Here is a 57671-nt window from a genome sequence, read left to right as displayed (position 1 = left end):
TAAAAACCTTCTTTATGAATGTTCCATGCAAAGGCCAGTGATGGAAATTTTGCCCATCTGTTTTCAGAACCAAAACGAGAAGAACCATCAAATCTATAAGTACCTGTTAATAAATACTTACCATCAAAAGTATAATTCAGCCTACCAAAAAAGGATAATAATTTTGACTTAGAAATGGTTCCATCATTGCTTGAACTTGAAATATCTCCAGCTCCTAACGTAGGATTGACAACACTTTCTGGTATTCCTGTACGTTGAGTATTGACATTATTGGAGTTTAACTCTTGTATTTCTTGTCCTAATAATGCATTTATACTATGCTTTTTATCTAGGGTTGTATTGTAATTTAACGTGTTAGATAATATCATTACTTTATTCTCAGATCTATTTAAAGTATACCTACTCACATTAGACAAATAGGTAGGACCTACATAATAAGCGGGTTTAAAATTATCAACCTTGCTAGTGTTGATTTGTATTCCATAATTAGACTTAAATTTTAACCCTTTCATGATGTCTAACTCCAAAAATACGTTTCCTAAAAAGCTTTGATTTTTTTTAGGTGTATTTCCATACCTAACACTTCCTAATGGATTTGTAGCAGAAGAATATAAAGGAATTCCATACGATCCATCAGCATTGTAAATTGGAGAAACAGGATCTATCAAATACCCAACAAAAGCACTTCTTAACCAAGGATTTTGTCCGTATTCTGGAACAGAAACTGTTTTGGCATCTGAATACTGAATGCTGTGTCCTATTTTTATTTTAGGTTTTATTTGATAGGTATTGTTTACTCTAAAATTGGTTCTTTTGTATGAAGATTCTTTTACAATTCCTTCTTGATCAATATACCCAAAAGACACATAATATCTTGATTTGTCAGAACCTCCTGAAGCAGATAATTGATGGCTTTGTTGGATTCCCGTTTTATAAACGGCATCTTTCCAATTGTAAGATTTTAAAGATGATGCATTTGCCAAACTTGCATCAATAGGCTGACCATCATTCACTTTAGCTTCATTGTACAATGTTGCCCATTGTTCAGAGTTTAAAACATCTAAATTATCATATCTATTCTGTACTCCAACATAAGTTCTGTAGCTAATGGTTGGTTTTCCTTTTTTTCCGCTTTTGGTAGTAATCAACACCACTCCATTTGCTCCTCTAGATCCGTAAATAGCGGTTGCGGATGCATCTTTTAATACTTCTATAGATTTTGCATCTTCCATATTGATACTGGAAATATCATTGATAGGTACACCATCTACTACATATAAAGGATCTGCATTGTTTACAGTTCCAACTCCTCTTATTCTTACCGTAGGTGTTGCTCCTGGTGTTCCTGAACTTTTTGAAACGGTAACTCCTGCTGCTCTACCTTGAATGGCTTGTGCGATGGATGTATTTTGAGTTTTGCTAATTTCCTCTGTGTCTATAGAAGACAAGGCTCCTGTCACGTCCGATTTTTTTACCGTACCGTAACCTACCATAACAATAGCATCTAATTCACTAACATCTTGCTCCAATGCTACGTTAATAGTTGTCTGATTTGCTACCACCACTTCTTTGTCTTTATATCCTACATAAGAAAACACCAATACTGGGTTCTTGGTTTTTACAGCTATTTGATAATTTCCATCAAAATCTGTAATCACTCCTTGTGTTGTTCCTTTTACAATAACATTGTCACCTGGCACTGGCATTCCCATATCATCTTTTACAACTCCTTTAATAGTTACCTGCTGCTGTAATTTAACTGCTACAGCTTGAATTTTTGATTGTTTTTCTTTTACAATTACTTGCCTATCGGAAACAATATAATCCAAATTAGTTTTTGTAAAAGACTGATTTAAAATATCATTCAACAATGCGTTTTTTACTTGCAAAGTAATTTTAACATCACTATCTATGATATCATCTTTGTAAAAAAACACATAATTGCTCTTGCTTTGTATCTCTTTAAAAAGATCTTCAATTGTAACGTTCCTGACGTTGATGTCCATTTTTTCTTGAGAATACGGATAATTTGCATAAACCGAACCTAAACCTATAGTAATAAATAATAGAAATACTCTCATAATGTTACACACGACTTTTGTAAACGTACTTTTCTCTCGTCTATCTCGTCGATAAAAGATTTTATTCATAATTTTGTAGTTGAATTGATTAGTAATTGTATCGTCTCGAAACGATATTGCTTTTTTAATCTTCCAGAAGATGCGGGAACATCTTCTGGTTTTTTGTTTTCCTTACTCTATTTCATTTTTATTGTTTTTATTGTTATACATTAATTTTAAAGTGTGTTGTGCTGTTTCTTCAATATGAATATCCACACTTTTGTTTATAACTTGTAATACTTGCTGAATACTGTCTGAAAGGTTTAAGGCTCCTGAAAAAGTTTCATTGCTCAACGCTTCGTTTTCAAGATCAATAGCAACGTTGTAATATCTAGAAAGTTTGCGCATTATGTAACTCAACTTATTTTTCTTAAGAATCAACAATCCATCTTTCCATGCAAAATATTGTTGCACATCAACGTTTTTAGTGGTTACCACTCCTGTTCCTACTTCAATTTTGTTCATAGTACCTGGAGTAATCACTTCACTTCTTTTCTTATCAAACAAAAAACCTTTATCGTTTTGGTGAGATACTTTTACACTTCCTTTTTTAAGCACCACAAAGTTTTCTTGATCATCTGTATAGCTAGAAACGTCAAAAACAGTCCCTAAAACTTCTATTTCTTGATGCTCTGACAAAACTTTAAAAGGATGTTCCGCATCATGTGCTACATCAAAAACAGCTTCACCCACCAAGTAGACTTCTCTGTTTTTCTTATCAAACCTAGTGGGATAAATAAATTTTGTTCCAGAATTTAACCATACTTGAGTTCCATCTGCCAATGTCAACCTAGATCTTTTACCATATGGAACTACCAATGTGTTGTAATCTCCTTCTTTTTCTGAAGTTACTTTCTCTTGATTCTCTATATTGATTTCTTTGCCAGTTTTAGAATAAGTGATGGCCGTATTTTCTCCTTCAACAGCAACTCCATTACCTTCATGAAGAATCAATGTAACTTTGTCTGAGTCTTCAATCTTTACATTTTTAGATAGTGCTGCAAATTTGTTTATGGATGTTTCCTGGTTCAGCATTCTAAGATACACCACACCGGTAATAAGAATAGCTACTGAAGCAACTGCACCTAACTTATACAAGCGTCTTTGGATTTGCAGTTTTTTGATAGAATTTAAAATTCTCTTTTTCAAGAATTCTTTTTCTAATTCTGTAATTAATTCTTGATTGGTTTTGTCTTGTTTTTTCATACTTAAATCTTAACTAAGTCGTTTCTTTTCTCAAAATAAGACAGACTTAAAAAAATGCCTTATATATATCTAAAGCATCATTTTGTTACGATATAGACAGAAAAAATATCTTTTTTTTATAAAAAACAATAATTAAGAACTAAATAAAGAGGTAAAGAGTATTCTCTTAAAGACTTTACTGCCCTGTAAATGACGGTTCTAGCAGAGGCAACAGATACTCCTAAAATTTGTGCAATTTCTTCGTAAGATTTTTCTTCTTGAAACCTTAAAGAGATTCCTTTTTTTTGTTTGGAAGTGAGTTTGTCTAGAGCAAAGCTCAACTTTAAGCTTGTTTCTTTTTGAGTTTCGTCTATTATAATACGTTCCTCGTTAGACTTGGCATAATTGTCTTTTAAATACATATCCGTATGGGCTACTTCTTGATTTAAAAGCACTTCTTTTTTATGGTATTTTTTATTTATTTTTCTCTTTAGAGATAGAAACAAATAAAACTTTACATTTTTAGTTTTTGATAACTTCTTTTTGTATTTGTACAAATCCACAAAAAGGTCGTGAATACAATCCATGGTATGATCTTTATCTCCAGAAACTTTAATTCCATAAGAAATAAGATCATCTATGTACAAATCATACAAATCTCCCAAAGCAGATGTTTTACCATCTATCACATTCTTCCATATTTCAATTTCTATAGAAGTAGGATTAGAGGTATGTGTTCTGTTCAATTCATTGTCCATTTTTACCAAACGAAAGTAGATTTTTCTTGTTCTAAAAAAACAAGTGTCAGAAGAAGAAAACAAAATAGAAGTATTTATTTTGCATTTATTCTATTGTGACAGTACTATCAGGTATTAAAATTATAAAAAAACAATGAAATAAAAACATATTTTTAAAACAATACATTTCTAAGCTTCAAAAAGAAATGCATTGTTCTACGTATTATGGTGTACACAGGACAGTTAAAATTTAGACTAAAAACCGTTATAGTTGTTTTTCTAAATAATGGAAATCAATATGATACTGGTCTTTCAATCCTTTAATTTTTTCATTAATTTCCTTAGTGTCAGATTTCCTTGTGGTTTTAGATCCCACCAGCATCACATTTTTACGCGTATGCTCGTTAGAAATAAATTCAAACACCTTGGTATTGTATTGGTGTTTTTCTAAAATTAAAGCTCTTATGGTGTCCGTAATCATTTCAAACTGACGTTCTTTAAAAATACCATACTTTAAAATTGGACTATCCTGCTCTGTTCCCTTTAATTGTTGACGAACCTGTTTGTGGCAACAAGGAGCACAAATCACCAAACTTGCGTTGGCTACAATTCCTTTAGCAATAGCATCATCGGTAGCTGTATCACAAGCATGCAAAGCAATTAAGATGTCTATTTTTTTATTATCGTAATCTTGTATCAATTTGTTTTCAAAATGCAATTCTTCAAAACCACATTTTTCAGCAACATCGTTGCAATATTTCACCAAACCGTCACGCAATTCAATTCCTGTAACAGAAACCTCTTTGTGTCTATCGTTCTTTAAATAATCATATAGAGCAAAGGTCAAATATCCTTTTCCAGATCCCATGTCTACAATCTGTATTTTTTTAGGCAACTTTACCCCGTTGATCAAACTTTCAATTATTTCCAAATATTTGTTAATCTGACGGTATTTGTCTGCCATTTTCGGAATCACGTTTCCTTCTTTATCTGTTACTCCCAAATGAAACAAGTAATCTCTGTTTGCTGCACGTTTCTCTTTAGGTCTATCATGCGTTTCTGGTAGTTTGTTGGTAAAGCTAGGAGCTACTTTTTTTAGAGTGATGGCTTTCTTTTTAGAAACAAACACCTGAATATCATCTGGCAATGTAAAAACCACTGCAGAACGAAATGTATTCATCAAATAGGTAGCTATTTCTTCCAAAGCCTCTTCAAGTGTATAATTTTTCACCACATCGTTGGTTTTATTACGATAGGTAAATTGAAGTTTTTGTTGTTCTTGTATTGTAACCAAGCGTATGTAAATGTTGCGAAGACCATCGTTTTTACGAATAGGTTTGCTCAACGTCATTTTTACAAAAGTATCTGCAACAATACTGCTTTGAATTTCTTCAAAAAGTGATTTAAATTCTTCCATAATGCAAAATTAGTCTTTATTAATGGATGAAAAAAACATATCTTTAAACCATGAAAAAAGTAACCTTTTTATTTGTTTTCTCAATTCTGTGTGCAACTCAAATAAACGCACAAAAAACAACCAAACCACTAAAAATTGGACTCGGAACTTCTCTTTTCAATTTGAACGAAAGTTTTAACAATCTGTTTTTTTACAACAATTCTAGCCCCATATTTGTCAGTTTATTTTACAAAGAAAAAATTAGGTTTGAGACCATTTTAAACATGTCTATTTTAGACACTCCAGGAGAAAACCTTTTAAAATCTAAAGGTTCTATTACTCTAGGTGTGGATTTATTCAAACATATAAACGATAAAGTTTCTATTTATTACGGACCAAAAGTTGGATACAATAGCAACCAAAGTACACTGATCAATACACATATTGGTGGAGAATATTTCTTTTACAGATCTTGGTCTGTTAGCAATGAAGTTGGTTTTAATTATTTGATAGATTTTCAAAATTACCTTCAAACAACAAGTAGTGTTATTTTAAGATTTTATTTTTAACGATTTGAAAAAAGTAATCTCCTTTTTATCTGCTTTAACCATTGCTTCATGCAGTTTGGCTATAGAAGATTATGATGCTCCGTACGACATCATCATCATTGCAGGACAATCTAATACACATCATGGTTTGGGCTTAGACCCTATATTAGATCAACCCGATGCAAACATTTTTCAATTAGGACGATCTTCTATTTACAACCATTTGATTTTTCCCGCCAAAGAACCGTTACAACACCATACCGCTAGCACAAACAGAATTGGTTTTGGTTTGACATTTGCCAAAGAATACAACCAAAACATAAATACCAACAAAAAACCGATCCTTATCATTCCATGTGGTTACGGTGGTTCTTCACTAAAAGATGATTGGAAGTTTGATGATTTTTTGTACCAAGACATGATAGAACGTGTAAAATTTGTTCAACAAAAATTTCCCAAAAGTGTGGTAAAAGCTTTTTTATGGCACCAAGGAGAATCTGATGTAGGAAATAATGGTTATGCCAATTTACTAGATACTTTTATCAACCAGGTACGCACCGATTTAGAGCAAGAAATCCCTGTAATTGTAGGAGGTATGGTTCCTTATTGGGTATCTCAAACCGAAGATAGAATTCAGCAACAAAACAGCATCAAAAACACACCTAATAGGCTAGAAAATGTAACTTATGCAGATCCTGAAATTCCTTTTGTCATTTCTAAATTAGACAACAGTGTTGATGCAATACATTACAATGCTGCCGGTCAAAGAGAGCTCGGAAAAAGATATTTTGAAGCTTATAATAAATTAATGGAGTAATGTTTTTTTTTGTAATTTTGTTTTAGAAATAATCAACCTAAAACACTGGAAACAAAAAGAATAACATATATAGACAGTATCCGCTCTATTGCGATACTCATGGTACTAGAAGGACACTTTATTACACATAGTTTACAAACAAAATTTAGAGACGATTCTAATTCAATTTATGCTGCATGGAAATTTACAAGAGGACTTACAGCTCCCCTTTTCTTATTCATTTCTGGCCTTATTTTCACCTATTTGTTGTTGAAAAACAAAAAACAGGGCTATCAAAACAACAGATTGACAAAAGGATTTAAAAGAGGTGTCAGTTTGATATGTATTGGCTATTTGCTGCAATTAAATTTGTATACTTTTTTTACCTCTAGCAAGCCTTTGGTAACCGACTTGTTCCAAATATTTCATATTTTACAGTGTATTGGAGCTAGTTTGTTAATCATTATAAGCTTATATCTTGTCAAAAGCTACCTTCTCAGAATTCCACTTGGTATTTACACTGGCTTGTTAAGTATTTCTATTTTTTTAACAACTCCAACTCTATTGCAATTAGATTATTCTGGAGTCCCAAGGTTTTTAGAAAACATTTTAATTATAAGTGCAAATACTAACCAAAAAGTATCTGTATTCCCACTATTTCCCTGGGCAGGATTTGTATTGACTGGAGCTACACTAGGAACAATTTTTCATCAATTTCCTAAACTAGCACATTCCCTAAAACTTCCTATTGTACTTTTTATTATCGGATTTGTATTGGATGGTTTTTATTACAACATCTTAAACTTCTTATGGTATTTAAGTGCCAATTCAGGACTTTCTGATTTTAGTGATGTATATGTATTTGCAAGATTGGGACAAATTTTAATGATCTTATCTAGTTTTATTATTCTACACAAATACAAAGCGATATTGGCCAAACCTTTTCAGTGGGTTCCTTGGGATAAAGAATTGTTTATCAAAATTGGTCAAAACACACTTTCTATTTTTGTATTGCATGTTGTTCTTTTGTACCAAGGTTTTTTTGGGTGGAACATCAACCAGCTCATTAGTATGAAACTGACTCCTTGGACAGCCATTTTTGGAGCGGTCTTGTTTATTGCTTTTTTTGTAATCTACATCAAGTACTTAGAACAAATTCAACAATTCCCAAACAAGCTTTATAGAAGTATCTATTGCAGGTATTTAAAGAGAAAAAGAAGTCGATTTTCACAAAGAAGTTATGGTGTTTAGTATTTCCTAATAATTACTTAACACAAAACCTTATTTAATCTTTGAAATTCTTAAATTTGCGCTTTAAATAAATTTTGAACAAACTTCATTGATAATGATATTATTCTTTCAAAAAAACACCACTGTTTTTGCAGTACAAACAGCAGCTCAATCTGATGAAAACATTCAGAAATTAGAATGGTTATTTGGAAACGCAAAACAAATACAAGCAGAAACTTTAGAGGGTTATTTTATTGGACCTCGTAGAGAAATGATTACTCCATGGAGTACCAATGCTGTAGAAATTACTCAAAATATGAGTATTTCTGGTATTGAAAGAATCGAAGAATTTACACAAGCTGCTTCTAAAGAAACTGCTATCGATCCAATGTTACAGAAAATGTACGAAGGATTGAGTCAAGAGACTTATACCATTGATGTTAACCCTCAACCTATCTTAGAAATTGAAGATATCAAGGCTTTTGATGCACAAGAAGGTTTGTCTTTAAGCCATGATGAAATTTCATATTTAGAAGACATGTCTAAGCGTATTGGACGAAAACTAACAGACTCTGAAGTATTTGGTTTTTCTCAAATCAACTCAGAACACTGTAGACATAAAATATTTAACGGAACATTTGTCATTGATGGTGAAGAAAAAGAAACTTCATTGTTTAAAATGATTCGTAAAACCTCTAACGAACATTCTAACGGAATTGTATCAGCTTACAAAGACAACGTTGCTTTTGTAAAAGGACCTAAAGCGGTTCAATTTGCTCCAAAATCTGCTGACAAACCTGACTTTTACGAAAACAAAGAATATCAATCTGTGATTTCTTTAAAAGCAGAGACGCATAACTTCCCTACTACCGTAGAACCTTTTAACGGAGCTGCAACAGGTGCAGGAGGAGAAATTAGAGACCGTTTGGCTGGAGGTCAAGGTTCTTTGCCATTGGCAGGAACTGCTGTTTATATGACTTCTTATTCCAGATTAGAAGAAAACAGACCTTGGGAAAACTTAGAAGAAAGAAAATGGTTGTACCAAACACCAATGGATATTTTAATCAAAGCTTCTAATGGAGCTTCAGATTTTGGAAACAAATTTGGTCAACCTTTAATTTCTGGTTCTTTGTTGACTTTTGAACATGAAGAACTAAACAAAAACTTATCAGATGCTGATTTAAGAACTTTAGGGTTTGACAAAGTAATCATGCAAGCTGGTGGTGTGGGTTATGGTAAAGCAGAACAAGCCATCAAACACGAACCTAAAGCGGGTGATAAAATTGTAATTCTTGGTGGAGATAACTACCGTATTGGTATGGGAGGTGCAGCTGTATCTTCTGCAGATACAGGTGCTATGGATTCTGGAATTGAATTGAATGCGGTACAACGTTCTAACCCAGAAATGCAAAAACGTGCTGCCAATGCCATTCGTGGTATGGTGGAAAGCGATATCAACCCTATTGTTTCTATCCACGATCACGGTGCAGGTGGACACATGAACTGTTTGTCTGAATTGGTAGAAGAAACAGGTGGATTGATTGACACAGATAAATTACCTGTAGGAGATCCTACCTTATCTGCTAAGGAATTAATTGGTAACGAATCTCAAGAAAGAATGGGATTGGTTATCAACCAAAAAGATATAGATTATTTAGAACGTGTTGCAGCTCGTGAACGTTCTCCAATGTATACTGTTGGTGATGTAACCAACGACAACCGTTTTACTTTTAAGTCTAGTACTACAGGAGCTGCTCCTATGGATTTAGATTTAAATGACATGTTTGGATCGTCTCCAAAAACAATATTGAACGACAAAACAACTCCTCGTAAATACGAAGAAGTAGTTTATGACAATAATGACATTCAACAAAACTTACAAACCGTTTTACAGTTAGAAGCGGTGGCTTGTAAAGACTGGTTAACAAACAAAGTAGACCGTTGTGTGGGTGGTAAAGTTGCCAAACAACAATGTACAGGTCCTTTACAGTTACCGTTGAATGATGTTGCTGTAATGGCTTTGGATTACAATGGTAAAGAAGGAATTGCTACTTCTATTGGTCACGCTCCTATTGCTGCATTGATTGATGAAGCTGCAGGTTCTCGTAATGCGATTGCTGAATGTTTAACCAACTTAGTTTGGGCTCCATTAGAAGACCAATTAACTTCTGTTTCTTTGTCTGCTAACTGGATGTGGCCTTGTAAAAATGAAGGAGAAGATGCTCGTTTGTACAATGCGGTACAAGCTGTTTCTGAATTTGCGATTGATTTGGGAATCAACATTCCAACAGGAAAAGATTCTTTGTCTATGAAGCAAAAATATCCTAACAAAGATGTGATTGCTCCTGGTACTGTAATTATTTCGGGTGTAGGACACTGTAACGATCTTAAAAAAGTAGTAGAACCTGTATTCTCTAAGAAAGAAGGAAACGCTATTTATTATATTGATTTTTCTTCGGATGCATTTAAATTAGGAGGATCTTCTTTTGCACAAGCATTAAACAAAATTGGAACAGAAGCTCCAGACGTTAAAGATTCTGCTAAATTTAAAACTGCTTTTAACACCGTACAAACCTTAATAGAAAAAGGATTGATTACTGCAGGGCATGATATTTCTGCAGGTGGATTGATTACTACTTTATTAGAAATGTGTTTTGCAGATGCTAACTTAGGTGCAAATATAGATTTAACCGCTTTAGCTGAAAACGACACAACCAAAGTATTGTTTGCTGAAAACGCAGGAGTTGTGATTCAAACTACCAAAACTAAAGATGTAGAAAATATTTTAGCAACTGCTGGATTGAAATTCTTTAAAATTGGTACCGCTATCGAAGGAAACCGTTTGAACTTGATCAACGGAGCATACAAAAATGCTTTTGACGTGGCTGCTTTAAGAGACGTTTGGTACAAAACATCTTATTTATTAGACAAACAACAGTCTGGAGAAGCAAAAGCAACGGAAAGATTTGATAACTATAAAAATCAAGCATTAGACTTTACTTTCCCTACTCATTTTACAGGAAAACTTCCTAAAATAGAAACTGGAAAAAAACCTGTAGCAGCGGTGTTACGTGAAAAAGGATCTAACTCTGAACGTGAAATGGCCAATGCCTTATACTTAGCTGGTTTTGATGTAAAAGATGTACACATGACCGATTTAATTACAGGTCGTGAAACTTTAGAAGATGTAAACTTTTTAGCTGCCGTTGGAGGATTCTCTAACTCAGATGTACTAGGATCTGCAAAAGGATGGGCTGGAGCTTTCTTGTACAACCCAAAAGCAAAAGCTGCTTTAGACAACTTCTACGCTCGTAAAGACACGTTATCTTTAGGAATTTGTAACGGATGTCAATTGTTGATAGAATTAGGATTGATCAACCCAGAACATGCTGAAAAGCCTGCAATGGAGCACAACGATTCTCAAAAGCACGAATCTGGATTTACTTCTGTAGCAATACAAGAAAACAATTCTGTAATGTTAAACAGCTTAGCAGGAAGCAAATTAGGAGTTTGGATTTCTCATGGAGAAGGAAAGTTCAATTTACCATATTCTGAAGATCAATACAACTTGGTCGCTAAATATGGTTATGAAGGATATCCATCAAATCCTAATGGATCTACCTACAACACGGCTATGATGACTTCTAAAGATGGTCGTCACCTGGTCATGATGCCACATATTGAACGTTCTATTTTCCAATGGAACTGGGCTAACTACCCTACCGATAGAAACGATGAAGTTTCTCCTTGGTTAGAAGCTTTTGTAAATGCTAAAAACTGGTTGGTTAACAAATAATCACAATCTACATACAGTAATAAAATTAAAAACCCTCAAGAACAGTTCTTGAGGGTTTTTAATTTTATGTTTCCAGAAATTTAGAATCAAACACAGTCACATTTAAAAAAATCATTTGAGTAATAAGGAGAAATTTCATAATCCACACTATGTATTCTTTCTATGGGAATTTCCAATCCACTTTTCAACACCACAATTTCCGTCTCTTCTACTTTTTTGATTCTTACAATTAAGTCTTTGATTGTTTTTCTATTTCCTAAAGAATCAAAATAATTGATTTCATTTTCAGGTCTGCTTCCAGCTTCCGTCAAAAGGATTGCTGAGTATTTTGATGAGTTGTTCATAATTGTAAGCCTTTATTTTTCTATAGTAGTCGAAAAACTTCTTGAGAACCTACATATTACAGCTAATAAGATTCTATTTCTACAAATGTATCTTACTACTAGTACATCAATTATGTCCTTAGAGAAAGCAACCTTAATTTCCTTTTAACTTTTCATTCACTTCATCAATAGCCACTTGTTTTTCTGCAAATACAATCAGTACATCACCACCTAAAATAACCGTAGCTCCATTGGGTGTTATGTAAGAATCCTCTCGTTTGATCATGGCAATAATAGCATGTTTGGGAAATCCTAAATCCACAATTTTTTTATTTGCAGCGTAGTGGTCGTATTCTATTTCTATTTCTTGCATCACCGTTTTTGGATTGTCTTTTAACAACAAGTCTGTAGGGTGAGGATTTTTAACTCCATTTGGTAAAATTACATTCAACCATTTTGCTACTACAGAAAGTGTGGTTCCTTGAATTAAAACCGAGGTTACTGATATAAAAAACACAATATTAAACATCATATCAGCTTTGTCTATTCCTGCCAACAACGGATACGTTGCAAATACAATAGGCACAGCACCACGCAATCCTACCCAAGAGATATAAGCACGTCTGCTGTAATTCATTTTAAAAATACTCATGCTCAAAAAAACACTTAAAGGACGAGCAACAAGAATTAAAAACAAAGAAATAATCAATCCTATACCAAACACCGGTAATACTTTTGATGGAAACACCAACAAACCTAAAGTAAGGAACAATACAATTTGCATCAACCAAGCCAATCCATCGTATACTTTTAAAATGGTTTTTTTATGAATCAAATTCTGATTCCCCAAATACACAGAACAAATATAAATGGCTAAAAACCCATTTCCGCCCACAAAATCAGTAGCAGAAAACGTAATAAACATTAAGGCTATTACCAAAACAGGGTACAACCCTTCAAAATCTAATTTTATTTTATTGATGATGTATTTGCTCAACTTACCAAATCCAAATCCTAAAGCAGCACCTAAAATCATCTGTTGTAAGAACATAGGAATCACGCTAAAAATACTCTGATCTTGGTTGACCACCAAAGTTAAAAAAGCAATGGTCAAAACATAAGCCATGGGATCGTTACTTCCGCTTTCCAATTCCAAAGTAGGTCTTATATTGGTCTTTAATGCTAAGTTTTTAGATCGCAAAATAGAAAATACTGCTGCTGCATCTGTAGACGATACAATGGATCCCAACAACATACTTTCGTAAATGGTAAAATCTGTCATCCACCAAACAAACGTTCCCAAAGAAAGTGCTGTCAATAATACCCCTAAGGTTGACAACACAATCCCTTCTCTAAGAATTGGTTTTACTGTGCTCCAATTGGTGTCTAATCCCCCAGAAAACAGGATGAAATTTAAAGAAACAATTCCTATAAACTGCGCTATTTTAGGGTCGTCAAATTGTATTCCTCCAATACCATCAGAACCCGCTAACATTCCTATGGTCAAGAACAACAACAAAGTAGGTACTCCAAATTTATAAGAAGTTTTACCTACAATGATACTTACAAACAATAAAAGGGATCCTATTAAAAGGATGTTTTCGATGGTTAAACTCATTGCGCTATGTTATTTATACTTTACATTTTATTTAAGATTCGGTTCCAGACATTAAACTAGATATCACTTTGTACTTTGGAAATTGATCCAAAATAATTTTGACAATTACGGTAATTGGAATCGATAAAATCAACCCTGGAACTCCCCAAATAAATCCCCAAAACATCAACATTACTAAAATGGTAATCACATTGATAGAAAATGTTTTTCCCATAAAAATGGGTTCTAACACACTACCTAAAACCACTTGAACTCCTGTAATGGTTATGATAAAAAAGAGCAAAGTGCTCATCACATCTATTTCTACCAAAGCAAACAAAGCCAACAAAGCTATGGAAACAATGGATCCAATCATTTGAATAAAATTGAGTAAAAAAGCCAACAATCCCCAAAAAATAGGAAAACTAACATCAAAAAAGACACAAGCCAAACCAAAACCAATTCCTGTAAACAAACTGATGATGAATTTTACTTTTACAAACGTAATGATGTCTTTTTCTATTTTCCTGAATGTTTTAACGGATGCGTGCTTGTGTTTAAAAATAGTAGTATTCAACAATTTCTCAACATTGATAGAACCCGCTAACAATAAAATAGCAAAAAACAACGTCATTAAAGACATCGAAACAACATCACCTACAAAATCTAAAGATGGTCCTATTTTGCTTGTAAAATTATTGGTTTGCAAATAATGATTGACCAAACTATCTCCCTCTACCCTTACCACTCCAAAATAATTTTCTATCAAAACCACCAAGTCTACAATTTTGGTTTCTGCTTTTTTAAAAAAAGAACTATTCGCTCCCAATATTTCGTTACTAGACAATTGAATTAGCAATCCACCAATTCTAAACACTCCTGCAATAATCAACACTACGGAAATGATATTCAAAAATTTAGGAATCTTCTTTTTGTTAAACCATCGCATTAAAGGCAAGAACAACAACGCTATAAACATTGCCAGCACCAACGGAATAAAAATAAAAGACAATGTTTTTAATAGGTAAAAAACAAGAGAAATAACTATAATTAACAATAGTATATTTGTAGTTCTAGTATCTTTCATTAGCATATTTTTAAATTTCAATTTCTTTCTCAAAAATACACAAACCAAAGAGTTTAGTTGATAAAAATACTTAATACATTTAACGAATTAAGTATAATTTTTATCTCTGTTTAATTCTTCTCATGCTTTGCCATTGCTTCACCTAAATCCTTTACCAAAATTCCACTACATTTATGTAAACACCCAAAAAATAAAAGTCTTAAAAGGAAACAAAATTTTAAGATAAGTCAGTGTTTCTTATAGTTTAATTTACTGACACTAAAGGTTCTTAATCATTTTCATACAATCTCAACCTGTTTTTCAAAGTGTTTAGTTCATTACGTAATGCTCTTTCCTTTTCTAGTAAATTAAATACCACATCAATTCCTTCAAGATTCACATTCAACTCATGATGAAGTCTAATTATTTTTTCCAGATCACTAATTTGATCTTGGTGTATAAACTGTTTTTCTTCTACAATTTCAATTTTTATGAGTCCCATTTTGTTCAAAGTATCTACAAATGAAATTTCTAGGTTGTAATGGGTACAAAGAGTTTCTGTTAAAATCAAATGGTTTCTATTCATTTTGTTTTATTTTTTGTAATTCTTTAAATAATGCGATTTCTTTTTCATTTAAATGTGTTGGCAATTTTATCAAATAGGTAATAATTAAGTCACCAAATTGACCTTCGTTTTTGTAAATTGGAAATCCTTTGCTTTTCAATTTTACTTTTGTCTCGTTTTGAGTTTCGGGTTTTATATGCAACTTAACTTTACCGTTAAACGTATCAACTTGAATTTCTCCACCCAAAATAGCTGTGTACAAATCCAACTCATGGTTTGCATATAGATTATTCCCCTCACGCTTAAATAGGGTATCATTATCAATCATAAATTTGATATACAGATCTCCATTAGGTCCATCATTAATCCCTAATCCGCCTTTTCCTTTTATTTTTATTACTTGACCATTTTCTACACCAGCAGGAATTGTCAATCTGATTTGTTTTCCATGAATTGTTAAAATTTGTTGTTGTGTGGTGTAAGCATCCTTTAAATTTAATTGCAATTCCGCATTGTAATCTTCCCCTTTAAATTTTGGACTGCTACCTTGACGATATGCTCCACCTCCAAACATCGATTCAAAAAAATCTGAATACCCTTCATTTGAAAATCCTTGTTGATTGTTTTGAGATTTACGTTGTTGCTGATGTGTTTTTTCATACTCCTCACCCTGTTTCCAGTTCTCACCGTATTTATCGTATTTTTTTCTACTTTCAGAATTGCTTAAAACTTCGTTAGCCTCATTAATTTCTTTAAATTTTAGCTCAGCTTCTTTATTATCTGGATTTACATCTGGATGGAATTTTCTAGCAAGTTTTCGATAAGCTGTTTTAATTTCTTTTTCTGTTGCGGCTTTTGAAACTCCTAATATTTTATAATAATCTATAAATGCCATTCGTTGATTTTCTTATTATGTTATTGATTGAATATAAAACGATATTACTATACTAAAAGTACAATTTTTCTATGTATCAAACTGATAATCATCTCTTTTTATCAAGTCAATTCTTATAGGTTTGATTAGAAATTGAAACAATTCCCTGTTTCTCCATTCAGACAAAGAGTTGCGTTTTTTTATGATTCTTCTTGACAATGTCAACTATCTAATCAAAGAGAAAAAAAATGACTTAATTTTAAAAAAACCTTTTAAAATAATTGGTTAGAACATTACTTAATCGTAATATTGCAATATATAAATACAGCCAAATGGGATTGATCAAAACCGAAAAATTTACCAACCAACAAAATGAAATTGCTTTGATTGCAAAAGTCATTGGACACCCTGCAAGAGTAGCTATTTTACAACACTTGTTTAAAATAAACGCTTGTGTGTGTGGAGATTTGGTTGATGAAATTGGTTTGGCACAATCTACCATATCACAACATTTAAAGGAACTTAAACACATGGGCTTGATTAAAGGAAGTGTGGAAGGAACCAGTGTTTGTTACTGTATTGATACCGAAAACTGGTCTAAAATGAAACAAATTATGACTCAATTTTTAGATCAAGATGTAAGCAACAACACTTGTTGTTAAAAAAATTTAAATCTATTCATCGTAAAAACGCAATAAACAAATATACAAGTATGAAATTATCAGAAGTTAAGAATACCTTAAAACAAGTAAAAACCATTGCTTTTGAATTGCCAAATGGAGATTTGGTTCCCAATCATTTTCACGTAACAGAAGTAGGACAAATCACCAAAAAATTTATTGACTGTGGTGGAACGGTTCGAGATGAAAAAGTAGTCAACTTTCAATTGTGGAATGCAGATGATTACGATCACAGACTGCATCCAGAAAAATTAATCAACATTATTGAATTGTCTGAAAAAATCTTGTCGATTGAAGATTTAGAAGTAGAAGTAGAATACCAAGCAGACACTATTGGAAAATTTGGATTGGACTTTAACGGAACCAACTTTTTATTAACTAGCAAACAAACCAATTGCTTGGCTCCAGACCAATGCGGAATTCCACCAAAACAAAAAATAAACATCATTGATGTACCCAACGCAAATTCTTGTGCACCTGGTAGCGGATGCTGTTAAATAACCTGTAAACAATAAAACTAAAAATAATCAAAATGGCACTATTTAATTCTATCGAAAACATTTTGTCAACCTTAGACGTGACAAGTATTTCTAACGAACGTAAAGAAACGTTACAACCTTTGGTCGCTTACATTCAAACCAAAGTAAGCGAAAACAAACCTATCAGAATCAATTTTATCTGTACACACAATTCTCGTAGAAGTCACTTGTCTCAAATTTGGGCACAAGCCATTGCTTATCATTTTGGAATTAACAACGTAACTTGTTATTCTGGAGGAACTGAAGCTACCGCCTTATTCCCAATGGTGGCAGAAACTCTAAAAAATACAGGATTTGAAATTCAAACACTTTCCGAAGGAAACAATCCTGTGTACAGCATTAAATACAGCGATAACGAAGCTCCTATTATTGGGTTTTCTAAAAAATTAGACAGTCCTTTTAATCCTGCTTCAGAGTTTGCAGCTATTATGACTTGTTCTCAAGCAGATGGAGGTTGTCCTTTTATTGCTGGTGCAGAAGCAAGAATTCCAATTACATTTGAAGATCCTAAAGCGTTTGACAACACGCCACAACAAGCAGAAAAATACAACGAAAGAAGTATTCAAATTGCTACGGAATTGTTTTACGTATACTCACAAATCAACGCTTAAAAAATGGCAGCAAAAAAATTAAGTTTTTTAGACAGTTACCTAACCTTGTGGATATTTTTAGCCATGTTGATAGGTGTTGGATTGGGGTATTTTATTCCTACTTTTCCAAACATCATCAACTCTTTAAGTAGCGGAACAACTAACATTCCCATTGCTATTGGGTTGATTGTTATGATGTATCCTCCTTTGGCCAAAGTAAATTATGCTTTATTGCCCAAAGTATTTAGAAACACCAAAATATTATCGATCTCGTTGATTTTAAACTGGATTATAGGTCCGTTGTTGATGTTTGTATTGGCCATCACTTTTTTAAGAGATTATCCAGAATATATGGTTGGGTTGATTTTGATAGGATTGGCTCGTTGTATTGCCATGGTTTTGGTCTGGAACGATTTGGCAGAAGGAAGTAGCGAATACGGTGCCGGTTTGGTAGCCTTAAACAGTATTTTTCAAGTATTTGCTTATAGTTTTTACGCTTGGTTGTTTATTACCGTGTTGCCTCCTTATTTTGGGTTTGAAGGTGCTATTGTTGATATTTCTGTAGCCACTATAGCCGAAAGCGTTGCTATTTATTTGGGAATACCGTTTGCATTGGGAATTTTAAGTAGAGTTGTGTTAATCAAATTAAAAGGAGAAGAATGGTACACTCAAAAATACATTCCTACCATTTCTCCCCTAACCTTAATAGCTCTGCTATTTACCATTGTGGTGATGTTTTCTTTAAAAGGAGAATTGATTGTGACCATTCCTATGGATGTGTTGATTATTGCCGTTCCACTATTGGTCTATTTTACCTTAATGTTTATCATTGGTTTCTTTTTTACCAAAGCCATGGGAGCTACCTACGACAAAACCGCTTCTGTAGCTTTTACTGCTGCGGGAAACAATTTTGAATTGGCTATTGCTGTTGCTATTGCTGTGTTTGGGTTGAACTCTGGACAAGCCTTTGCAGGTGTAATTGGGCCTTTGGTAGAAGTACCTGCTTTAATTTTACTAGTTCGAATTTCTTTCTGGCTACGTAAAAAATATTACAAATAAATTTTTCTTTATAAACTTTAATCTATCCCACTAGTGTTATGCTAGTGGGATTTTTTATGTTTTTTAGTTAATGTGTTTTGTGCAAAATATACATGTATCAAAAGAATACTTTTAAAACAGTTAACAAACTACAAAATGATGTTGTTTACAAGCAATGGTTTGACAATATTACAGACTCTTCTAAAAATGAAAAACTTAGCTACAGTAACAATTTTACTCTCATTCTTTTTTTCTGGATGTACATGCATTGTCTCCGCAACAACGAACAAATAAAAAGAACGATTAAAAATAATATAGCTTTTGGTATTGTTAAACAACAAAAATACCAAAACTCAGAGAGCAAATAAAATAACAATCCTCAGTTTTATTCTAAAAACAGCGTTTAGAATTGGTTAAAAAACAATACTTTTAGAACTCATAAAAAGACTAAATTATGTTGTCTGTGAATGTGAATGGATAACGTTACTTTTGGTGAGTATATAACGAGTTAGCCACAAGGAAATAAATATGCAAATTGATATAAAAGGTAAAATCAGCGAAAAAAAACTAGCTTATAGTAACACTTTACTTCCGTTATTTGAGGCTATTGTTAATTCTATACAAGCTATTGAAGAAGGTAGTTCTACTAAAACAGGAATAATTGAAATAGATATAATTCGTTCCAAACAAACAGAACTTGAATTAAATGAAAATGGTGCTCTTCCTGAAATAATAGACTTCATAATTAAAGATAATGGAATAGGCTTTACAGACGAAAACTATGATTCATTTAATTACGCACACTCAACATATAAATATCAAAGAGGTGGAAAAGGGATTGGTCGATTTACATGGTTAAGAGCATTTAATAAAGCTGAAATAGAAAGTAGATTTCAAGAAAACGAAAATTGGAATCTTAGAAAGTTTCGTTTTGAACCAACAAAAAAAGGAATTGAAAATCATAGTTTAGAAGCTGTTAATACAACTCAAGAAAGATATACAATTGTAGCACTCAGAGGCTTAAAAAAAGATTACAGAAAATGGTGTAACAATAATCCAGAAGGAATTGCTTTAAAAATAATTGAACATGCTTTTGTTTATTTTTTAAGTGAAAATTGTCCTAGAATATTAATCAATGATTTAGGAAGTACTATAGTTGTAAATGATCTTTTTAATTTATTTACTAAAGGACAAGTAAAATCACACGCTATAAAAATAAGAAACAATAAATTCACTCTAAACTTTGTAAAGCTACACAGTAATAAAGTAGACAACAAAATTCACTATTGTGCGAATACTAGAGAAGTTGTGTCTGATAAAATATCGATTGATATCCCTGAAATGGATACTTTCTTATATGATAATGAAGGAAATTCTTTTTCAATTGCAATTTATGTTGAAGGAGATTTTTTAGACAACAATGTAAACGACGAAAGAACAACCATAAGTTTTTCAAAAGGAGAAGTTGAATTTCCAGACGAAACTTCTCAAGAAGAACTTAGAAAAGCTGTTACCAACTTAATTTCATCTGAATTTGCTGAACAAATTGAAAAATTATCACAAAAAAGGTTTTCTAAGGTAAAAGAATTTGTATCACTGCACCCAAGATATAAACAACTATTAAAATATAAACCTAATCAAATAAAAAAAATTCCCTCTACTCTAAATGAAGAGAAAATGGAATTAGAACTATTTAAAGTCCAACAACAATTAGAACTAGACGTCAAAAAAGAAGCTAATCAAATTCTAAAATTTATTGACAATAAAGATGAACAAGAAAACTTTTCTAAGGAACATCAAGAATTATATTCAAAAATTATTGAAGTTGGAAATTCAAAATTATCTGAATATGTAATACATCGTAAATTGGTTTTAGATTTATTTGATAAATTTTTAAAATCAAAAGCTACTGAAAAAGCCGTACATAGTTTAATCTTTCCATTGCAAACACTTTCAGATGAAGTTGGTTTTGAAGACCACAATTTATGGATGATTGACGAAAAATTAGCATATCATAAATATTTAGCTTCGGATAAAAAATTCAAAAAAATTAAACCTATTGAATCTGAGTCAAATGAAAGACCTGATTTAATTGTTTTCAATAAACCATTCGCATTTTCAAATGATGAAAAACCTTATGAATCAATAGTAATTATTGAATTTAAACGTCCATCGAGAAATGATTATTCTGAAAAAGAAAATCCTATTTCTCAAATAAATAGATATGCTAGAGAAGTAATTGCAGGTGAAGCAAAAGATAAACATAAAAGAGAATTTAATCTAAGGCAAAACACACCAATTTATGCATATATAATTTGTGATTTAACAAAAAAATTAGAGTCAACGGCAACTGATTCAGGATATAAAAAATTACCAAGTGGAGACGGATATTTCTTTTTTAATGACAATTATAATATGTATGTTGAAATAATGAGTTTTGACAAAGTTTTAAAAGATTCTAAAGAAAGAAACAGAGTATTATTTGAAAAATTAAATTTAACATAAAACCCAGTGGCTAACACCAGCTAAACTTCATGCGGGTTCTGTGCCAACTTCAAAGTTTTGTGTATATTTACTAAGTCGCCAAATCTTGTTGATTTGACTTTGTGAAACCAAAGAAACAAATCCAAACAAAAAGCTTCGGCTTAGTACGTGTTCGAAAATCTTGTCGATTTTCACCCGCACAAAGCCTAGCCAAAACCGTTGGCAGTAACTATATATAATCCTTGAAAATTAGTTTAATAAATAAAAAAAGAGTATATTTAATAAGTTGTTAATATTTTTTTGTAAAATTGTAGCGTTTATTAAAAACAATAATTATGAGTAACTTTTTTGAAGAATTAAAACAATATTTTGAGAAAACTCCAAGAGAGGAAATCTTAGATGTTTGGTCAAAAAGTGAAGAATGTGATCAAGTTGGTCCAACTGTGGATGAGCTAATTTCTCATTCTAATCGTTACTATGTCCACTCAGAAGAACCTAATCAGAGCTCATCTGAATTAATCAATAACAATTTAAACCCGAAATATACTTCGGGTTTTTTTTATAATTTCAATTTTATAAATAATGCAAACAGCTGCTTTTTCAATTAATAACTATAGATTCGACAAAGTTAACATAGACTTATCAAATCATAAAAGTAATGACCTTTCGTTATCATTTAATACTAAAGGGTTGTATTTAGAGAAAGATTCTAAATTCGAACTAACTTTTGAAGTAAAAGTATTTAACAAAGAATCTAAAGAAAATCCATTTGTAACAGTTCAATGCATTGGTTTATTTGACTTTGAAAATGTTACAAATTTTGATGAAATACCTAACTTTTTTTATAGAAATAGTATTGCTATTTTGTTTCCTTATCTAAGGGCATATGTTAGCTTAGTCACAAATCAAGCTAATATACCTGCTATTATTTTACCTACATTAAATTTATCTCACTTAGAGGGTGATTTAAAATCTAACACTTCAAAAAGATAATAAATTGATATTAAAAAACGTATATCAAACTCTTGAAGATAGAGGTAGTGATTTAAGAAAGCTTGAACAGGAAGGGCCTTATTCCTGCGCTTGGGAAAACACATGGTTGGGTGATGGATATTATTTTTGGGATACATTTTTAGAAAACGCACATTGGTGGGGTCGTGATATTAGAAAGTATCAAAATGGCTATATAATATGTAATGCTGTATGTGACTTCAATGATATAAAGTGCTGTGATTTGGTTGGTAATACAGAACATTTATTATCATTTAGTAATACCTATGAATTCCTAAAACAACAAGGATTAGCAGACAAAGACACAAAAGTAAAAAGATTAATACAATACCTAAAAGATATCAATAAGTTCAACTTTGAAGCTGTTAGAGCTTATGGTATTAAAAGTAAAAACTTTCATTCTAATTTTAGTTTCAATATTTCTTTTGAAGAAGGAAGACCAGCATATATGGATTTAAAACCAGCTATTCAAATATGTTTTTATTCAAAAGATAGTTTGAGCTTAAAAAATTATAAAATAGTATATCCTAATGAATATACTGAAGGCTATATGGTGTAGTATACTGCCAACAAAGTACTGTGGTAAAAAACAAGTAAAAACTTATTAATTTCTAACCAAAACACTTCTATATCCATCATCATATATCAATCCTGATTTTGCGATAGCAAAGGCCTGTTTTAATAGCTTATTACAAACCGCTACTAATGCTAGTTTTTTACGCTTTCCTTTGGCTACAATTCGTTCGTATATTCCTCTACAAGCTTTGTTTTATTTACAGGCATTAAAACTACACATAAATAATAAATTCCGTAGTTTTTGATTTCCTATTTTACTGATCCTACTTCTACCATTTACACTGCTTCCACTCTTCCTTATTATAGGTGTTAATCCAGCATAACTGCATAATTCACCACCACTATTAAATCGTTTAAAACCGTCTGTTAATACCACTAACATTAATACGGATTTTGTTTCTTTCTCAGAGTTTTTACTTTTTTTTGCTTTGGTTTTTATTCATCCAATTCAAGTACGTTGTCTTCGGGCAATTCTAGCGCTGCAATGCTTTGAATGGCATTTCCAGCAATTCCTCTAATAGAAGCGTGCATGTTGATGGCATTGTCTACCACTTTGTCAATTTGTTTTTCACGTTGTTTCCATAACCTAGCCATGGCATTTTTTTCTTTTTGCAAGTCCATTTGCATTTGTGTAAACCCCTCTACAATTCCTTCCATTTGCAAACGAAATTCATTGCTTGTCAAAAAGTCATACAACAAACTCATTTTATCACCTTTATTTTCTTGATTATGTAACACCCTACTCCACTGAATAATGGACTGACGTAAAACAGCACACAAGCCTTTAAACTCCTCATAGGTACAAATCCAAATTCCATCTTTCATTCCCATTCTATCCAAATCACTAGGCATTACTTCGGTTACCAAAACACCTATATTTGCTCCTTTGTCTCTAATATCATTTTTAAACTTGTCAATCCATGCTGGCTGAAAAGCTTTGGTACGTTTGCTTTCGTAATAAATAGTTCCACAATTTATCTGTTCTCGTGTATTTACTGTTTGCAAACAATCTGCTCCTGTTGCTCCTTTTTTTATTTCATCAATGGTGTCTAATGGAAATTGATTTGCCAACCACTCTTCTATCGCCAACTCCATTACTTCTCCTTGTAACTGCATAGAACCTTGTTCTTGCTTGCGTTTCATTTCTTCAGTTAGCTTTTTCTGATCATCCAACTGTTTTTGCAATTCTTTCAACTTCAATTCATTGCTTTCATCTGCCAAACGTTTTATTTTTTCTTTCTCCGTTTGCAATTGTGCGGATAATTCTTTTTGAGCCTCTAATTTTGCTTGCTCTGTAACTTCGCTAATGTCACGTTTCAATTTTTCTATTTCTGCTTCTTTCTTTAACAAGTCTTTAACCTTTTCAGATTTTTCAAGCAACTCATTTTGCATCGCTTTTATACGATCTAGATTGTCAGCCTCTAATTTTGATTTTAGTTTTTTCTCAATTTGTATTTCTGCTTCTTTGCTCTGCTTTTCCAATCGTGCCTTAAACAGTTCATTCTCGCGTTGTTTTTTAGCTTCAAACTGTTCTTTTTCTCTTTGCAATGCAAATTCTCGTTCTTTTTGCTCTTTTACCAATTTGGCTTGTTTCTCTTGAAACTCTCCACGAACAACTTCTTCCAACTGATGTTTTAAAATATCATTCACATCTATTTGGCTTCCACAATCGGGACATTTGATACTGGTATTTTTGCTCATAACAACAATTTTTAAGGATTAACAATACTACAAAAAAACAAAATGAGTGTGCAGTGTAGTTGCGTATTTAAATTAATAACACAATTTATTTTATCAATAAGCATCTACGTCTATACGCATTTTAATAGCTCTAAATTTTCCGATGGATTCAAACAACGTTCGTACTTTTCGGATGTAATCTTTGGTGGCTCCAATGGATTGTTTTGGAGGAATTTTAATCATCATTTGTTTGATGTACAAATTTCGAACTCTACTGACAGATGGCACTGTTGGTCCTAATAAATTTTTACCAAAACTATTTTGCAACGATTTTCCCAACCATTCAGATCCAGATTCTAACAAATTAAAATCTTTGTGTTTTAGCGTAATTTGTATCAATCTATAATGTGGTGGATAATGAAAATTACGTCTTTCCGTCAATTGTTCATGGTACATTTGCTCGTAACTATTGGTAGTTACTTGTTGCAATATTTGATGGTAAGGATTGAATGTCTGAATCAATACTTTTCCTTGCTTTTGTCCACGTCCTGCTCTACCCGATACTTGAGTCAACATTTGAAAACTACGCTCGTGCGCTCTAAAATCTGGAAAATTCAACATGTTGTCTGCATTTAAAACCCCTACCAAACTCACGTTGCTAAAATCCAATCCTTTGGATAACATTTGGGTACCTACTAGAATATCTATTTCTCCGTGTTGAAAAGCACCGATAATTTTTTGATATCCATATTTTCCTCTTGTGGTATCCAAATCCAATCGACCAATAGTATGTTCTGGAAACAATCCTAACAATTCTTGCTCTATCTGTTCAGTACCAAAACCTTTGCTAGATAAATCTGTGTTTCCACAAGCATCACATTGTCTAGGAATGGCTCTATGATATCCACAATAGTGACAACGCAATTCTTGTTTGAATTTGTGCTCTGTTAAACTTACATCACAATTGGGACATTGGGGACTCACACCACAAGTATTACATTCTATCAAAGGTGCAAAACCTCGTCGGTTCTGAAACAAAATCACCTGTTCTTTCAGCTCCAAAGCTTCTTTAATTTCTGCCAACAATACATCAGAAAAGTGTCCTGTCATCCTTTTTTTCTTATGCTTTTCTTTGATGTCTACCAGTGCTATTTTAGGCATTTGCACATTACCATACCTACGTTGTAAACTTACCAAACCGTATTTGCCATTCTGAGCATTGTCATAAGATTCAATACTTGGAGTAGCAGAACCCAAAAGAATGTTTGCCTGGTGCTTTTTTGCCAACACAATGGCTGCATCTCTTGCGTGGTATCTTGGGGCAGGATCAAACTGTTTGTAAGAAGCCTCGTGCTCTTCATCAACCACAATCAACCCTAAGTTCTGAAAAGGTAATAAAGCAGAAGAACGGGTTCCTAAAATGATTTGTGCCTTATCAGATCCCTCTAAAATTCGATACCAAGCTTCCGCGCGTTCATTCTGAGAATATTTGGAATGGTACACCGTTAATACTCCTCCAAAAAACTTTTGCAAACGAAAAATCAACTGTGTTGTTAAGGCTATTTCTGGTACCAAAAACAAAACTTGCTTTCCCTGCTCTATAACTTTCTGGATGAGATGAACATATATTTCTGTTTTTCCACTACCTGTAACTCCCTGAAACAGACATACATCTTTTTCAACAAAACTTGATACAATTTCATTGAAAGCATTTTGTTGCAATTCACTCAAAACGGGCAATCCTTTAGAAGCATCATCAAAAGAAACACGGTCTATTTGTAAATGATAAATTTCAAAAACACCTTTGTTTTCCAATCCTTTGCAAACAGCATCACTAATATTAGCACTCCCCAACAAATCTTTCTTTTTTATAGGAGTTTTGCTCTGTGCTTTTAATGTAAAATAAGAAAGCACCAACGTTCTTTGTTTCTCTGACCTAGACAACAACAGTAAAAGTTCTTGTAATTTGTCTTGCGCTTCCCACTCTGGTGCCAAACGTATGTAAGCCACTAATTTGGGTTGGTATTGCTCGTATATTTCTTCTTTTAACTGAATTGCTTCTAAAGAAATCATGTCCTTAAGAATGGGAAATACATTTTTTTTAGAAAGAATTTTCATTACATCGGACACACTAATTTGAGATTGTTTTTGCAATGCTTCGTACACCAAATAAGCTTCTGATGACAAAGCATCTGTTTCTGTAAACCTGGAGTTGGCTATTACCAACGTTTCACTTTCTAACAAAAACACCGATGGAAATGCAGCACGCAATACTTCACCCAAAGAACACATATAATACGTGGCAATCCATTCCCAAAAACGCAATTGACTCTCTTGCACCAAAGGAGTTTCATCTAAAATTTGATAAATATCTTTGGCTTCATAAGCTTGAGGTTCTTCTTCGTGAATATTACAAACAATACCTGTATAAATTTTATTTTTTCCGAAAGGAACAGCAACTCTCATCCCAATTTTTAAAAAATGAGATTCCTCTTCAGTAATACGATACGTAAACTGTCGCTCCAAAGGAATGGGTAATAATATGTCTACAAAATAAGGTTTGAACAACACGTGATAAAAAATTAATGTAATTGCAAAGAAATAGGTTTTTAAACTCTCATCAAAATGTTTGTTTCAACAATATCAATAAGACATTTATGACAAAAAGAATACTTTTAAACACGATGAATAGCTATTAAAAAACCTCTTCCTTTTTCAATTATATGTTTAAATATTGTTATCTATAAATTTGTAATCAGTTAGTGTTTTTAAAAAGTCAATCAAGTAATTTTTTTCTTCCTCTGTTAGTCGAATTCTATTGTTATTGTCTTTAAAAATAGGATCTAAATTGTCTGCTGTTAATACTCCATTATCAAAATAATCCAATACTTCTTTTAGCGTAGCAAACTGACCAAAGCTTCCATACGGAGCTGTAACTTCAATATTTCTCAAAGTTGGAACACGAAAACTCATATAGTCTTCTGGATCTCCCGTAACTCTACTTCTACCAGCTTCATTGGCATTAGGATTGATTGGAAAACCTATGTTTCTAAAACTTTGATCTGTGAACAATTCTGTACTGTGACAACTGATGCATTTTTCCTGAAAAACTTGATACCCCAATGCTTCTCTTTCCGTAAATTTTTTTCCTTCGTTACGTTTTATACTATCGTATTTGCTGTTTGATGAAATCAACGTATATTCATATTGAGCAATACTATTGTAAATTCGATCAGCAGTAATATCATCGTCACCAAAAGCTTTATAGAATAGTTCTTTATAAAATGATTCCGCTTCTAATTTTCCAATGACTTCCAGAATAGAAGAATCCATTTCTTCATGAGTAATAATAGGAACCAGTGTTTGATTTTCCAATTCAAGCCTACTACCATCCCAATTATAAAAATTGATAAAAGCTAAATTTTGAACAGAAGGTGTGTTTCGAAATCCTAACCTACCTTCAATTCCAATTGCTTGAACATTTGTATCTGAAAACGCATTCGCTTGTATATGACAACTAGAACAAGAAACAGTGTTATCTGTACTTAGTTTTTTCTCAAAAAACAACTTCTCACCCAATTCCACGCCATATTTTGTAGGAATATTGTTATAAACAGCATTGTTAAATTCTGGAAAACCTAACGGAATTACAAGTGATATTTCTGGGTTTTCATAAGAAACAATCTCAGAATCATCGTGGCTACAAGAGACTAACAATAGTAGTATAAAAATATTTCTTATGATGTTTTTCATTTGTCTGTAATACTATAAACTAAGAGCCAGCCAACTCTTTAAAATTAGCTGACTCTTATGCTTAAATTTAGTTTTCTACACTATTTACAGAGAACATTCCTGTAATATTATCATCACCGTTCCCACCAATATTATCAACAAACAATACCATGTTGTTTGCAGTATGTATACTTGGAGTAGCATTGCTGTCTCCTAATGTAATGGTGTTTGCTTCTCCACTTAATAATTTATCAAAATCTGCATCTATCATAATTTTAGGAGCATTATTCCCTACAATGGCATTTTCAGAAAGACTTAAAGTAATATCTCTATAAGCATCTACTCCTTGAGTGTAAGCCCCTTCAGTTCCAACTACAGTACTACCAGAATGAATAGACAACGTATTATTATCTGCACCATAAAAACCTTCTATTTTGGTAAAACGATACCCTGTTCCCCACTCCCAGTGCATTTGCGTATCATTAGCACCTGCAGTAGCGTAAAAACTTGGAAAACTTACCTCGTCTAACGTATTTAATGCTGTTTCTATTCCCAAACCAAATTTAATTTGAGTGTATTCTCCTACTGGAATATTGTTAAGAACATACTCTAATGTTTCCTCCTTTGATTGATCGACAACAGTTGCTCCATTATCTAGATCACTCACGTTATATGCAACTTCAATTCCATCAGAATTTAACAAGCGAACGTTACTGATAACGTATTTCAATTCAGAAAAATGATGTACTTGTCCTTCTGCAGAAGTATTTACAGTAGCTTCCGTAGATGTAGCATCTCCCAAAACAATAGTATTCCCTTTAAAAGTGTTGTTAAACGCTAATGTTACATTGTTCATAGTTGCTACTGATTCATCTTCTGTACAAGAAGTAAGTGTAAAAATTGCTACGAAAACAGCTGCGATTCCTTTTTTAATATTTTTCATTTTTGTGTGTAGTAGTTCTAGGCATCCTATTTTTTATTGATGGTGCCTGGTATTTTTAAATAATTTATTTTAATGGTTTAGCTTAACCTTCTGTGATTAAAATAATGCTTACTTGGTAAGAAATTATTTTATAAATGATAAATTACTAGGTGGATGAAAATGAAAAAAGGTGATTAAATATGTATACAGATTAGAATACTCAAATATATTTGAATTTGAAGTATTTAAATAACACTTAGACAAAGAATCATCCATCTTATGCAAAAACAAAAGATGAAATTCATACATTCTTTTTTTACTAGTTTCTCCTTTGTTTTTTTCACTTTCTGATGCTTTAGAAAGCTCTTTCATTAAATAGCATTTCCCGTTACATTCTAGTTCGGGTTTGTCCTTATTCACACACAACTCGTTTACAATATAATTGTAACAAGTAATGTATTCAAACACCGGAAGTACGGGTCTAAAAACAATACTAAAAGCTATGAATAAAAGAATTTTTTTCAAAACAAATGGATATACAAAAACATTTCTGTTGCTATTTAAAACAACAAATCTGGAATTATTTAATGATTTTACTACTTTAGAATTTCCAATACGTATACACTCCTATTCCTTGGTTAAAAGTGACTTCGTTTTCAATTAGATTTTGAGCTATTGGCAGCTGTGTATTGATTCCTAAAATCAATTTTTTAGTTTCCATTTGCACTCCAATATTTGCATTGGTCATGTACCCTTTAGTTCTGTTGTCTACAATATCAAATCTTTCTGATGCTAAAAAGTAATCATAACTTAAACCTACGATGGGTGCCAAACTAAAATTATTGACAACAGGAAACACATAGGTCGTGTTTACATTTACCTGTGTTTGATTTCCGTATTTAAAATCGTCATCATTTTTTCCTTTTAGAAAGTACATGGCACTTACATTTACGGACCATTGTTCTTTGTTATAATTGTATTGAAGAGGTAGCAAAACGTCCCAACTTCCTGTTCCCAATTGTGCTGCTGATGTTTTATTTAGACTAGAGTTTTGCAAATCAAAATCACCCGTAGGCATTTTTAATCCTGCCCCTAATTTTAAACTGTGATTGCTATCTGCATGTAAAAGATTTATCAATCCATAGACACTTACATCTCCCATCCCACTATTACTCACATCACCAGATGCCTTGTAACGATTGTTAAATCTGTATGGAACAGTAGCATTTATTTGCACCTTATCAGTAATTTGATATTGGCCTGAAATACTCACCGTATTTACATGGTCTTTAGCCAAAGGGAAATCACTATCAGAATAATTCTGAATGTATTGAAAATACATGTAATTATAACTAAAACCTACATAATTGCCTCCCAACACATTTGCAAAACTACTGCTGTTAGAAGATCCACATCCACAAACATCACAAGCGTAAGTTTTTGTAGAGTTGATAATTAATAATAAGGTAAAAAATATTTTAATTAGGGTTTGCAAAACGTTCATCATTTATAAATTCATCATCAGTTAATGTTTCTAAAAAAGCCAATATGGCTACTTTTTCATCTTCAGTCATAGAAATTCCCAAAGTTTCCGTTCCATCTTCGTTGGTTTGGATCAACCTACTATCTAAATTATTCATCTTAGTCATTAATGGGTAAGTATCATCATCATAAAAGTCTAATACTTTTGATAACAAAACCAATCGTCCATCATGCATATATGGATAAGTGTTTTTAACATTTCTTAAACTAGGGACTCTAAATTTGTAATAATCATCACTCGCTTTTAATTCTTCTACCGTTGCAAAAGGATTGGATGAAGAAATTCTAGCTCTACCTGTTTCATCTGGAAGGCTTGTGTTTTCTCCAATTCCATTGTTTATAAATTCCTGGTTGGTAAACAGTTCTCCACTATGGCAAGTAGCACATTTTTGTTGAAACAAAGCCAAACCTTCTTTTTCCAAGTCTGTAAACACTCCCCCTTCTTCTCCTCTTACGTATTTATCGTACCTAGAATTAGAAGATACCATAACACCCATAAACTGAGACAACGCCTTTAAAAGATTGACACTGTTTATGGCATCTTCTAATTTAAAAACTGTTGAAAACAACTGCTGATACTCAGAATCTTCTTGTAATTTTGCCACAACATTCTCCATGGTTTCATTCATTTCCACTTCTTCTGTGATAGGAATTAAAGGTTGATCCCATAATTTATCTTTGGCTCCATCCCAAGTAAAATCATTCATAAATGCCATGTTCTGAATAGGCTGAGAATTTCTTGTTCCAAAAACCCCTGGATGAACTCCTTCACTTAAATCGTGTCCATGATGTGTAAATGCATGAGATTGATTGTGACACTCTGAACAATTGATTCCATTGTCTAATGACAATCTGTTGTCATAAAACAATTTTCTCCCTAAAACAAAACCATCTGTTGTAATAGGATTGTCTTCAAAATCATAGGTAGGAGTTGGAAAGTTAATAGGCTGTTCAAAACTTATTTCAAAATCAGCATATTCTTCATCAACGTCATTACAACTAACCAAAACCTGTAACAATACAAGTACAAACGTATAATATTTCATATCGCTTAAATATATCAACACAAAGACTATTGCCTCTGTAAAGTTTGGTTATTAATGGGAGTGTTCTGAAGAATCATCATCTGAATGATTCTCTTCTTCTACATCTTCTAAATTGATTGCTTCTTCCGTTGGATGAATATGGTGGATTTCAAAGATATTTGCATAATTATCTGCAAAATTTACTGAAATATCACTACTATCTCCGTGGGCACCTATAGCATCATAAGCAACAGAAATCCCAGGTGCTTCCGGATTGAAAAGTTCTTCAATAGCAACTGTAAAATGTACACTTGGAGATACAGATGAAGACAAGGTTAATGTTTCTGGAAAAGTTAAATTTACGGTTCTATACCCATCAAAATCACCTTTGTTACCTACGTGAATTTGTAAATTATTTGATACAGTTTCTACAGAATTAATATCCGAAGCCTCTATTTTAGAGAAAATATATGAATTAGGATTCCAGGTCCATTGCATATCACTTTCTGCCAATTCCATTAATTTAATTTGATCTTCTGTGCTACCATCAGCTACTTCTTGACTAACTCCTATTCCAAAAGAAATGCTTTTGTAACTTCCTTCTGGAATTCCTGTTAAGTATGCAAATACCTGATTAGTTGCATCAGCATTTTCAAGATCTATCAACTGAGCAGCATCGTTATTATCAAGAGCTATAGCTTCATCATCAGTATTGGTTATTACAATATCAGAAACTATGTATTTAAATTTACTTAGCTCTAAAGTTTTATCTTCATCATTAGAGTCTGTTAATACAAACTCATCTCCTAAACCTAGAGAATGTTGAAGTTTAAGTACTGCAGATACATGTGTCCCTTCACTTTCTATAGACTCATTATTATCATCACAAGCAATTAATAAAGCAGCAGCAAAGGCCACCATTATATAAGATTTTAACGTTTTCATTTTTATGGCTTTATAAATTTTAAAATATGTACATGACTTTTATACGATGATAGAAGTCACAAAAAGACACACCTGTGCCTTAAACTATTTAAAATTATACCATTGGAGGTTTATGAATATTTTTACTCATCAAATAACGATAGGCAAATTCATAATTAAAATAAGAAGCTATTGTTTCCGTAGAAACAAATGTGATAGTTGTTTGTAAAATTTCTTGAAAGTAGACAGGATAAAAAGCACAAGATGCTTCTAAGGTAACAGCATCTTTGTTTGTATTTTGTGAATTGGTTGTAGTATTTAATTGTTTTGCCAAATGACATTGCCCATTACATTGCAATTGAGGTTTGTCTTTGTTTACACAGTATTTTTCTACAATTTCATTGATATGTGTTTCATAATATACCACCATCCCAACATAATATGCAGGACGAACAGACAATGCTGTTAAAAGTATAAAAATGAAAATTTTTTTTAACATAACACTGCAAATATATAAAGGTTTTTTATTTGGAGTGTTATGAAATCTCTTAAAATAATAGACAATTTAAAACTAAATTATCAGAACGGTTCTGGCTGGGTATAAATGTGGATTTTTAAACACAAAACTATTCAACCATAATTTTAACTCACTTAATTCGTAAGGTAGCAAACGCTCGCTTGCTTTTTTTAATTCACTGATAAACAAATCAGTATCAAAACTAACTTTTTCCAAAACGGTTAACGTATAGGAATACATTTCTCTCGCCATGACATATTATTTTATTTTCAAATATAACGACAAAATAGTATTTATATTGCGAATTTTATGTTTAAAAATTGTTAATTTATAAAAAATCAACAATTTCACCTATAGATGTTAAGGTTTTATACTGATGATTTTCTAAAGCTTTTTTAGAGACTGTTTCAAATTTCCATACACTGTGAAAAGGTACATGAATGGCATTGGCACCTATTTTTAAGACGGGCAATACATCTGATTTTAACGAATTACCTATCATTAAAAAATCTTGAGGTAAAATGTCTAAATGTTTTAAAATGCGTTCATATCCTTCGGGATTTTTTTCACTCATCACTTCTACATGGTGAAAATAAGTTAACAAACCTGAACGTTCTAATTTTTTTTCTTGATCCAATAAATCTCCTTTGGTCAATACAATTAGCGTATAATTTTTAGACAAATATTCTAAAACTTCAACTATACCAGGTAGCAATTCTATCGGCTTGGTCAACATTTCTTTTCCAATCTCTAATATTTGCTGCGTAATTTCCGCTGGAAGTTGATTGTTAGACAATTCTGTTGCGCATTGCACCATTGATAAAATACAGCTTTTTACACCATAGCCATAAAGCGGAATGTTTCCTGTTATAACTTTATAGAGTTCTTGTTGAATTTTATTCTCTGTCTCGTACATAGACAACAACTTGGCAAACTGATCTTCTGCTTCTCTAAAATAAGGCTCGTTTACCCATAAAGTATCATCTGCATCAAAGGCAATAACTTTATAATTGACCATCTTGTATTATATGTATTGCTTTTTGTAAATCTTCTGGAGTGTCTATTCCTATAGCTTTGAACGGAGTTTCCACCATTTTCATCTTCATTCCATGTTCTAAAAAACGAATTCCCTCTAATTTTTCGGTTGCTTCATTTTGTAGCATTTCCATTTCAGGAAAATTTAACAACGCAAACCTTCTAAACGCATAAATTCCAATATGTTTGTAAAACTTCACTTCTACATTTGTATCTCGTGGATGTGGAATGGGTGCTCTAGAAAAATACATGGCACAATTTTTAGCATCCAAAACTACTTTCACATTGTTTGGATTCACAATTTCTTCCCAATCATCCATAGTATGTACCAAAGATGCTACGGCAATATCCCCCTGCAAATCATCTTTAAAAACTTGAATTAAATCTTGCAAAGGTTCTTTTCTGGTAAAAGGTTCATCACCTTGTACATTGATGATAATATCTCCCGCAACAGAATTTGCAGCTTCAGAAATTCTATCAGAACCACATTCGTGCTCTTTGATACTTCTGATAACTTTACCTCCATTGGCTTCTATTTCTGCTTGAATTTTATCACTATCTGTCACCACATACACTTCATCAAACAAGCCTGTGTTTACCGTAGCTTCGTAAGTTCTGGTAATGACGGTTTTACCACACAAATCTCTCAATAATTTTTTAGGAAATCTTGAAGCCTGTAAGCGAGCAGGAATCATTGCTATTACTTTCATCATAATGAATTATTTACCCGAATAAGTTACATAATTTCTTGGCGTTTCATATAAAGTAATTGCTAACTTTAAGTGCAAGGGTATATGATTGCGTAACCTTTTCCAGATGTATACAGAAATGTTTTCTGCAGTTGGATTGTTCGTTTTGAATTCTGGAATTTCTAAGTTCAAGTTTTTATGATCTAAGACATCTTCCACTTCAATTTTAATTATTTTTTTCAATATTTTTAAGTCCATCACAAATCCAGTCTCTGGATCTACAGGTCCAGTTACGGACACTACCAATTCGTAATTGTGTCCGTGATAATTAGGATTGCTACATTTTCCGAAAACCTCAAAGTTTTTTGCATCGTCCCAATCTGGTCTAAACAAACGATGTGCTGCATTAAAATAAGCAACTCTGTGTGCTGTAATTTCCATACTTATTTTTATTTATCAGGTGCAAATGAATTTCCAATAACGATATAACCAAGCAAAAAGAAAATCAAAAACTTTGTAATGATGTTTTTTCTGTCTATGTACATCAACTCCAAGTGATTCGTTTCAAAATTAAAATACGAATACACAGCTGTTGCAGCTATTGAGAATATGAGTCCTACAATAAATTTTACTTTAATTCTATTCATTTTGTTTGATAAAATCATAAAATTTCTCAAAAATAATCACAAACCAAGCAGTGTATATTTCTGGATTTTTTTTCACATCTATTTTAACTTCTTCTAAAGGCATCCACTTGTAAGCTTCTGCCTCATCAGGATTCAACTTAGGTTCATCGTTAAAAACCCCTGTTAGTACATGGTCAAATTCATGTTCCGTCAACCCATTATCAAAAGGAGCTTTGTATATAAAAGAACAAACATCTTTCAACTCTGCCGTAAAGCCCATTTCTTCTTGCAACCTACGTTTTCCTGCAGCTACATTGCTCTCTCCTACCTTTTGATGACTACAACAAGTATTGGTCCATAGCAAAGGGGAATGGTATTTGTCTTTGGCACGTTGTTGTAACATTAATTCACCAGCATCATTAAAAATAAAAACCGAAAAAGCTCTGTGTAACAATGCTTTTTCATGTGCTTCTATTTTTTCCATGGTACCAATAGGCTCGTCTTGTTCGTTTACAAGAATAACTTGATCCATATATTTATTTTAAAATTTGAGCGGTGTGCTCTTTTGTTTTTACTTTGGCAATTACCTCAATAATTACACCGTTTTCATCTATCACAAAAGTAGTTCTGTGAATTCCATCGTATTCCTTACCCATAAACTTTTTAGGTCCCCAAACACCAAAAGCTTCAATTACTTTTTTGTCTTCATCAGCCAATAAAGAAAAAGGCAGTTCTTGTTTGTTCGCAAAATTAGCTTGTCTTTTTATAGAATCGGCACTCACTCCTACTACCTCATAATTCTGAGCTAAAAAAGTTTGATAATTGTCTCTTAAATTACATGCTTCTACGGTACAACCTGGTGTACTTGCTTTTGGGTAAAAAAACACTACTAGCTTTTTTCCTACAAAATCACTCAACTTTACGGTTTCTCCATGTTGATTTAACGACTCAAAATTGGGAGCCTTATCTCCTACTTTTAACATTTCCATAATGTCTATTTAAAAAATTATAGACAAATATAGACAAAGCATATAGGATAGCTAAATTGTATACTAGAAAGTTCTTCTTTAATATAATTCTAAATATTTAAGCAGAAAACGTAAGTTTCCCATACTTTTTTACGCCTACAAAAGCCAACACAAGTGCTGTTAAAGGTAGTAGTATTAATACTTTGTAAAGATCACTTCCTATAGAAGAATAAATCAATGCAGAAATTACAGGAAAACAAGCCATACAAAAAGAATTGATCGCTTCACTAATTCCCATAACCTCTCCTTGTTTGGCTGGATTTGCATTTACAGAAATCAACGAATTAAAGACTGGAAAACACAAAGAAAGTCCTAAGTTTAGGATGTAATAACACGGAATAAACAACCAAATATTTGCTGTAGTTGTAATAGCAAACATTCCTACTGCGCAAAACACAAGACCTAAAATTAAAGTGTTAAAAGCTCCAAACTTCTTCACAAAATACTTAGAAACAAATGCTTGATTGAATGATAAAAACAAACCGATTACAAACATAAAAAAACCTAGTTCTTTTACATTAAAATCAAACAAATCAATAAGAAACAAAGCCATGGTTCCAATATAAAACCCCATCATGGCAGAAAAGAAAAACTTCATAGAGAATAATACCTTGATCAACGGAGAAGGATTGACTCTTTTGATTCGTATTGGAATAATCAACACCTCCCAAATACTAATTTTCTGATGTGTGGTTCTTTTTTCCAAAGGATGAGACTCCTTTAACCATTTAAAAATAGTAAACAACGTAAGAACAGATATGACAATAGAAGTCAACAAAGTTCCCATGTATCCTATAGAAGTAGAAGCTGTTAATCCACCCAAACCAGGCCCCACAATCATTCCTATTCCAACAATACCTCCTATATAGCCAAAAATATAAGATTTTTCTTTTTTGGTTGTCAAATCACTCACATATGCATTGGAAACAGAAACATTTCCTCCTGTAATTCCATCCAAAATTCTAGACAAAGCAACAATCCACAACGGAAGTGCAAAGCCAAAAATCGGATAATTGGGCAAAGTAATGGCAATAACAAAGATAATCCAACTCAACAATGTTCCCGCTTGACTAATAAGTAAAATAGGTTTTCTCCCTCGATTATCAGACATGGCTCCTAAAATGGGAGCACCCACAAACTGAAAAGCACTGTACAAAGTAATAAGCAAACCAAACACCCATTTAGGAGCTCCATAACTATCTACTACAAAAGGTAAAACAGGCATCAACAAACTAAAGCCTAAAACATTTACAAAAGTCAGTAAATAGGCAGGGATAAACTTTTTTGTCATGTATCAAAAGTAGTTTATATAGTTTAAAAGTTATTATAAAATTAAATTTTAAAATCAACCTATCTACTTTCTGTTATTTAGTAAATTAGCTACATTAACGGATCTATTTTCTTTTGAATTTTAGGCTATTTAAATAAAAAACATGAAAACTTTTAATTGTCCAAATTGCCAAAATCCAATTTTTTTTGAAAACACACAATGTGAAAATTGCTCAACCTTGCTATCCTACAATCCATTAAAAGAATGTTTTGATGCTACTATAGATCTTAATCCTTCTGAATTATGTAAAAATCAATCTTTAGATATATGCAACTGGTCTACCAAAGGTAGCAGTCAAGAAAATTTTTGTATTGCTTGCTCTCTTAATAGAGAAGTTCCAAATCCTCAAAACAATAGTAGCTTTGTAAAATGGAAAAATTTAGAACCTGCCAAACATAGATTGATCTATCAATTATTGAAACTTGGACTTCCAATTGCTTCTAAACTTGAAAAAACAGATGGAATTGCTTTTGATTTTCTTTCGGAAAACAACGAACAAAAAGCACTCACTGGGCATGCTAATGGTGTTGTCACCATATTGCTTTCAGAAGCAGACTCCGTAAAAAGAGAACAGCTTAAAAAAGATATGAATGAGCCTTACAGAACACTATTAGGACATTTTAGACACGAAATTGGACATTATTATTGGGATGTTTTGTTTGATGAAAAAAACATAAAAAAATACAGAGCTATTTTTGGTGATGAACGAATTAACTATGGTGAAGCATTGCAAATACATTACAAAAATGGAGCTCCTAAAAATTGGAATCAAAATTTTATTAGTGAATATGCAAGTTCTCACTCTTGGGAAGATTGGGCAGAATCCTGGGCTCATTATTTACATTTAATGGATACTTTAGAAACCGCTAATGCCTTTGGAGTTTCCTTTAAGCGTAATAAATTCCCTTTAAAAACTCTTACAAACGCTACCTGTCCTAACCCTTATACTACTAAAAGTTTTAAAACTATTTTTAACTCTAGTGTAGCATTAACTTGTATGGCAAATAGTCTAAATAGGTCTATGGGGTTAGACGATACTTATCCTTTTGTGATAGCCGAACCTGTTTATAAAAAGCTGAATTTCATACATAATATCTTAAACAATTACCGAAAAGAAAATTAATTTGATAAAACACTAAAACAATGAGAATTTTTTGTTTCATAAAAAAAAATATTTTTGTTATTATTTTTTTCACTTTTAGTACTACAAATATGTTCGCTTCTAATTTTGTAGAAACAAAAAGAAAAAAACATTATTACGAACCTGACCATAAAACTGTTAATACTCATGATTATAAAAACATTCTATTAAAAAATGAGAATCATTCTATTGCTAGACTATGGAATGAAATTTTACTAGAAGCTATAAGAAATGATTATGCTAGACCCACTGTACATGCAAGAAATCTATTTCATGTTTCGGTTGCAATGTATGATGCTTGGGCTGTTTTTGATGAAAATGCTCATCCTTATTTTTTAGGAAATACGATACATGGTAGACATATACCTTTTGAAGATTTTGTAAACAATAACCAAACTATAGAAGATCAAAAAAAAGCAATATCCTACGCTGCGTATAGACTTCTTAGCCATCGTTTTAAAAACTCCCCTAACGCAGAAGTTACTTTAAATAGTTTTAATTTGTTAATGAATCAACTAAACTATGATCAAGATTTCACCTCTACGGATTATAAAAATGGTAACGCAGCTTGTATAGGAAACTATATTGCACAGCAAATTATTGAATATGGCTTAACTGACGGTTCTAATGAACAGAATAATTATATTAACAATTATTATCAACCCGCTAATAATACTTTAATGTTAAGTAATGGTCAGCCTCAATCAACCAATAAATTAAAAGATCCAAATAGATGGCAACCATTGGGATTTAATAATTTTATAGACCAAAGTGGAAATGTTGCAAATAGTACTCCAGATTTTTTAAGCCCTGAGTGGGGAAATGTACTTCCTTTTTCTTTATCAGAAAATGACAAAACCATAAAGGAACGAGACGGCTATACTTATAAAGTGTATCATCTTCCTGAAACACCACCTAACTTAGACACCATAAGCAATAGTCCTGAAAGTGAATTGTATAAATGGAACTTTACATTAGTTGCGTTATGGGGTGCTCAGCTTGATCCATATAATACGGAAATGATTGATATTTCTCCTGTCAATATTGGAAACATTGATTTTGATAAACTTCCTACTAGTCAAAAAGATTTTATCCACTTTTATAAAAATACAAACAGTGGTGATATTAGTACAGGACACTCTATAAACCCAATAACCAAAGAACCCTATAAAGAACAATGGGTATCAAAAGGAGACTACACTCGTGTTCTAGCTGAGTTTTGGGCTGACGGTCCAGACTCGGAAACTCCTCCTGGACATTGGTTTACTATATTAAATTATGTAAACGATCATCCTCTTAATCTCAAAAGATTTAATGGTAATGGAGAATCTCTTGATAATTTAGAATGGGATATTAAATCTTATTTTATTTTGGGGGGAGCCATGCACGATGTTGCAATTACAGCATGGAGCATTAAAGGTTGGGTAGATTATATACGACCAATATCCGCCATTAGAAACATGGCTAAATTAGGTCAAAGCACTTTCAAAGAACTAGATAATTATCATCCTGGAGGAATCCCATTAATAGATGATTTTATCGAAATAATAGAAGAAGATGATGAATTAAGCGGTTTTAACAATGTAAATGTTGGTAAAATAAAAATAAAATCGTGGAAAGGTCATCCATATATTAATGATACTAAAACAGACGTAGCAGGTGTTGGTTGGATTTTAGCAAAAAACTGGTGGCCTTATCAAAAACCAACTTTTGTTACCCCTCCTTTTGCCGGATTTGTTTCAGGTCACTCAACTTTTTCTAGAGCGGCAGCAGAAATTTTAACCTTAATAACTGGTACTCCATATTTTCCAGGAGGAATGGGAGAGTTTAAAGCTGAAAAGGATAACTTTTTGGTTTTTGAAAAAGGACCTTCTACAGATATTACCTTACAATGGGCAACCTATAGAGATGCTTCTGACCAAACAAGTCTTTCTAGAATTTGGGGAGGCATACATCCTCCTGCCGATGATATTCCTGGAAGAATTATTGGAAAAAATATAGGTATTAATGCTTATCATTTTTCACTACCTTATTTTAACCCAGAACGCATTACTACAGATGATATTTCTATTTCTCCTAATCCTATAAAAAACAATAATATTATTGTTTACAATACACAATCAACTGACATATTTTATGTTCTAAATGCTCAAGGTCAACAACAAAAAACGATAAAAATTTCATTTAATTTTGAAAACAATAGTACTACTTTAGCGGTACCAGAAAACCTTACATCAGGAATTTATTATGTAAAGGTAAATCATAAATCTAAACCTATAATTGTAACTTATTAAATGAATAAACAAGAAAAAGTACAATTTGTACTAGATACTTTAGAAGAGTTATATCCAGAAACTCCTATTCCATTAGATCATAAAGATCCGTATACTTTGTTGATTGCAGTATTGATGTCTGCACAAAGTACAGATGCTCGCGTAAATATCATTACTCCCTTGTTGTTTAAAAAAGCTGACAACCCTTATGATATGATAAAATTATCAGTAGAAGAAATTAGAGAAATTATCAAACCTGTTGGGCTATCTCCAATGAAATCAAAGGGAATTTACGGACTGTCTCATATATTGATAAACAAACACAATGGAGAAGTTCCAGCCAACTTTAAAGATTTAGAAGCATTGCCTGCCGTGGGACACAAAACAGCTAGTGTAGTTATGAGTCAAGCTTTTAACATTCCCGCTTTTGCAGTAGATACTCATATACATAGATTGATGTATCGTTGGGGACTGACCAACGGTAAAAATGTGGAACAGACTGAAAAAGATGCCAAACGTTTGTTCCCAGAACATACATGGAACAAACTGCATCTCCAAATTATTTATTACGGTCGTGAATATTCCCCTGCTCGTGGATGGGATTTGGAAAAAGACATCATTACCAAAACCATTGGTAGAAAAACTGTAATTGATGAGTACTTAAAAAAGCACACCAAAAAGTAAAATTAGAAGTCTTAGTGTTTATTACTATGTACCGAAAAATCTATCATACATTTAAAAATCAATTTTTATCACATCTTATTTCCTTCAAAATAGTTCCTTTTTCAATTTGAAATGATTTTGAATAGTCCAACAAAAAAGAAATTGTTGTTGGAGAAGGTTTTTCGTGCTTAAAATCAATTGATTTTTCTGGTAAAGAATTTGCGTAGTTTTTTATCATGTTCATGAGTTCTATATCACAAAAACGAAAAATACAACATCTTATTGTCTCAATTGTATTGAATCACTTCTTTTTCTTCAATTGTTTTTCTCAAATTGATCAAGGCATAACGCATTCTTCCCAAAGAAGTATTGATACTTACATTGGTTTGCTCTGCGATCTCTTTAAAACTCAACCCCATAAAAATTCTCATTCTCAACACTTGTTGTTGGTCTTCTGGCAAAGTGGTAATTAGATCCACAATTTTTTTCAACGTCAATTCTTGTTCTAACTCTTCTTCTAAAGACGTATCTTCTATCCCCAAATAATCTAAAACATCATATTCCTCTGTAGCATATTTGGTTTTCTTTCGTTTTTTATCACGATAAAAATCCATGATTAAATTGTGTGAAATTCTCAATGCCCAGGGTAAAAATTTCCCTTCTTCATTGTAATTTCCTTTTTTTAAAGTGTTGATGATTTTGATGAATGTATCTTGAAAAATATCATCTGCCAAATCTCTATCCAATGTTTTAGATAAGATAAATCCAAATATTTTTTGCTGATGCCTTTCTATTAAAGCTGACAAACACAACTCATTACCTTGTATATACTCAGAAATTAACTGAGCATCATTTTTGGTGCATATAGAATTCATAATTAATTGTTTTTACGTGGAGTAATTTTATGTATGACGTATATATTTTAAGATTACCCTATTAAAAACACAAAAAACATACCACAAACAAAAAACCCATTCAGAATAATTTGAATGGGTTTTCTTTAAAAATTTTAAATACTACTTTTTAGGTTTGAATACGCGAATCCAATCCACTTTCATTGCATTGTTTTTATTTGGATCGTTCAAATCAATATCTCTTGGCATTCTTCCTGCTTTTGCATGCCAATCTTGAGCCTCTACATTGATAATGATATCCATTGCTTTGGTAAAACCTTTCCCTCCTTGGTATTCATAAGGATCTACAATACTTACGGTAGAAATACTATTTGCTTTTTCTAACATTTTAAAATTATAAACTTTTGACGTTCCAATGTTGGTGATTTTTTGTTTTCCATAAGAAACATCCAACTTTCCATTAGTCATGGTAGGATATCCATATTCCCAAACACCGTTTATTTTGGTTGCAACAGCTTTGTTGTACAAAACTCTGACCAATTCACCATCCATATAATGTTCAAAATGCACTGGACTTTTCCAATAGACTCCCATGTTTACGTATTTTCTTTCTCCATTTGCAGCACAATAATCTCCCCAGCTCTCTACACCTTCTTTTTTCAACCAAGCTCCTTTGTCTCTAGGTTGGTAATCTGTAAATGGTTTTCTAATAAAAGAATGAATGCTTACATGAATTGATTTTGCGAAAAAAGCATTGCCAGGATCTTTTCCTCCATAACATTCTATAATATCAATTTCTTGGGTAGCATCAGGACTCAACAACCATACATCCGAAGCCAAGGCCAAATTGGTTACACTTACTTTAGATTCTATAAATACAGGGTAACGCACCGTTTTGGTAGACGTAATACACCCTGTACTAATTCCACTATTTGGCATTTTCATTTTGTTAGGAGTTCTTGACACTGGATGAGCCTCATTTTCTGAACTCCATCGATCTGTTTTAATAATCAAATCACTTCCATCTACAGAGACTTTATTGTATTTCCAATACGTAACTCCAGGTCCATCCCAAGCAGCATGGTAAAAATTTCTCCATTTGTTTTGTCCAAAAGTGGTCAAAGAATTTGTTGGTTGATAGGTATAATTAAAATCATCTGAAACATCTGTTTGAAATATCCATTCCCCTTCATTTTCTAACTGTTTTGGCAACGGTAGTAATGCAATTTCTTTTGTAGAAGGTAAAGATACAATTGTATTTAAATCTTTGCTTTTTGTGTTTTGTTTGTTGCTTCCGCAAGACATTATAGCCATGCTTGCTATTAAAATTCCGAATCTACTTATTTTCATTTACTTTTATCTTTGTTCGTTTTTTATACTAAGTCAAAAATAAACATCGTAGCAATGTTTTATGGGAACAGATTACCCGAAAACAAGAACAAATCATTCATCAACAATATTAATTCCATCAACAAACGCTTTTATGGAAACAAATATTTTATTTTTACACAGCAAGAGAACTAGACATGAATCAGACATTAGAAACATTATCCCCAAAAGAATACATCATCATTAAAGGTGCAGGCCTACACAATCTAAAAGATATAGATGTAGCCATTCCTAGAAACAAATTGGTTGTAATTACAGGACTTTCGGGTTCTGGTAAATCTAGTTTGGCTTTTGATACATTGTACGCAGAAGGGCAACGCAGGTATGTAGAAAGTTTGTCTTCGTACGCTCGTCAGTTTTTAGGAAAGCTGAACAAGCCTAAGGTAGATTACATTAAAGGAATTGCTCCGGCCATAGCTATAGAACAAAAAGTAAACTCATCCAACCCCCGTTCTACCGTAGGAACAACTACAGAAATATACGACTACCTAAAATTATTGTACGCTCGAATTGGTAGAACCATCTCTCCACTTTCTGGAAATCAAGTTAAAAAAGAAACAGTTTCCGATGTTTTGAATCACTTAAAAACCTTAGAAGTTGGTTCCAAACTATTATTATTAGCTCCTTATCATTTAGGAGATAGAGATGCAGAAAAAGCTTTACAAATTTTAGTGCAACAAGGGTATGCTAGAATTAAAGTGGATGACCATACCCTTAGAATTGAAGATGTAAGTGCCAAAGAGATTACTGCTAAAACCAAACTAAATTTAGTAATTGATAGAATTGTGGTAAAAGAGGATGAAGATTACTACAATAGATTGGCAGATTCTATTCAAACCGCTTTTTACGAAGGAAAAGGGATTTGCATGTTAGAAAACTTATCTGACAACTCTACTCGTGAATTCAGCAATAAGTTTGAATTAGACGGCATGACATTTTACGAACCCAACACACATTTTTTTAGTTTTAACAATCCCTACGGAGCTTGTCCTACTTGTGAGGGATATGGGAATGTAATTGGTGTGGATGAAGAATTGGTCATTCCAAACACCTCTCTTTCTATTTATGAAGATTGTATTGCTCCATGGAAAGGAGAAAGCAGTTCCGATTATAAAAATGCTCTAATCAATCATGCATTTGAATACGATATTCCTGTTCATAAACCTTGGTTTGAATTGACCGAACAACAAAAAAGCATGGTTTGGAATGGAACGACCTCTTTTAAAGGGATTCATGATTTTTTCAACTATTTAGAAACCAAAAGCTATAAAATTCAGTTCCGTGTTATGCTGTCTCGTTACCGAGGAAAAACAAAATGTGGTACTTGCAAAGGAACTCGTTTAAGACCCGAAACCAATAATGTTTTTGTGGGTGATAAAACCATCAATCAACTAGTACATTTACCTATTGATGAGTTGACACTATTTATGAAACAATTAAAAGTAAACAAATACGATGAAGCTATTGCCAAAAGATTGTTGGTAGAGATCAACAATAGATTGGGCTTTTTAGACAAAGTTGGCCTAGGGTATTTGACCTTGAATCGTGCTTCTAACACCTTATCTGGTGGAGAAAGTCAGCGAATTAATCTTGCTACATCTTTGGGGAGTAGTTTGGTGGGTTCTATGTATATTTTGGACGAACCTAGTATTGGTTTGCACCCAAAAGACAGTCTAAAACTAATTGAAGTTCTTAAAAATTTACGCGATTTAGGAAATACCGTAATAGTGGTAGAACACGATGAAGACATAATGAAACAAGCGGATTATATTATTGATATTGGTCCTGATGCTGGTGTTTTTGGTGGAGAATTGGTTGCAGAAGGTACGTATGAGGAATTGCTTTTACAAAACACACATACAGCCAATTATTTGAGCGGAAAAGATGCTATTGAAGTACCTAAAAAACGTAGAAAAAGCAACTACAAAATAGAAGTTATTGGAGCTAGAGAAAATAACTTAAAAAACATCAACGTTACCTTACCTCTAAAATCTCTAACGGTTATTACGGGAGTTTCGGGTAGCGGAAAAAGTACTTTGGTTAAAGACATTGTGTATCCTACTTTGCAAAAAAAATTGTTTGGACAAGGAAATAAAATTGGTGAAGTTACAGAGGTAAAAGGCGATTTTGATGTCATTAAAAATGTGGAGTTTATCGATCAAAACCCTATTGGGAAATCTTCTCGTTCCAACCCAGTAACCTACATCAAAGCGTATGATGATATTCGTGCTTTGTTTGCTAATGAAAAACTGGCTCAAATGCGAAACTACCAACCCAAACATTTTTCTTTTAATGTAGACGGAGGTCGTTGTGAAACTTGTAAAGGAGAAGGAGAAGTAACCATAGAAATGCAGTTCATGGCAGATGTACATTTGCCTTGTGAAACTTGTCACGGAAAACGATTTCAGAAAGAAGTATTAGAAATTAAATTCAACGATAAAAATATTGATGACATTTTAAATTTGTCAATTGACGAAGCTGTTTCCTTTTTTAAAGAAACCAGACAAACCAAAATAAGTAAAAAACTACAACCTTTGCAAGATGTTGGTTTGGGCTATGTGGCTTTAGGACAATCCTCTTCTACCCTATCTGGTGGTGAAGCACAACGTATCAAACTGGCTTCGTTTTTAGTAAAAGGTAGCCGTCAAGAACCTACTTTGTTTATTTTTGACGAACCTACCACAGGATTGCATTTTCATGACATCAAAAAATTATTGACTTCTATGGATGCGCTATTAAACAATGGACATTCTCTGATTGTAATAGAACACAATATTGATTTTATCAAATGTGCAGATTATATCATTGACATAGGAAAAGAAGGTGGAAAAAACGGTGGAGATGTTGTCTTTATGGGAACTCCCGAAGCATTGGTGGAACATAAAGAATCTTATACAGGTCAATTTTTAAAAGACAAAATCTAAAAAGTGGATAAAATTAAAGAGACCTTGCATCAATTGTTTGATGATTTTCAAAATTTTGAAGATAAAGGACAAAAAGCAACTTACATTCCTGAATTGGCTCACATTGATGAAGACTTGTTTGGGGTAAGTTTAAGCTGTTTAGATGGCATGCAAATTAGTTTAGGAGATGCTACTACGCCATTTTCTCTTCAAAGTATTTCTAAAGTATTGTCTCTTGTTTTGGCTTATAATATTTTAGGAGAAGACTTGTGGAAACGTGTAGATGTAGAACCTTCTGGAGATACTTTTAACTCTTTGATTTTATTAGAGTTAGAAATGGGAATTCCTAGAAATCCATTTATCAATGCTGGAGCCATTGTTGTTGCTGATATTTTGATAAGTCATTTAAAAAATCCAGAGGAAGTTTTTTTAAAATTTATTCAAGAACTAGCCCAAGACACTAGTATTCAGTATGATTTGAATATTTTTCACTCTGAAAAATCAGTAGCCTATAGAAATTATTCGTTGATCAACTTGATGAAATCTTTTGGAAACATTCATAATGATATTGACAAAGTGATGGATTTGTATTTTATGATGTGTTCTGTAAGCATAACTTGCCAACAATTATCTAAAGCTTTTTTGTTTTTTGCAAATGATGGAACACATCCTTTAACCCAACAGCAAATTTTAATTCCGAGTAGAAACAGACGTATCAATGCAATTATGCAATTGTGTGGTTTTTACGATGAAGCAGGAGAATTTGCCTACCGTGTTGGATTGCCTGGGAAAAGTGGAGTTGGTGGCGGAATTATAGCCATTCATCCAGGATTGTATGCTGTAACAGTTTTTAGCCCTAAATTGAACAAAAAAGGAAATTCTACCAAAGGAATGGCTTTTTTAGAAAGATTAACTAGTGAATTAAACAATTCTATATTTTAAAAAGGATGAATAAAAAAGACCTAAGACCCATCATTAGTTCTGCTAAAGTGAATGATAGCATGTCTGCTGAAGAACAATTTCAAAACGGTGTTTTGAGACCTATCATCAAACTACAACACAATACTATTATTGCATTGTTTGATCATTATTTAGAACATTCTGATTTTGATATCACCAAATTTGAGGCTGAAAAGAAATTAGAATTTTTAAAAACAGCTGCTTCTCGAAACCAACATTTAAGAAACCAATTTGTTGGAATGATTCTAGGAATGTTTACAGAAGAGGAATTAGCTATTTATTTAAACAATATGGGAGAGTATTCTAGACGTATCATGCAAATGATTTCTCAAAGAATACAAGATACTTATTAGTAAACATCTTTTTTACAACTAATTTTTTACAATGACTACAACCAATGCTAATTTTTATAAGGAACTCCCAAAACAATCTATTGATTTATCAGAGTTGTTGTTGCATCAGGAATTGTTTTACAACGTTCCTAAAGATTGGCATGTCATCAACGTAGATATAGAAAACTCAACCCTTGCCGTTCAAAACGGAAACCATCATGACGTAAATTTATCTGCCACTGGTAGTATTATTGTTGTTTTAAATGAACTAGAAAAAATTGATAAAAAAATAAGAATCCCTTACTTTTTTGGAGGTGATGGAAGTACTTTTATCGTTCCAAGTCATTTGGCAGCAATCATTATAAAAGCATTAAATAATTATAGCATCCATATTAAAAAAAATACTGATTTAATTCTTAGAGTAGGTTCTGTTGCTATTGATACAATATACAACGAAGGAAAAATTATACGTATTGCAAAACACAAACTAACAGCACAATTAACCATTCCCATTGTGTTAGGTACGGGGTTAAATTATGCAGAAAATTTGGTAAAAAAAACATTTAAAAAAAATGCCACTTCTCTACAAAATACTCCTGTAGATTTAGATGGAATGGAATGTAGATGGCAAGAAGTATCTGCTCCTGTAGGAGATCAAAAAATAGTTTGTTTGTTGGCACATTGTCCTGTAGAAAACATGCAAAATAAAGTATATGCAGAAATTCTAAAGGAACTAAATCTTCTTTTTGGAAATTTTGAAAACAGAAAACCCATTACACCTACCAATTTACATTTAGACACTACTTTACAAAAAATAAAAAAAGAGATGAATATAAAACTGGCTCGTTTTAACAGGTTGTATCTTGTTATGAATTGGTTGGGAACTGTTTTTGTAAATTTATATTTAAAGGTTTCTAAAAATGGAGAAAAATTTTACAAAGAAATTAGTCAACTTTCTCACACGTTAATGATTGACGGCACCATAAACACCGTTTTTTCTGGTTCTGATAAAAACATTCAAAAATTAATTGTCTTTTTAGATGCTTTAGAAAAAGACCAAAAATTAATTTATGGAATTCATACTACCAAAGCTTCTATTCTATCTTGTTATGTAAAAGATCGAAGTGACAACCACAATCATTTTGTAGATGGTACCGAGGGAGGCTACACTGCAGCCGCAAAAATGTTTAAATCTAAACTATTATAACACATCCTTTAGAGTTCTTTTTTTCTTTTTAAAACTCTTATCTTTTCTATAGTTTTTAATTACTTAAATTAAACACGAATATGAAAAAGAGTAAAAAGGGAATCATATACCAACTTACAGAAAAATATTTAGGTGAATTTGTATATGGAGGCATCGATGGTTGCGTAACTACTTTTGCCGTAGTAGCAGGTTCTGTAGGTGCTGGCTTAGATAGTTCCATCATAATCATTTTAGGATTTGCCAATTTATTAGCCGATGGTTTTGCCATGTCTATTGGAGCTTATTTGTCTGCAAAAACAGAAAAAGACAATGCCTTGAAACATCTTAAAAAACATGAAGAAATTAAGGAATTAGAAAATAATTTTAATCCCATAGGAAAATCTGTAGTAACCTATATTTCTTTTTTGCTTATCGGAATTTTTCCTTTAATGGCTTATGTTGCTGATTACATCTCTCCTACTTTAGATGCTCATATATTTTTATACTCCTCTATATGCACTGGAGTTGGTTTTGTTTTGGTGGGCTCTTTAAAATCATACATCAACAACAAAGCTATTTGGAAAGGTGTAGCAGAAACACTTTTATTAGGAATTTTAGCGGCTATTGTTTCCTATTATGTGGGAGATTTTATAGAAGGTATTCTATCTTAATAAACTTATTTAGACTTTAAATGTCATAACTGATATATTGCACTTCTAATTTTTAAATATTTTAGTATGTTTATCAAAAAAGCTAACTAAATATTTAAAATGAGTATTTTAAAAAGAATTCCATTCATTATGGGAACGCTTGTTATCTCTATAATACAAGCTCAGAAAAAAGAAATAAAATTTGGAGAAGTTTCTAGAGAAGAGATGAAAATGACGACTTACTATAAAGATACTTTGGCTGATGCTGTTGTGCTTTTTGATAAAGGAGCTAGTAGTTTTTATGATGTCGATAAAGATTATAACATTAAATTCTTAAGACACAAACGAATCAAAGTTTTTGATAAAACAGCCACCAAACATTTAGAGGTTGCCATTCCTTACTTTGTAGATGGTTATGGTAAAACAGAGTTGATTCGTAGTATTAGAGCCATTACATATACTTTAGATAACAACAATCAATATTCTGAAACCAAACTAGATCCAGATCATATTTATGATGAACAAATAAATGATAGATGGTATCTGAAAAAATTTATTTTCCCAAATGTACAAGATGGTTCTGTGCTAGAATATGAATATGAATTTGAGACTCCTTTTCATTATAATTTGCCTGACTGGAATTTCCAAGATAAAATTCCAACCATTTATAGTGAATACTCTGTTAGGATGATTCCCTTTTATGAATATGTAATGCGTGCACAAGGAATTATAAAATTTGACTATCAAAACTCCAAAGTTTCTAATTTCGAAAGAAGTTTTGGCAACAATGGTCGCTACAAAGATTATATTCATACTTATATTTTAAAAGACATTCCTGCTTTCAAAGATGAATCTTACATTACCTCTGTGAATGACTATATTATTAAAATGGATTTTCAATTATCTAAAATTCATTATCCATATGGTGGTAGTCAAGAAATTATATCTACTTGGCCAAACTTAAACAAGGAATTATTACACCACGATCATTTTGGTAAATACATCAAAAAAAGCAAACGGTATGCTAAAGAACTTCTAGAAGAAAATTTTAACATCACTCCCTTAAACAAACAAGATTTAGCAGAACAAATAATAACATATATTAAATCCAATTATGCATGGAATGGTCATAATTCAAAATATACTTCACAATCTGCAAAAGATTTTATTGAAACTAGGGAAGGAAATTCAGCAGACATTAATTTATTTTTAATTGCTATGTTAAACCAAGCGGGCATCAAGGCTGAACCCATTGTTTTAAGTACTAGAAGTCATGGTAAAATTCCAATTTCTTATCCTTTTGATAATTCTAGTAACTACGTAATTGTTTTGGCTCATACAGACTATCCTTTTTTAACAGATGCCACAGAACCATTACTGCCATATAACTTAATCCCTTTTAAGTCTATGAATGAAAAAGGCTTATTAGTGAACCAAGACAAAACCCCCTCTTGGATTGATTTATCAAACAAGGTTTCTTCATTAGAAAAGAAATTTATCATGCTAAATTTAGATCCTGAAACGTTGAATGTTGATGCTAAAATTAATATTCAGTATACTATTTATAAATCATATATCTATCGAAAAAAGTTTAAAGATGATAACACTAAAATAAAAGAGTATTATTCGGATTTTATTGGAGAAATTCAAGATGTAAAAACATATAATTATGAGCAAATTAAAAATCCATATGCTGTAAATCTTATATCTCAATACTCTCCAGAAATATTAGAAAATAAAATCATCCTCAAACCTTTTTTTAAATTACCTCTTTCTAAAAATTACCTAACCCAACAAGATAGAAATTATCCGGTAGATTTTGAATATTTAAGCAATAGTCAATACGAATGTTTATTAACCATTCCTGAAAACTACTCACTAAATTATTTACCTGAATCTTATCATGCAAATGATGATTTGGTAGACATTCACATAAATTTTAGTTTAAAAGACAATCTCTTAAAAATCACAGGGAATTATAGCTTTAAAAAAAGCATTTATGTACCTAGCGAATACACCCGAATTAAAACTTATTTAGACAAAATTGTTAAGTATTTTAATCAGCCAGTACTTTTAGAAAAGCAATAGTTATTCTTTAGCTACATTTAATTTGACTGCTCAAATTAATAAAATCATTTATACAAAAAAAAGAATGTAATGACAAAATTTAGAATTTTAACAGCAATAATTTTCACAACTATTCTAACAAGTTGTAATTCTGAAAAACCAAAAAAAAAATTTGGGAAAGAACATACAAATGAAACAAAAAATAAAAGGGATACATTAACAAAACACTTAAAACCTTTTAAATTGGAATTGCCAACAATTGGACTTTTGATGTATGATGGTGTTTTACAAAGTGAAGTAATTGCAACTTCTGATGTATTTTAAAAACCTAGCAAAAAGGGAAAACAACTATTTAATGTAATTACGATTTCGGAAACGGAAAAACCAATCACTACCGAAGAGGGAATCCGAATTTTACCTGATTTCACCTATGAGAATTGCCCAAAACTAACAGCATTATTCGTTCCGAGTGCATATGATATGTATGCCCAAGTTCACAACAACAAAATTGTGAGTTTTATCAAAGAAAAAAAAAGAAACTGAATATACTGTGAGTAATTGTGCTGGAGCCCAATTGATAGGAAAATCTGGAATTGCAAACGGAATAAAAATTGTAACGTGGATTGGTGGTGGTGAACAATTACAAAGAGATTATCCAAATTTAAAAGTACAGAACGACAGTTTGATTACCTTTGTGAGAGATGGTAAATTTTTGTCTTCTAATGGAAATTTAGCAAGCTACATTTCTGCATTGGAGTTGGTTGAAATAATGACAAGTAAGGAACATAGAAAATTTGTAGAAAGTTATTTATACCTAAATCAACTTAAAAATTGGAAAAAATAAATGCTCTAACCAACATGGTTTCTAAAGTAGTGCTAATTTTTGAGTACTCGCAAAATTCTTCAGGTTTCCCTATGATCGTTTCATTTTTCTAAATTAATTAGCTAAACACACAACTACCATTCACACAAATACGTTGGTTAAAAATATACGCAACCTTTTTTTAAACTAACATCTATATAGTAAATATAGAAATTATGAAAACGAAATTTTCCTATTTACTTACCCTCTTTTTCTTTGGAAACTTATTCTTTTCCTGTCAGAATGATGATTCTGATACTGTATTTAATTGGGAATGCCCTGCTGTTTTAGAACACTTTAAAATTAATGGAATTTCATCACAAAATATAGAGATTACTGAGAATGAATACGATATATTGAAAAACATTAATGAAAACTCAGTTGTTCTTTGGAATAAATTTATCCTAAGCTACAGGTTTGAAACAGAATACATCGCTAAAAGAAAATCTATAAATACAACAGGAGGTCTTATGGCTCTTTCTTGTGAAGGATCAGGGTATAACGGAAGTAAAATTGGAGTAGATACTTTATTTATTACAACAACAAAAAATTACAACGAAAATTATTCTGCTGGAGATACTATAAATCAAATTGTAAAAATATCTAATTGGAATTATTACTATAACCAAGAAGTTGACAACTTAAAATCAATTTCTAATTATATTGATACAAATACAGAACGTATTTCAAGTGAAACCTTTGACATTAAAATAATGGAAGCTCCTTCTATTGATGGAGAGCACATATTTGAAATTACATACAAACTAAACAACGGAGAAGTTTTCAAACATCAATCTTCACCTGTACAATTAAAAAAATAAAGACATTAGTCAGCACCTACAAATTCATCACATGTTCTAGTTCTTCATAGTTTTGTGTAAATTTACAGAGTTACCACTACACATCCATATTAATACTTGTTTAATGAATTTTAGAGTTGATACTGATACTTGGTTTGTTATCTGCACTTTTTTTATATCTGCACTAGCCTTGTGTATTGCCTTATACATTTCTATTCCTTTTTACATACGAATAAGACAGGCAAATAGAATAAAAACTAGACATCATAGAAAGAATTTAAAATACAATCAATTAGAAAGAAGAAAAAACGAACTCAAATTATCTATTCAAGAGAAAAAAATTCAAAAACTAAAAACAGACATCAGTGATTATTTACACCAAATCACACAATCTGATTCTAACACTGCTGACCTTGTTCCTTTTTATTCAAACTTTGAAAAAATTCACCCAAATTTTAGTCATGCTTTAAAAAACATATGTCCAAACATTTCTGCAAACGAATTAAAATTATGTGCCCTACTAAGGCTCAATTTAAGCTCTAAAGAAATAGCACAATTATTAAACATAACACAAGACAGTGTGAATAAAGCTAGATATAGACTTAGAAAAAAATTAGACCTTACTCCTAAAGATGATATTTTCACAACGCTTTTAAACATTAAATAGTAGCAATAACATCCGTGTCCATCGTTTGTCTATCGTATATTTTTTGAATCTGGAACAATGAGTTCTTTATTTGTCAGAAAATAAACAATCATGAGACTTTTTGAAATCCTTTTGCTAGTTATTAGCACAATTTATCCTTTTTACATTTCATTAAAAAGAAAGCAACTAAACAAAAAAATTCCTTTACTAATTATTGGAATCCTTATTCTTCTACATTTTATTTTTGAAGGATTCAGATGGCAAATGCTTCCTTCCTATTTTATAATTCTAATTTTAACATGGTGTTTTAACAAAGAATATTCATTCTTTAGCGGTGGTTGGCTTAGAAAAATATCAAGCGGACTAACTTTTATCTTTCTATTATGCATTGCTTGGGCATTGCCTTCTATTTTACCTGTTTTTAATTTACCTACACCTAGTGGAAACTATAGTATTGGCTCACAATACATTCATTTAAAAACAAACCTAGACGAGATAATGACTTTGGAAACAGGAGACAAAAGAGAATTAATGATAAAAGCATGGTATCCTGCCAATCTTGAGCATGAAAAACCAGAACCTTATTTAAATGATGGTGACAGAATTAGTTTTGCTGTAAAATATGGATTGCCTAAAACTAGCTTAAATTATTTAGATCATGTAAAAACACATACCTATACAAGTCCTTCTGTGGCTAAAGGTAAATTTCCTGTCTTAATTTTTTCGCACGGTAGCTACGCTAACGCCTCTGGTTATTATGCTTTGATAGAAGAAATTGTGAGTCATGGTTATATTGTACTAAATATAAATCACACTTATGAAAGCACAGGAACGCTGTTTCCTGATGGAGACATAAAACTGTTTGGTACAGAATACGATAAAAAGCACAACAACCAAGAAATGGCAACAATGGTTTGGAATGCCATGCAAAACTACAAGAATGCAAAAACACCTAAGGACCAATTAAAAACCGTACATCATCTTATTCTAAATTATTATGGTGCCGAAGTAACCAACCGATTTAGCAAAGATATTTCTTTGGTTGTAGATGAATTGAAAAAATGGAACACAACTACTTTTTTAACGCAACATATTGACACCTCAAAAATTGGAGTATTCGGACATTCACAAGGAGGTGCTGGGACTGCTCAGGCACTGCTTGATGATGATAGAATTGTAGCGGGAATAAACATAGATGGAATGCAGTGGGGAAAAATGATTGACACAATGCTAACAAAACCATTTGCTCTAATAACATCTGAATGGGATGCCTCTCACCCAAACTTAAACCAACATGCCTACCGCAATGGGAGTTCTTCTGATTTTTATCATGTCAAAATTTTAAACTCAGGGCATTCAAATTTTATGGACATTCCCTTAATGGTTCGTTTGCCATTGATTAATGAAGCAGGAACCATAAAACCCAAGAACGCTTACAAACTTACTACAGAAACAGTATTGCAATTTTTTGATACGTATTTACAAAACAAGCCTTCTAATTTACTAAACTTAACTACTAAATATACGGGACTTAAAATAACACAAAAAACCAAAACGGACTAAAATCCCAACCAACCTTAAGCTTGTTTTTAGGGCTTTTTCTAAGATATCTATTCCTATAGGCTGTTCCTAAAAATTGGTTTTTACAAACAGTAAATTAAATACCTCTCATTATAAATACCAATGAGAGGTGTTTTGCATCTAGCATTTGTTAAGAACTTTTGTCTTTTGTGGAAAAGTATGCGTAGAAACAATACTATTAAAAAAGTACTTTTATGAAAAAATTGCACATTGATAACTTATTTCTTTTTTTGAGGGATTGTTATCCTATGTTGGCTGTAATAAAAAATAACGAAGCTCTATTCAATAATATATCATATTCGAAACAACATGAAAAAAAAAGATGAAAATGAGTTTATTGAATTAATTAATCAAAAATATGATAAAAAAGTAGCTGAGTCCATTTCAAAAAACATTGAAGATTTATTTTGTTTAAATATTCATGCAAACTCAATAATTTCAGACATAGAATTGTTCAAGGAAATATATATTGAAAAAATATTTAACATAGCTGAGTTTAAATACAATGAAAAGTTAAAGAACTCTAAATTGTTTTCTAAATTAGAAATTTTAAAAGCTGAAATTGAACATCCAGAAAACCGAAAACATAACTTAATAGATGAAATATCTTTATTGTTTTATGTAGGTATTTATCATAAAATTGAAAATTATGAAATTGAAATTCTACAGCAATTTAATAATACTAACTTTAAAGATTTATATAAGTTAGGTATTGATATTCATCAAAATAAAAAAATATTTATAACGAGAAATCGATTAAGGTTAATTACTAACTCTATAAAACATAATCGTTTTTATCCTAAAAAGGAACTTTTGGAATATTATCCTTATTTGAATGTTAATACAAAAATCACTCTTAATGATTTTAATCCTGAAATGGATTATCGGTTAGCAAAATCATATATTCTTCTTTTAAATTCATTGATAATCAAAAGATCATTAATCATAACACTTAATAACCTACAAAATAAAGAAAACTTAATATTAAAAATAGAAGAATTATTTTCAGAAGAATTAGAGTTTGATATTTTTATGGAAAACGAAGCTGATTTTATAAAATTCGGATATTTAAAAAAATAACTACAGCCAACAAAGTACTGTGGTAAAAAACAAGTAAAAACTTATTAATTTCTTACCAAAACACTTCTATACCCATCATCATA

At 31.9% G+C, this 57671-nt stretch carries 56 protein-coding genes and 1 pseudogene (1 of these 57 running past the window's edge); 27 read left to right on the top strand and 30 right to left on the bottom strand.

Annotation, left to right across the window (positions count from 1 at the left end):
• The 4 genes from Q4548_RS12215 to Q4548_RS12200 form a co-directional block, all read right to left on the bottom strand.
• Window positions 1–2081, bottom strand: partial view of a TonB-dependent receptor gene (locus tag Q4548_RS12215; protein WP_303455452.1) — the 5' portion only. Its footprint begins 1210 nt before the window's first position; 2081 of the gene's 3291 nt are visible here — the first part of the coding sequence; it begins with the start codon at window positions 2079–2081; its stop codon lies beyond the left edge, outside the window.
• Window positions 2082–2252: 171 nt separating this feature from the next.
• Window positions 2253–3326 (bottom strand): FecR family protein, encoded by a 1074-nt coding sequence (locus Q4548_RS12210; protein ID WP_303455450.1) that lies wholly within the window; start codon window positions 3324–3326, stop codon window positions 2253–2255.
• A gap of 116 nt (window positions 3327–3442) precedes the next feature.
• The gene (locus Q4548_RS12205) at window positions 3443–4063 is read right to left on the bottom strand and encodes an RNA polymerase sigma factor (protein ID WP_303455448.1); all 621 of its coding nucleotides are present in this window, start codon (window positions 4061–4063) and stop codon (window positions 3443–3445) included.
• A 244-nt stretch (window positions 4064–4307) separates the two neighbouring features.
• Window positions 4308–5459 (bottom strand): SAM-dependent methyltransferase, encoded by a 1152-nt coding sequence (locus Q4548_RS12200; RefSeq protein WP_303455446.1) that lies wholly within the window; start codon window positions 5457–5459, stop codon window positions 4308–4310.
• Between the two features lie 50 nt (window positions 5460–5509).
• Here Q4548_RS12200 and Q4548_RS12195 point away from each other — a divergent pair, with 50 nt between their 5' ends.
• The 4 genes from Q4548_RS12195 (at window position 5510) to purL (ending at window position 11808) form a co-directional block, all read left to right on the top strand.
• Window positions 5510–6007, top strand: a complete 498-nt coding sequence (locus tag Q4548_RS12195; protein ID WP_303455444.1) for a hypothetical protein — start codon at window positions 5510–5512, stop codon at window positions 6005–6007.
• 4 nt (window positions 6008–6011) lie between these two features.
• Window positions 6012–6803, top strand: coding sequence for a sialate O-acetylesterase (locus tag Q4548_RS12190; RefSeq protein WP_303455443.1), 792 nt, complete (start codon window positions 6012–6014; stop codon window positions 6801–6803).
• Window positions 6804–6848: 45 nt separating this feature from the next.
• Window positions 6849–8033 (top strand): heparan-alpha-glucosaminide N-acetyltransferase domain-containing protein, encoded by a 1185-nt coding sequence (locus tag Q4548_RS12185; protein WP_336622741.1) that lies wholly within the window; start codon window positions 6849–6851, stop codon window positions 8031–8033.
• Window positions 8034–8127: 94 nt separating this feature from the next.
• Window positions 8128–11808 (top strand): phosphoribosylformylglycinamidine synthase, encoded by a 3681-nt coding sequence (gene purL / locus Q4548_RS12180; protein WP_303455441.1) that lies wholly within the window; start codon window positions 8128–8130, stop codon window positions 11806–11808.
• An 86-nt stretch (window positions 11809–11894) separates the two neighbouring features.
• Here purL and Q4548_RS12175 read toward each other — a convergent pair whose 3' ends face one another.
• From Q4548_RS12175 to Q4548_RS12155, 5 genes are all read right to left on the bottom strand, one after another.
• Window positions 11895–12152, bottom strand: a complete 258-nt coding sequence (locus Q4548_RS12175) for a hypothetical protein (protein ID WP_303455439.1) — start codon at window positions 12150–12152, stop codon at window positions 11895–11897.
• Between the two features lie 133 nt (window positions 12153–12285).
• Window positions 12286–13749, bottom strand: a complete 1464-nt coding sequence (locus Q4548_RS12170; RefSeq protein WP_303455437.1) for a potassium/proton antiporter — start codon at window positions 13747–13749, stop codon at window positions 12286–12288.
• 31 nt (window positions 13750–13780) lie between these two features.
• Complete coding sequence (locus Q4548_RS12165; RefSeq protein WP_303455435.1) at window positions 13781–14815, bottom strand: AI-2E family transporter; 1035 nt, start codon at window positions 14813–14815, stop codon at window positions 13781–13783.
• A gap of 268 nt (window positions 14816–15083) precedes the next feature.
• Window positions 15084–15380, bottom strand: coding sequence for a chaperone modulator CbpM (locus Q4548_RS12160; RefSeq protein ID WP_303455433.1), 297 nt, complete (start codon window positions 15378–15380; stop codon window positions 15084–15086).
• Complete coding sequence (locus Q4548_RS12155; protein ID WP_303455432.1) at window positions 15373–16254, bottom strand: J domain-containing protein; 882 nt, start codon at window positions 16252–16254, stop codon at window positions 15373–15375. Before Q4548_RS12155 ends, Q4548_RS12160 begins: the two co-directional genes overlap by 8 nt.
• A 311-nt stretch (window positions 16255–16565) precedes the next feature.
• On the opposite strand from Q4548_RS12155, the gene Q4548_RS12150 reads away from it, so the two are divergent.
• From Q4548_RS12150 to Q4548_RS12115, 8 genes are all read left to right on the top strand, one after another.
• Window positions 16566–16895, top strand: a complete 330-nt coding sequence (locus tag Q4548_RS12150; protein WP_303455430.1) for a helix-turn-helix transcriptional regulator — start codon at window positions 16566–16568, stop codon at window positions 16893–16895.
• Between the two features lie 50 nt (window positions 16896–16945).
• Window positions 16946–17410: a DUF6428 family protein gene (locus Q4548_RS12145; RefSeq protein ID WP_303455428.1), complete on the top strand. Its 465-nt coding sequence runs from the start codon at window positions 16946–16948 to the stop codon at window positions 17408–17410.
• Window positions 17411–17445: 35 nt separating this feature from the next.
• Complete coding sequence (locus Q4548_RS12140) at window positions 17446–18063, top strand: low molecular weight phosphatase family protein (protein WP_303455426.1); 618 nt, start codon at window positions 17446–17448, stop codon at window positions 18061–18063.
• A gap of 3 nt (window positions 18064–18066) precedes the next feature.
• Entirely contained in the window at window positions 18067–19101 is a 1035-nt protein-coding gene (gene arsB, locus Q4548_RS12135; RefSeq protein ID WP_303455424.1) for an ACR3 family arsenite efflux transporter, read from the top strand.
• 507 nt (window positions 19102–19608) lie between these two features.
• Window positions 19609–21585 carry a hypothetical protein gene (locus Q4548_RS12130; protein WP_303455422.1) on the top strand — a complete coding sequence of 659 codons (1977 nt, stop codon included), beginning with the start codon at window positions 19609–19611 and terminating at the stop codon, window positions 21583–21585.
• A gap of 314 nt (window positions 21586–21899) precedes the next feature.
• Entirely contained in the window at window positions 21900–22172 is a 273-nt protein-coding gene (locus Q4548_RS12125; protein WP_303455420.1) for a hypothetical protein, read from the top strand.
• Window positions 22147–22557: a protein-export chaperone SecB gene (locus Q4548_RS12120; RefSeq protein WP_303455418.1), complete on the top strand. Its 411-nt coding sequence runs from the start codon at window positions 22147–22149 to the stop codon at window positions 22555–22557. Before Q4548_RS12125 ends, Q4548_RS12120 begins: the two co-directional genes overlap by 26 nt.
• A gap of 4 nt (window positions 22558–22561) precedes the next feature.
• Window positions 22562–23134, top strand: coding sequence for a hypothetical protein (locus Q4548_RS12115; RefSeq protein ID WP_303455416.1), 573 nt, complete (start codon window positions 22562–22564; stop codon window positions 23132–23134).
• Window positions 23135–23179: 45 nt separating this feature from the next.
• On the opposite strand, the pseudogene Q4548_RS12110 reads toward Q4548_RS12115, so the two are convergent.
• The 18 genes and pseudogenes from Q4548_RS12110 to Q4548_RS12025 all read right to left on the bottom strand — a co-directional run.
• Window positions 23180–23545, bottom strand: a pseudogene (locus Q4548_RS12110) (transposase); the annotation flags it as partial.
• Between the two features lie 41 nt (window positions 23546–23586).
• Window positions 23587–24852 carry a DUF2130 domain-containing protein gene (locus tag Q4548_RS12105; protein ID WP_303455414.1) on the bottom strand — a complete coding sequence of 422 codons (1266 nt, stop codon included), beginning with the start codon at window positions 24850–24852 and terminating at the stop codon, window positions 23587–23589.
• A gap of 93 nt (window positions 24853–24945) precedes the next feature.
• A complete protein-coding gene (priA, locus tag Q4548_RS12100; protein WP_303455412.1) occupies window positions 24946–27402 on the bottom strand; it encodes a primosomal protein N' in 2457 nt (818 codons plus the stop codon).
• A gap of 156 nt (window positions 27403–27558) precedes the next feature.
• Entirely contained in the window at window positions 27559–28584 is a 1026-nt protein-coding gene (locus tag Q4548_RS12095; RefSeq protein WP_303455410.1) for a cytochrome-c peroxidase, read from the bottom strand.
• A gap of 67 nt (window positions 28585–28651) precedes the next feature.
• Window positions 28652–29506, bottom strand: coding sequence for an MbnP family protein (locus tag Q4548_RS12090; RefSeq protein ID WP_303455408.1), 855 nt, complete (start codon window positions 29504–29506; stop codon window positions 28652–28654).
• 123 nt (window positions 29507–29629) lie between these two features.
• Window positions 29630–30010 (bottom strand): hypothetical protein, encoded by a 381-nt coding sequence (locus tag Q4548_RS12085; protein ID WP_303455406.1) that lies wholly within the window; start codon window positions 30008–30010, stop codon window positions 29630–29632.
• Between the two features lie 76 nt (window positions 30011–30086).
• Window positions 30087–30980 (bottom strand): transporter, encoded by an 894-nt coding sequence (locus Q4548_RS12080; RefSeq protein ID WP_303455403.1) that lies wholly within the window; start codon window positions 30978–30980, stop codon window positions 30087–30089.
• Complete coding sequence (locus tag Q4548_RS12075; RefSeq protein WP_303455401.1) at window positions 30964–32073, bottom strand: cytochrome-c peroxidase; 1110 nt, start codon at window positions 32071–32073, stop codon at window positions 30964–30966. The genes Q4548_RS12080 and Q4548_RS12075 overlap by 17 nt, the downstream gene beginning before the upstream one ends.
• Window positions 32074–32124: 51 nt before the next feature.
• On the bottom strand, window positions 32125–32997 hold the full coding sequence (locus Q4548_RS12070) for an MbnP family protein (protein ID WP_303455398.1): 873 nt from the start codon (window positions 32995–32997) through the stop codon (window positions 32125–32127).
• A gap of 94 nt (window positions 32998–33091) precedes the next feature.
• Complete coding sequence (locus Q4548_RS12065) at window positions 33092–33475, bottom strand: hypothetical protein (protein ID WP_303455394.1); 384 nt, start codon at window positions 33473–33475, stop codon at window positions 33092–33094.
• A gap of 72 nt (window positions 33476–33547) precedes the next feature.
• Entirely contained in the window at window positions 33548–33745 is a 198-nt protein-coding gene (locus Q4548_RS12060) for a hypothetical protein (RefSeq protein WP_303455391.1), read from the bottom strand.
• A 76-nt stretch (window positions 33746–33821) separates the two neighbouring features.
• On the bottom strand, window positions 33822–34511 hold the full coding sequence (locus Q4548_RS12055; RefSeq protein WP_303455388.1) for an HAD family hydrolase: 690 nt from the start codon (window positions 34509–34511) through the stop codon (window positions 33822–33824).
• Window positions 34498–35238 (bottom strand): 3-deoxy-manno-octulosonate cytidylyltransferase, encoded by a 741-nt coding sequence (gene kdsB, locus Q4548_RS12050; protein WP_303455553.1) that lies wholly within the window; start codon window positions 35236–35238, stop codon window positions 34498–34500. Before kdsB ends, Q4548_RS12055 begins: the two co-directional genes overlap by 14 nt.
• Before the next feature lie 9 nt (window positions 35239–35247).
• Window positions 35248–35658, bottom strand: coding sequence for a 6-carboxytetrahydropterin synthase (locus tag Q4548_RS12045; RefSeq protein WP_303455385.1), 411 nt, complete (start codon window positions 35656–35658; stop codon window positions 35248–35250).
• An 8-nt stretch (window positions 35659–35666) separates the two neighbouring features.
• Window positions 35667–35864 (bottom strand): hypothetical protein, encoded by a 198-nt coding sequence (locus tag Q4548_RS12040; protein ID WP_303455382.1) that lies wholly within the window; start codon window positions 35862–35864, stop codon window positions 35667–35669.
• Window positions 35857–36375, bottom strand: coding sequence for an isopentenyl-diphosphate Delta-isomerase (gene idi / locus Q4548_RS12035; RefSeq protein ID WP_303455379.1), 519 nt, complete (start codon window positions 36373–36375; stop codon window positions 35857–35859). Before idi ends, Q4548_RS12040 begins: the two co-directional genes overlap by 8 nt.
• A gap of 4 nt (window positions 36376–36379) precedes the next feature.
• The gene (gene bcp, locus Q4548_RS12030) at window positions 36380–36832 is read right to left on the bottom strand and encodes a thioredoxin-dependent thiol peroxidase (protein WP_303455376.1); all 453 of its coding nucleotides are present in this window, start codon (window positions 36830–36832) and stop codon (window positions 36380–36382) included.
• Window positions 36833–36929: 97 nt separating this feature from the next.
• Window positions 36930–38162 (bottom strand): MFS transporter, encoded by a 1233-nt coding sequence (locus Q4548_RS12025; protein ID WP_303455374.1) that lies wholly within the window; start codon window positions 38160–38162, stop codon window positions 36930–36932.
• Window positions 38163–38304: 142 nt separating this feature from the next.
• Here Q4548_RS12025 and Q4548_RS12020 point away from each other — a divergent pair, with 142 nt between their 5' ends.
• From Q4548_RS12020 to nth, 3 genes are all read left to right on the top strand, one after another.
• Window positions 38305–39324, top strand: a complete 1020-nt coding sequence (locus tag Q4548_RS12020) for a putative zinc-binding metallopeptidase (protein ID WP_303455372.1) — start codon at window positions 38305–38307, stop codon at window positions 39322–39324.
• Window positions 39325–39413: 89 nt separating this feature from the next.
• A complete protein-coding gene (locus tag Q4548_RS12015; RefSeq protein WP_303455370.1) occupies window positions 39414–41636 on the top strand; it encodes a DUF6851 domain-containing protein in 2223 nt (740 codons plus the stop codon).
• Window positions 41637–42299 (top strand): endonuclease III, encoded by a 663-nt coding sequence (nth, locus tag Q4548_RS12010; RefSeq protein WP_303455368.1) that lies wholly within the window; start codon window positions 41637–41639, stop codon window positions 42297–42299.
• 58 nt (window positions 42300–42357) lie between these two features.
• Here nth and Q4548_RS12005 read toward each other — a convergent pair whose 3' ends face one another.
• The 3 genes from Q4548_RS12005 to Q4548_RS11995 all read right to left on the bottom strand — a co-directional run bounded on the left by Q4548_RS12005 (window position 42358) and on the right by Q4548_RS11995 (window position 44482).
• Window positions 42358–42516 carry a hypothetical protein gene (locus Q4548_RS12005; RefSeq protein ID WP_303455366.1) on the bottom strand — a complete coding sequence of 53 codons (159 nt, stop codon included), beginning with the start codon at window positions 42514–42516 and terminating at the stop codon, window positions 42358–42360.
• A gap of 49 nt (window positions 42517–42565) precedes the next feature.
• Window positions 42566–43153, bottom strand: coding sequence for an RNA polymerase sigma factor (locus Q4548_RS12000; protein ID WP_303455364.1), 588 nt, complete (start codon window positions 43151–43153; stop codon window positions 42566–42568).
• Between the two features lie 141 nt (window positions 43154–43294).
• On the bottom strand, window positions 43295–44482 hold the full coding sequence (locus Q4548_RS11995; protein WP_303455362.1) for a beta-agarase: 1188 nt from the start codon (window positions 44480–44482) through the stop codon (window positions 43295–43297).
• A 176-nt stretch (window positions 44483–44658) separates the two neighbouring features.
• Between Q4548_RS11995 and uvrA the strand changes: the two genes are divergently transcribed.
• The 12 genes from uvrA to Q4548_RS11940 all read left to right on the top strand — a co-directional run bounded on the left by uvrA (window position 44659) and on the right by Q4548_RS11940 (window position 57588).
• Window positions 44659–47445 carry an excinuclease ABC subunit UvrA gene (gene uvrA, locus Q4548_RS11990; RefSeq protein ID WP_303455360.1) on the top strand — a complete coding sequence of 929 codons (2787 nt, stop codon included), beginning with the start codon at window positions 44659–44661 and terminating at the stop codon, window positions 47443–47445.
• A 3-nt stretch (window positions 47446–47448) separates the two neighbouring features.
• Window positions 47449–48366, top strand: coding sequence for a glutaminase (locus Q4548_RS11985; RefSeq protein WP_303455358.1), 918 nt, complete (start codon window positions 47449–47451; stop codon window positions 48364–48366).
• A 5-nt stretch (window positions 48367–48371) separates the two neighbouring features.
• Window positions 48372–48737 (top strand): glyoxalase, encoded by a 366-nt coding sequence (locus Q4548_RS11980; protein WP_303455356.1) that lies wholly within the window; start codon window positions 48372–48374, stop codon window positions 48735–48737.
• A gap of 31 nt (window positions 48738–48768) precedes the next feature.
• Window positions 48769–49923, top strand: coding sequence for a DUF3095 family protein (locus tag Q4548_RS11975; RefSeq protein WP_303455354.1), 1155 nt, complete (start codon window positions 48769–48771; stop codon window positions 49921–49923).
• Between the two features lie 80 nt (window positions 49924–50003).
• Entirely contained in the window at window positions 50004–50573 is a 570-nt protein-coding gene (locus Q4548_RS11970; protein ID WP_303455352.1) for a VIT1/CCC1 transporter family protein, read from the top strand.
• Between the two features lie 99 nt (window positions 50574–50672).
• Entirely contained in the window at window positions 50673–52640 is a 1968-nt protein-coding gene (locus Q4548_RS11965) for a transglutaminase domain-containing protein (protein ID WP_303455350.1), read from the top strand.
• Window positions 52641–52709: 69 nt separating this feature from the next.
• Window positions 52710–52943: a hypothetical protein gene (locus Q4548_RS17190; RefSeq protein WP_336622740.1), complete on the top strand. Its 234-nt coding sequence runs from the start codon at window positions 52710–52712 to the stop codon at window positions 52941–52943.
• A 226-nt stretch (window positions 52944–53169) separates the two neighbouring features.
• Entirely contained in the window at window positions 53170–53463 is a 294-nt protein-coding gene (locus Q4548_RS17185; RefSeq protein WP_336622739.1) for a hypothetical protein, read from the top strand.
• Window positions 53464–53657: 194 nt separating this feature from the next.
• Window positions 53658–54302, top strand: a complete 645-nt coding sequence (locus tag Q4548_RS11955; protein WP_303455348.1) for a hypothetical protein — start codon at window positions 53658–53660, stop codon at window positions 54300–54302.
• Window positions 54303–54405: 103 nt separating this feature from the next.
• Window positions 54406–54948 (top strand): hypothetical protein, encoded by a 543-nt coding sequence (locus Q4548_RS11950; RefSeq protein WP_303455346.1) that lies wholly within the window; start codon window positions 54406–54408, stop codon window positions 54946–54948.
• Between the two features lie 90 nt (window positions 54949–55038).
• Window positions 55039–56490 carry a chlorophyllase/cutinase-like alpha/beta fold protein gene (locus Q4548_RS11945; RefSeq protein WP_303455344.1) on the top strand — a complete coding sequence of 484 codons (1452 nt, stop codon included), beginning with the start codon at window positions 55039–55041 and terminating at the stop codon, window positions 56488–56490.
• A gap of 327 nt (window positions 56491–56817) precedes the next feature.
• A complete protein-coding gene (locus tag Q4548_RS11940) occupies window positions 56818–57588 on the top strand; it encodes a hypothetical protein (protein WP_303455342.1) in 771 nt (256 codons plus the stop codon).
• Window positions 57589–57671 lie beyond the last annotated feature (83 nt).

This window comes from Wenyingzhuangia sp. 2_MG-2023 (assembly GCF_030548295.1).
In the GTDB taxonomy this organism is placed as follows: domain Bacteria; phylum Bacteroidota; class Bacteroidia; order Flavobacteriales; family Flavobacteriaceae; genus Wenyingzhuangia.
Note: the sequence above shows the minus strand (reverse complement) of the source record. Positions and strands in the feature narration are given on the sequence as shown.

Coding starts and splice junctions, on each gene's coding strand:
- Q4548_RS12210 (WP_303455450.1), bottom strand. CDS start 3,326: ATGAAAAAACAAGACAAAACCAATCAAGAATTAATTACAGAATTAGAA.
- Q4548_RS12205 (WP_303455448.1), bottom strand. CDS start 4,063: ATGGACAATGAATTGAACAGAACACATACCTCTAATCCTACTTCTATA.
- Q4548_RS12200 (WP_303455446.1), bottom strand. CDS start 5,459: ATGGAAGAATTTAAATCACTTTTTGAAGAAATTCAAAGCAGTATTGTT.
- Q4548_RS12195 (WP_303455444.1), top strand. CDS start 5,510: ATGAAAAAAGTAACCTTTTTATTTGTTTTCTCAATTCTGTGTGCAACT.
- purL (WP_303455441.1), top strand. CDS start 8,128: ATGATATTATTCTTTCAAAAAAACACCACTGTTTTTGCAGTACAAACA.
- Q4548_RS12175 (WP_303455439.1), bottom strand. CDS start 12,152: ATGAACAACTCATCAAAATACTCAGCAATCCTTTTGACGGAAGCTGGA.
- Q4548_RS12170 (WP_303455437.1), bottom strand. CDS start 13,749: ATGAGTTTAACCATCGAAAACATCCTTTTAATAGGATCCCTTTTATTG.
- Q4548_RS12165 (WP_303455435.1), bottom strand. CDS start 14,815: ATGAAAGATACTAGAACTACAAATATACTATTGTTAATTATAGTTATT.
- Q4548_RS12160 (WP_303455433.1), bottom strand. CDS start 15,380: ATGAATAGAAACCATTTGATTTTAACAGAAACTCTTTGTACCCATTAC.
- Q4548_RS12155 (WP_303455432.1), bottom strand. CDS start 16,254: ATGGCATTTATAGATTATTATAAAATATTAGGAGTTTCAAAAGCCGCA.
- Q4548_RS12150 (WP_303455430.1), top strand. CDS start 16,566: ATGGGATTGATCAAAACCGAAAAATTTACCAACCAACAAAATGAAATT.
- Q4548_RS12145 (WP_303455428.1), top strand. CDS start 16,946: ATGAAATTATCAGAAGTTAAGAATACCTTAAAACAAGTAAAAACCATT.
- Q4548_RS12140 (WP_303455426.1), top strand. CDS start 17,446: ATGGCACTATTTAATTCTATCGAAAACATTTTGTCAACCTTAGACGTG.
- arsB (WP_303455424.1), top strand. CDS start 18,067: ATGGCAGCAAAAAAATTAAGTTTTTTAGACAGTTACCTAACCTTGTGG.
- Q4548_RS12130 (WP_303455422.1), top strand. CDS start 19,609: ATGCAAATTGATATAAAAGGTAAAATCAGCGAAAAAAAACTAGCTTAT.
- Q4548_RS12125 (WP_303455420.1), top strand. CDS start 21,900: ATGAGTAACTTTTTTGAAGAATTAAAACAATATTTTGAGAAAACTCCA.
- Q4548_RS12120 (WP_303455418.1), top strand. CDS start 22,147: ATGCAAACAGCTGCTTTTTCAATTAATAACTATAGATTCGACAAAGTT.
- Q4548_RS12105 (WP_303455414.1), bottom strand. CDS start 24,852: ATGAGCAAAAATACCAGTATCAAATGTCCCGATTGTGGAAGCCAAATA.
- Q4548_RS12095 (WP_303455410.1), bottom strand. CDS start 28,584: ATGAAAAACATCATAAGAAATATTTTTATACTACTATTGTTAGTCTCT.
- Q4548_RS12090 (WP_303455408.1), bottom strand. CDS start 29,506: ATGAAAAATATTAAAAAAGGAATCGCAGCTGTTTTCGTAGCAATTTTT.
- Q4548_RS12075 (WP_303455401.1), bottom strand. CDS start 32,073: ATGAAATATTATACGTTTGTACTTGTATTGTTACAGGTTTTGGTTAGT.
- Q4548_RS12070 (WP_303455398.1), bottom strand. CDS start 32,997: ATGAAAACGTTAAAATCTTATATAATGGTGGCCTTTGCTGCTGCTTTA.
- Q4548_RS12065 (WP_303455394.1), bottom strand. CDS start 33,475: ATGTTAAAAAAAATTTTCATTTTTATACTTTTAACAGCATTGTCTGTT.
- Q4548_RS12060 (WP_303455391.1), bottom strand. CDS start 33,745: ATGGCGAGAGAAATGTATTCCTATACGTTAACCGTTTTGGAAAAAGTT.
- Q4548_RS12055 (WP_303455388.1), bottom strand. CDS start 34,511: ATGGTCAATTATAAAGTTATTGCCTTTGATGCAGATGATACTTTATGG.
- kdsB (WP_303455553.1), bottom strand. CDS start 35,238: ATGAAAGTAATAGCAATGATTCCTGCTCGCTTACAGGCTTCAAGATTT.
- Q4548_RS12045 (WP_303455385.1), bottom strand. CDS start 35,658: ATGGAAATTACAGCACACAGAGTTGCTTATTTTAATGCAGCACATCGT.
- Q4548_RS12040 (WP_303455382.1), bottom strand. CDS start 35,864: ATGAATAGAATTAAAGTAAAATTTATTGTAGGACTCATATTCTCAATA.
- idi (WP_303455379.1), bottom strand. CDS start 36,375: ATGGATCAAGTTATTCTTGTAAACGAACAAGACGAGCCTATTGGTACC.
- bcp (WP_303455376.1), bottom strand. CDS start 36,832: ATGGAAATGTTAAAAGTAGGAGATAAGGCTCCCAATTTTGAGTCGTTA.
- Q4548_RS12025 (WP_303455374.1), bottom strand. CDS start 38,162: ATGACAAAAAAGTTTATCCCTGCCTATTTACTGACTTTTGTAAATGTT.
- Q4548_RS12020 (WP_303455372.1), top strand. CDS start 38,305: ATGAAAACTTTTAATTGTCCAAATTGCCAAAATCCAATTTTTTTTGAA.
- Q4548_RS12015 (WP_303455370.1), top strand. CDS start 39,414: ATGTTCGCTTCTAATTTTGTAGAAACAAAAAGAAAAAAACATTATTAC.
- nth (WP_303455368.1), top strand. CDS start 41,637: ATGAATAAACAAGAAAAAGTACAATTTGTACTAGATACTTTAGAAGAG.
- Q4548_RS12005 (WP_303455366.1), bottom strand. CDS start 42,516: ATGATAAAAAACTACGCAAATTCTTTACCAGAAAAATCAATTGATTTT.
- Q4548_RS12000 (WP_303455364.1), bottom strand. CDS start 43,153: ATGAATTCTATATGCACCAAAAATGATGCTCAGTTAATTTCTGAGTAT.
- Q4548_RS11995 (WP_303455362.1), bottom strand. CDS start 44,482: ATGAAAATAAGTAGATTCGGAATTTTAATAGCAAGCATGGCTATAATG.
- uvrA (WP_303455360.1), top strand. CDS start 44,659: ATGAATCAGACATTAGAAACATTATCCCCAAAAGAATACATCATCATT.
- Q4548_RS11980 (WP_303455356.1), top strand. CDS start 48,372: ATGAATAAAAAAGACCTAAGACCCATCATTAGTTCTGCTAAAGTGAAT.
- Q4548_RS11975 (WP_303455354.1), top strand. CDS start 48,769: ATGACTACAACCAATGCTAATTTTTATAAGGAACTCCCAAAACAATCT.
- Q4548_RS11970 (WP_303455352.1), top strand. CDS start 50,004: ATGAAAAAGAGTAAAAAGGGAATCATATACCAACTTACAGAAAAATAT.
- Q4548_RS11965 (WP_303455350.1), top strand. CDS start 50,673: ATGAGTATTTTAAAAAGAATTCCATTCATTATGGGAACGCTTGTTATC.
- Q4548_RS17190 (WP_336622740.1), top strand. CDS start 52,710: ATGACAAAATTTAGAATTTTAACAGCAATAATTTTCACAACTATTCTA.
- Q4548_RS11955 (WP_303455348.1), top strand. CDS start 53,658: ATGAAAACGAAATTTTCCTATTTACTTACCCTCTTTTTCTTTGGAAAC.
- Q4548_RS11950 (WP_303455346.1), top strand. CDS start 54,406: ATGAATTTTAGAGTTGATACTGATACTTGGTTTGTTATCTGCACTTTT.
- Q4548_RS11945 (WP_303455344.1), top strand. CDS start 55,039: ATGAGACTTTTTGAAATCCTTTTGCTAGTTATTAGCACAATTTATCCT.
- Q4548_RS11940 (WP_303455342.1), top strand. CDS start 56,818: ATGAAAAAAAAAGATGAAAATGAGTTTATTGAATTAATTAATCAAAAA.